Annotated in this window: 49 protein-coding genes and 1 pseudogene (1 of these 50 cut by a window edge); 29 read left to right on the top strand and 21 right to left on the bottom strand. The window is 71.4% G+C overall.

Features of this window, described 5'->3' with window-relative positions; translation table 11 throughout:
- Positions 1-203 carry the final stretch of a MarR family transcriptional regulator gene (locus ACIBCK_RS15310; protein WP_367043108.1) on the top strand. 235 nt of this gene lie to the left of the window's left edge, so 203 of the gene's 438 nt are visible here — the last part of the coding sequence; its start codon lies beyond the left edge, outside the window; it ends in the stop codon at positions 201-203.
- A gap of 84 nt (positions 204-287) precedes the next feature.
- Entirely contained in the window at positions 288-1625 is a 1338-nt protein-coding gene (locus ACIBCK_RS15305) for an MFS transporter (protein ID WP_399390338.1), read from the top strand.
- Positions 1626-1641: 16 nt separating this feature from the next.
- Here ACIBCK_RS15305 and ACIBCK_RS15300 read toward each other — a convergent pair whose 3' ends face one another.
- Positions 1642-2154: a GNAT family N-acetyltransferase gene (locus ACIBCK_RS15300; RefSeq protein WP_399390336.1), complete on the bottom strand. Its 513-nt coding sequence runs from the start codon at positions 2152-2154 to the stop codon at positions 1642-1644.
- Positions 2155-2316: 162 nt separating this feature from the next.
- Here ACIBCK_RS15300 and thpR point away from each other — a divergent pair, with 162 nt between their 5' ends.
- Positions 2317-2886, top strand: a complete 570-nt coding sequence (thpR, locus tag ACIBCK_RS15295; RefSeq protein WP_399390334.1) for an RNA 2',3'-cyclic phosphodiesterase — start codon at positions 2317-2319, stop codon at positions 2884-2886.
- Positions 2887-3023: 137 nt separating this feature from the next.
- Here thpR and ACIBCK_RS15290 read toward each other — a convergent pair whose 3' ends face one another.
- The 3 genes from ACIBCK_RS15290 to ACIBCK_RS15280 all read right to left on the bottom strand — a co-directional run bounded on the left by ACIBCK_RS15290 (position 3024) and on the right by ACIBCK_RS15280 (position 5290).
- Positions 3024-4016: an aldo/keto reductase gene (locus ACIBCK_RS15290; protein ID WP_399390333.1), complete on the bottom strand. Its 993-nt coding sequence runs from the start codon at positions 4014-4016 to the stop codon at positions 3024-3026.
- 58 nt (positions 4017-4074) lie between these two features.
- Positions 4075-4662 (bottom strand): Uma2 family endonuclease, encoded by a 588-nt coding sequence (locus ACIBCK_RS15285; protein WP_399390331.1) that lies wholly within the window; start codon positions 4660-4662, stop codon positions 4075-4077.
- An 82-nt stretch (positions 4663-4744) separates the two neighbouring features.
- Complete coding sequence (locus ACIBCK_RS15280) at positions 4745-5290, bottom strand: MarR family winged helix-turn-helix transcriptional regulator (protein WP_399390329.1); 546 nt, start codon at positions 5288-5290, stop codon at positions 4745-4747.
- 15 nt (positions 5291-5305) lie between these two features.
- Between ACIBCK_RS15280 and ACIBCK_RS15275 the strand changes: the two genes are divergently transcribed.
- Entirely contained in the window at positions 5306-5812 is a 507-nt protein-coding gene (locus ACIBCK_RS15275; protein ID WP_399390327.1) for a carboxymuconolactone decarboxylase family protein, read from the top strand.
- Between the two features lie 106 nt (positions 5813-5918).
- A complete protein-coding gene (locus tag ACIBCK_RS15270; RefSeq protein ID WP_399390325.1) occupies positions 5919-6704 on the top strand; it encodes a hypothetical protein in 786 nt (261 codons plus the stop codon).
- Here the strand turns inward: ACIBCK_RS15270 and ACIBCK_RS15265 are convergent.
- Entirely contained in the window at positions 6694-7419 is a 726-nt protein-coding gene (locus ACIBCK_RS15265; RefSeq protein WP_399390323.1) for a GDSL-type esterase/lipase family protein, read from the bottom strand. The genes ACIBCK_RS15270 and ACIBCK_RS15265 overlap by 11 nt on opposite strands.
- Positions 7420-7515: 96 nt before the next feature.
- Here ACIBCK_RS15265 and ACIBCK_RS15260 point away from each other — a divergent pair, with 96 nt between their 5' ends.
- On the top strand, positions 7516-8532 hold the full coding sequence (locus ACIBCK_RS15260; protein WP_399390321.1) for a WD40 repeat domain-containing protein: 1017 nt from the start codon (positions 7516-7518) through the stop codon (positions 8530-8532).
- A gap of 12 nt (positions 8533-8544) precedes the next feature.
- Here ACIBCK_RS15260 and ACIBCK_RS15255 read toward each other — a convergent pair whose 3' ends face one another.
- Positions 8545-9330, bottom strand: a complete 786-nt coding sequence (locus tag ACIBCK_RS15255) for a TetR/AcrR family transcriptional regulator (RefSeq protein WP_399390319.1) — start codon at positions 9328-9330, stop codon at positions 8545-8547.
- 133 nt (positions 9331-9463) lie between these two features.
- Here ACIBCK_RS15255 and ACIBCK_RS15250 point away from each other — a divergent pair, with 133 nt between their 5' ends.
- Positions 9464-10486 carry an ATP-binding cassette domain-containing protein gene (locus ACIBCK_RS15250; RefSeq protein WP_399390317.1) on the top strand — a complete coding sequence of 341 codons (1023 nt, stop codon included), beginning with the start codon at positions 9464-9466 and terminating at the stop codon, positions 10484-10486.
- Positions 10483-11328, top strand: a complete 846-nt coding sequence (locus ACIBCK_RS15245; RefSeq protein WP_399390315.1) for an ABC transporter permease — start codon at positions 10483-10485, stop codon at positions 11326-11328. Before ACIBCK_RS15250 ends, ACIBCK_RS15245 begins: the two co-directional genes overlap by 4 nt.
- 137 nt (positions 11329-11465) lie before the next feature.
- Here the strand turns inward: ACIBCK_RS15245 and serC are convergent, their stop codons facing one another.
- Positions 11466-12584 (bottom strand): phosphoserine transaminase, encoded by a 1119-nt coding sequence (gene serC / locus ACIBCK_RS15240; protein WP_367043084.1) that lies wholly within the window; start codon positions 12582-12584, stop codon positions 11466-11468.
- A gap of 9 nt (positions 12585-12593) precedes the next feature.
- Positions 12594-13901 carry a cytochrome P450 gene (locus tag ACIBCK_RS15235; RefSeq protein WP_399390312.1) on the bottom strand — a complete coding sequence of 436 codons (1308 nt, stop codon included), beginning with the start codon at positions 13899-13901 and terminating at the stop codon, positions 12594-12596.
- A 128-nt stretch (positions 13902-14029) separates the two neighbouring features.
- Here ACIBCK_RS15235 and ACIBCK_RS15230 point away from each other — a divergent pair, with 128 nt between their 5' ends.
- Entirely contained in the window at positions 14030-16861 is a 2832-nt protein-coding gene (locus ACIBCK_RS15230; RefSeq protein ID WP_399390310.1) for an FAD-binding and (Fe-S)-binding domain-containing protein, read from the top strand.
- A gap of 53 nt (positions 16862-16914) precedes the next feature.
- On the opposite strand, the gene ACIBCK_RS15225 is transcribed toward ACIBCK_RS15230, so the two are convergent.
- On the bottom strand, positions 16915-17868 hold the full coding sequence (locus ACIBCK_RS15225) for a hypothetical protein (protein WP_399390308.1): 954 nt from the start codon (positions 17866-17868) through the stop codon (positions 16915-16917).
- A gap of 148 nt (positions 17869-18016) precedes the next feature.
- Between ACIBCK_RS15225 and ACIBCK_RS15220 the strand changes: the two are divergent.
- From ACIBCK_RS15220 to ACIBCK_RS15180, 9 genes and pseudogenes are all read left to right on the top strand, one after another.
- Positions 18017-18151 (top strand): annotated as a pseudogene (locus ACIBCK_RS15220) (cupin domain-containing protein); the annotation flags it as partial.
- Between the two features lie 138 nt (positions 18152-18289).
- Positions 18290-19327: an EamA family transporter gene (locus ACIBCK_RS15215; RefSeq protein WP_399390700.1), complete on the top strand. Its 1038-nt coding sequence runs from the start codon at positions 18290-18292 to the stop codon at positions 19325-19327.
- Positions 19328-19403: 76 nt separating this feature from the next.
- Positions 19404-20198, top strand: coding sequence for a TIGR03084 family metal-binding protein (locus ACIBCK_RS15210; protein WP_399390306.1), 795 nt, complete (start codon positions 19404-19406; stop codon positions 20196-20198).
- A 68-nt stretch (positions 20199-20266) separates the two neighbouring features.
- Complete coding sequence (locus tag ACIBCK_RS15205) at positions 20267-21979, top strand: acyclic terpene utilization AtuA family protein (protein ID WP_399390698.1); 1713 nt, start codon at positions 20267-20269, stop codon at positions 21977-21979.
- Positions 21976-23583 (top strand): acyl-CoA carboxylase subunit beta, encoded by a 1608-nt coding sequence (locus ACIBCK_RS15200; protein ID WP_399390304.1) that lies wholly within the window; start codon positions 21976-21978, stop codon positions 23581-23583. Before ACIBCK_RS15205 ends, ACIBCK_RS15200 begins: the two co-directional genes overlap by 4 nt.
- Positions 23584-23591: 8 nt before the next feature.
- Positions 23592-25490 carry a biotin carboxylase N-terminal domain-containing protein gene (locus tag ACIBCK_RS15195; RefSeq protein WP_399390302.1) on the top strand — a complete coding sequence of 633 codons (1899 nt, stop codon included), beginning with the start codon at positions 23592-23594 and terminating at the stop codon, positions 25488-25490.
- Positions 25487-26653 carry an acyl-CoA dehydrogenase family protein gene (locus tag ACIBCK_RS15190; protein WP_399390300.1) on the top strand — a complete coding sequence of 389 codons (1167 nt, stop codon included), beginning with the start codon at positions 25487-25489 and terminating at the stop codon, positions 26651-26653. The genes ACIBCK_RS15195 and ACIBCK_RS15190 overlap by 4 nt, the downstream gene beginning before the upstream one ends.
- 38 nt (positions 26654-26691) lie before the next feature.
- Positions 26692-27426, top strand: coding sequence for an enoyl-CoA hydratase family protein (locus tag ACIBCK_RS15185; protein ID WP_399390298.1), 735 nt, complete (start codon positions 26692-26694; stop codon positions 27424-27426).
- The gene (locus ACIBCK_RS15180) at positions 27414-28022 is read left to right on the top strand and encodes a TetR/AcrR family transcriptional regulator (protein WP_399390296.1); all 609 of its coding nucleotides are present in this window, start codon (positions 27414-27416) and stop codon (positions 28020-28022) included. The genes ACIBCK_RS15185 and ACIBCK_RS15180 overlap by 13 nt, the downstream gene beginning before the upstream one ends.
- A 169-nt stretch (positions 28023-28191) precedes the next feature.
- On the opposite strand, the gene ACIBCK_RS15175 is transcribed toward ACIBCK_RS15180, so the two are convergent.
- Positions 28192-29292: a citrate synthase 2 gene (locus tag ACIBCK_RS15175; RefSeq protein ID WP_399390294.1), complete on the bottom strand. Its 1101-nt coding sequence runs from the start codon at positions 29290-29292 to the stop codon at positions 28192-28194.
- Between the two features lie 297 nt (positions 29293-29589).
- On the opposite strand from ACIBCK_RS15175, the gene pdxH reads away from it, so the two are divergent.
- Positions 29590-30351 (top strand): pyridoxamine 5'-phosphate oxidase, encoded by a 762-nt coding sequence (pdxH, locus tag ACIBCK_RS15170; protein ID WP_399390696.1) that lies wholly within the window; start codon positions 29590-29592, stop codon positions 30349-30351.
- A gap of 24 nt (positions 30352-30375) precedes the next feature.
- Here the strand turns inward: pdxH and ACIBCK_RS15165 are convergent, their stop codons facing one another.
- Both ACIBCK_RS15165 and ACIBCK_RS15160 read right to left on the bottom strand, forming a co-directional pair.
- Positions 30376-31239 carry an alpha/beta hydrolase gene (locus ACIBCK_RS15165; protein ID WP_367043062.1) on the bottom strand — a complete coding sequence of 288 codons (864 nt, stop codon included), beginning with the start codon at positions 31237-31239 and terminating at the stop codon, positions 30376-30378.
- 566 nt (positions 31240-31805) lie between these two features.
- The gene (locus ACIBCK_RS15160) at positions 31806-32498 is read right to left on the bottom strand and encodes a metal-dependent transcriptional regulator (RefSeq protein ID WP_399390291.1); all 693 of its coding nucleotides are present in this window, start codon (positions 32496-32498) and stop codon (positions 31806-31808) included.
- Positions 32499-32756: 258 nt separating this feature from the next.
- Here ACIBCK_RS15160 and ACIBCK_RS15155 point away from each other — a divergent pair, with 258 nt between their 5' ends.
- Positions 32757-33521, top strand: coding sequence for an SIS domain-containing protein (locus tag ACIBCK_RS15155; RefSeq protein ID WP_399390289.1), 765 nt, complete (start codon positions 32757-32759; stop codon positions 33519-33521).
- Between the two features lie 37 nt (positions 33522-33558).
- Here ACIBCK_RS15155 and ACIBCK_RS15150 read toward each other — a convergent pair whose 3' ends face one another.
- Positions 33559-34752 carry a sensor histidine kinase gene (locus ACIBCK_RS15150; RefSeq protein ID WP_399390694.1) on the bottom strand — a complete coding sequence of 398 codons (1194 nt, stop codon included), beginning with the start codon at positions 34750-34752 and terminating at the stop codon, positions 33559-33561.
- Positions 34753-34921: 169 nt separating this feature from the next.
- The gene (locus ACIBCK_RS15145) at positions 34922-35590 is read right to left on the bottom strand and encodes a response regulator transcription factor (protein WP_399390287.1); all 669 of its coding nucleotides are present in this window, start codon (positions 35588-35590) and stop codon (positions 34922-34924) included.
- A gap of 143 nt (positions 35591-35733) precedes the next feature.
- Here ACIBCK_RS15145 and ACIBCK_RS15140 point away from each other — a divergent pair, with 143 nt between their 5' ends.
- Genes ACIBCK_RS15140 through ACIBCK_RS15125 form a run of 4 tightly spaced genes read left to right on the top strand, consistent with a single transcriptional unit; the run spans position 35734 to position 39201 of the window.
- Entirely contained in the window at positions 35734-36222 is a 489-nt protein-coding gene (locus tag ACIBCK_RS15140; RefSeq protein ID WP_399390285.1) for a hypothetical protein, read from the top strand.
- Positions 36219-37286 (top strand): peptidoglycan-binding protein, encoded by a 1068-nt coding sequence (locus ACIBCK_RS15135; protein WP_399390283.1) that lies wholly within the window; start codon positions 36219-36221, stop codon positions 37284-37286. Before ACIBCK_RS15140 ends, ACIBCK_RS15135 begins: the two co-directional genes overlap by 4 nt.
- On the top strand, positions 37283-37987 hold the full coding sequence (locus ACIBCK_RS15130) for an ABC transporter ATP-binding protein (protein ID WP_399390281.1): 705 nt from the start codon (positions 37283-37285) through the stop codon (positions 37985-37987). The genes ACIBCK_RS15135 and ACIBCK_RS15130 overlap by 4 nt, the downstream gene beginning before the upstream one ends.
- Positions 37984-39201 (top strand): ABC transporter permease, encoded by a 1218-nt coding sequence (locus tag ACIBCK_RS15125; protein ID WP_399390279.1) that lies wholly within the window; start codon positions 37984-37986, stop codon positions 39199-39201. The genes ACIBCK_RS15130 and ACIBCK_RS15125 overlap by 4 nt, the downstream gene beginning before the upstream one ends.
- Positions 39202-39816: 615 nt before the next feature.
- Here ACIBCK_RS15125 and ACIBCK_RS15120 read toward each other — a convergent pair.
- Positions 39817-41190 (bottom strand): PAS domain-containing protein, encoded by a 1374-nt coding sequence (locus ACIBCK_RS15120; RefSeq protein WP_399390277.1) that lies wholly within the window; start codon positions 41188-41190, stop codon positions 39817-39819.
- Between the two features lie 668 nt (positions 41191-41858).
- On the opposite strand from ACIBCK_RS15120, the gene iscB reads away from it, so the two are divergent.
- The gene (gene iscB / locus ACIBCK_RS15115; protein WP_399390692.1) at positions 41859-43220 is read left to right on the top strand and encodes an RNA-guided endonuclease IscB; all 1362 of its coding nucleotides are present in this window, start codon (positions 41859-41861) and stop codon (positions 43218-43220) included.
- Between the two features lie 277 nt (positions 43221-43497).
- On the opposite strand, the gene ACIBCK_RS15110 is transcribed toward iscB, so the two are convergent.
- The 3 genes from ACIBCK_RS15110 to ACIBCK_RS15100 form a co-directional block, all read right to left on the bottom strand.
- On the bottom strand, positions 43498-45093 hold the full coding sequence (locus tag ACIBCK_RS15110) for a transporter (RefSeq protein ID WP_399390275.1): 1596 nt from the start codon (positions 45091-45093) through the stop codon (positions 43498-43500).
- Positions 45090-45872: an ABC transporter ATP-binding protein gene (locus tag ACIBCK_RS15105; RefSeq protein WP_399390273.1), complete on the bottom strand. Its 783-nt coding sequence runs from the start codon at positions 45870-45872 to the stop codon at positions 45090-45092. The genes ACIBCK_RS15110 and ACIBCK_RS15105 overlap by 4 nt, the downstream gene beginning before the upstream one ends.
- 106 nt (positions 45873-45978) lie before the next feature.
- Positions 45979-46626, bottom strand: coding sequence for a bifunctional DNA primase/polymerase (locus tag ACIBCK_RS15100; RefSeq protein ID WP_367043043.1), 648 nt, complete (start codon positions 46624-46626; stop codon positions 45979-45981).
- A 297-nt stretch (positions 46627-46923) separates the two neighbouring features.
- Here ACIBCK_RS15100 and ACIBCK_RS15095 point away from each other — a divergent pair, with 297 nt between their 5' ends.
- Together ACIBCK_RS15095 and ACIBCK_RS15090 are read left to right on the top strand one after the other, a co-directional pair.
- Positions 46924-48312, top strand: coding sequence for a transcriptional regulator (locus ACIBCK_RS15095; protein WP_399390271.1), 1389 nt, complete (start codon positions 46924-46926; stop codon positions 48310-48312).
- 295 nt (positions 48313-48607) lie between these two features.
- A complete protein-coding gene (locus tag ACIBCK_RS15090) occupies positions 48608-51052 on the top strand; it encodes a hypothetical protein (protein WP_399390269.1) in 2445 nt (814 codons plus the stop codon).
- A 28-nt stretch (positions 51053-51080) separates the two neighbouring features.
- Here ACIBCK_RS15090 and ACIBCK_RS15085 read toward each other — a convergent pair whose 3' ends face one another.
- Positions 51081-52358 carry an ABC transporter substrate-binding protein gene (locus ACIBCK_RS15085; protein ID WP_399390267.1) on the bottom strand — a complete coding sequence of 426 codons (1278 nt, stop codon included), beginning with the start codon at positions 52356-52358 and terminating at the stop codon, positions 51081-51083.
- 111 nt (positions 52359-52469) lie between these two features.
- Between ACIBCK_RS15085 and ACIBCK_RS15080 the strand changes: the two genes are divergently transcribed.
- Together ACIBCK_RS15080 and purU are read left to right on the top strand one after the other, a co-directional pair.
- Positions 52470-52973 carry a hypothetical protein gene (locus ACIBCK_RS15080; RefSeq protein WP_399390265.1) on the top strand — a complete coding sequence of 168 codons (504 nt, stop codon included), beginning with the start codon at positions 52470-52472 and terminating at the stop codon, positions 52971-52973.
- Between the two features lie 68 nt (positions 52974-53041).
- Positions 53042-53914, top strand: a complete 873-nt coding sequence (gene purU / locus ACIBCK_RS15075; RefSeq protein ID WP_399390263.1) for a formyltetrahydrofolate deformylase — start codon at positions 53042-53044, stop codon at positions 53912-53914.
- A gap of 26 nt (positions 53915-53940) precedes the next feature.
- Here purU and ACIBCK_RS15070 read toward each other — a convergent pair whose 3' ends face one another.
- Both ACIBCK_RS15070 and ACIBCK_RS15065 read right to left on the bottom strand, forming a co-directional pair.
- Positions 53941-55281: an MDMPI N domain containing protein gene (locus ACIBCK_RS15070; RefSeq protein WP_399390261.1), complete on the bottom strand. Its 1341-nt coding sequence runs from the start codon at positions 55279-55281 to the stop codon at positions 53941-53943.
- Positions 55278-55877, bottom strand: a complete 600-nt coding sequence (locus ACIBCK_RS15065; RefSeq protein ID WP_399390259.1) for a sigma-70 family RNA polymerase sigma factor — start codon at positions 55875-55877, stop codon at positions 55278-55280. The genes ACIBCK_RS15070 and ACIBCK_RS15065 overlap by 4 nt, the downstream gene beginning before the upstream one ends.
- Positions 55878-55900 lie beyond the last annotated feature (23 nt).

The raw sequence follows: 55900 nt of genomic DNA, 5'->3' as shown, positions 1-55900 counted from the left end.
AGGGGCTCGTCCGGCTCGAACCGCACCCCGAGGACCGCCGCCAGAAGGTGGTGACCCAGACGGAGACGGCCGAGGCCATGCTCGAGGAGAGCCGCCGCAAGCGGAACGCCTGGCTGGCCGGCCTGGCCGAGCACCTCGACGAGGACGAGTGGGAGCGACTGCGCGCCGCGGCGCCCGTCCTGGAGAAGCTCGCGCATCTGTAGACATCTGTAGACATCTGTAGACAACGCACGCGGGCGGCCCCCGCCCGCCGCGTGTCCGTACGACGCCAAGGAGGCGAACGCACTTTGAGTACGGGATCCGGAGCAGACTCCGCCCCCGCACCAACCACCCTCGACAAGACCCCCGCCAAGTCGTCGATGTTCAGCTCGCTGAAGATCCGCAACTACCGGCTCTTCGCCTCCGGCGCCGTTGTCTCCAACACCGGCACGTGGATGGCGCGCATCACCCAGGACTGGCTGGTCCTGAGCCTCACCGGCTCCTCGGCCGCGGTCGGCATCACCACCGCGATGCAGTTCCTGCCGATGCTTCTGTTCGGCCTGTACGGCGGCGTCATCGCCGACCGGTTCGCCAAGCGGAAGCTGCTCTTCTGCACCCAGGGCGCGATGAGCATCAGCGGCCTCTTCCTGGCGGCGCTCACCCTGAGCGGCCACGTCCAGGTCTGGCACGTGTACCTCGCGGCGTTCTTCACGGGTCTCGTCACGGTCGTCGACAACCCGACCCGGCAGTCCTTCGTGTCCGAGATGGTCGGCCCCGACCAGGTGCGCAACGCGGTCAGCCTGAACTCCGCCAACTTCCAGTCCGCACGCCTCATCGGCCCCGCCGTGGCCAGTGGCCTCACCGCCGCCGTCGGACCCGGCTGGGCGTTCCTCGCCAACGGCCTGTCCTTCCTCGCACCGCTCACCGGCCTGATGCTGATGCGCACCCGCGAGCTGCACCCCACCCCGCGCAAGCCGCGCGGCAAGGGACAGCTGAGGGAAGGCCTGAACTACGTCTCCAAGCATCCCGAGCTGATCTGGCCGATCGTCCTCGTCGGCTTCATCGGCACCTTCGGGTTCAACTTCCCGATCTGGCTGAGCGCCTTCGCGGACGACATCTTCCACGGTGGCGTGGGGATGTACGGGCTCTTCAACACCCTGATGGCGATCGGCTCGCTGGCCGGGGCGCTGCTCGCCGCGCGGCGGGGGACCTCACGCCTGCGGCTGCTCGCAGGGGCGGCGATCGCCTTCGGAGTGCTGCAGATCGTGGCGGCCTTCGCGCCTGACCTCTGGATGTTCGTCGCGCTGATCGTGCCGATCGGCATCCTCGGTCTGACGGTGAACGTCACCGCCAACTCCTCGGTCCAGATGGCCACCGACCCCGAGATGCGGGGCCGGGTGATGTCCCTCTTCATGATGGTCTTCACCGGCGGTACGCCGCTCGGCGGCCCCCTCTTCGGCTGGCTCGCCGACGCGTACGGGGTGCGCGTCAGCATGGCCGCCGGCGGCCTCATCTGCGCCGTGGCCGCGGTCGGCGTCGGCCTGATGCTGGCCCGCGCCGCGAACCTGCGGCTCAAGGTGGATCTGCGGCGCGGGCGGCAGCACGTGCAGTTCGTGCCGCGGGAACAGCTGGCTACGGCGGCGTAGGCCGTTTCCCGTGCGGCTACCGCACCCGCCGGGCCAGGATCTGGCCCGGCCAGGTGCCGTCCTGCTCGACGAAGGCGTCGGTCGGTGTGAAGCCGTTGCGCTCGTAGAACGCCACGAGCTTGCCGTCACCGCCCGCGTAACAGTCGACCCGGAGCAGGGAGACCCCCTGCTTCCGGGTCTCATCGGCCGCGTGCGCCAGGAGGGCGGCGCCCGCGCCCGTGCCGTGCCGGGAGGCCAGCAGGTGGATGTAGCGCTCCGGCTCGTCCACCGGCGGGATGTACGACCCCGGCCCGTCGGTGAGCGTGAGCGTGCCGACCGGCTGCCCGCCGATCTCCGCGATCCAGGCGGAGCCGGTGGTCAGATACTTCTCGACCAGAGCGATGGTCTTGGGGTTCGTCGACCAGGGTTTGTCGCCCCACTGCCCGGTGCGACCCTGCGACACGAGCCAGGCGACGGCTTCGTCGAAGAGGGCGAGCACGGTGGGGATGTCGTCGGGGCCTGCGGGGCGGATGGTTATGTGGCTGTCCATGCGGTCATCTTTTCCCCAGGCCGCTGGGTTTCAGCCCGTCCGGCGTTTGAGGACGAACTCGGCGGAGCCGGTGATTGCGGCACGCAAGGCCCCCGCGCCGGAGCGGGTTTTCGGGAAGGGGCGGGGTTGGGGAAAGACCCCGCCGGAGGCGAGACTCACCCCATGAGACTCTTCGCGGCGCTGCTGCCGCCCCCCGCAGCAGCGGACGAACTGGCCCCCGCAGTGGAGAAGTTGAAGACGCTGCCGGGCGCCGAAGCCCTCCGCTGGACGCGCCGCGAGAGCTGGCACTTCACGCTCGCCTTCATGTCCGAGGTCGAGGACGGCACCGTCCCGGAGCTGTCCGAGCGGCTGTCCCGGGTGGCGAAGCGCACGGCACCCTTCCCACTCTCCCTCCACGCCGGCGGCCACTTCGGCGACCGAGCCCTGTGGGCAGGGGCCCAGGGTGACGTGGAGACCCTCCGTCTCCTCGCCCAGCGGGCGGACGCCGCGGCCCGCAAGTCCGGCATCCCCATGGAGGAGCACCGCCACTACCGCCCCCACCTGACCCTGGCCCGCGGCCACGGAGAACCGTCCCTGCGCGCGTACGCCGACGCCCTCGCGGACTTCGACGGTACCGAGTGGACCGTGGCCGAGCTGACCCTCGTACGGAGCAATCTGCCCGTGAGCGGGGTGTCGGGGGAGCGGCCCCGTTACGAGGTGGTCGGTCGATGGCCACTGGGCGGAGCCGGTTAACCTCGACTACGTGGACCCGAAAACCAGGAACCGGATCATGGCCGGTGTGCTCGTGCTGATGTTCGTCGTCGTGGCAGTGGCGGCCGCGGTCGGCCAGTGAGACGGAGGCGATGACCGCGGCCGCACACCTCAGCTGATCACCAGGCGAAGGATTCCGGCGAAGGCCCCGGCCCCGGGAAGATCTCGTCCAGGGCGTCGAGCAGCTCGTCCGAGAGTTCGAGATCGACCGCGCGCAGTGCGCTGGTGAGCTGCTCGGGCGTACGTGGCCCGACGATCGGCCCGGTGATGCCGGGCCGGGTGAGCAGCCACGCCAGCGCCACCTCGCCCGGCGCGAGGCCGTGCTTGTCGAGCAGGTCCTCGTACGCCTGGACCCGCGCGCGCACCTCGGGCTTCGCGAGCTCCTGGGCGGCACGCCCACCCGCGCGCCGCTTGCCCTCGCCCTCCTTCTTCAGCACGCCGCCGAGCAGCCCGCTGTGCAGCGGCGACCACGGGATGACGCCGAGGCCGTAGTCCTGGGCGGCCGGGATGACCTCCATCTCGGCGCTGCGCTCGGCGAGGTTGTAGAGGCACTGCTCGCTGACGAGGCCGTAGCTGCCACGCCGCGAGGCGATCTCGTTGGCCTGGGCGATCTTGTATCCGGGGAAGTTCGATGAACCCGCGTAGAGGATCTTGCCCTGGGTGATGAGAGTGTCGATCGCCTGCCAGATCTCCTCGAAGGGAGTGCGGCGGTCGATGTGGTGGAACTGGTAGATGTCGATGTAGTCGGTCTGCAGCCGCTTGAGCGAAGCTTCCACGGAGCGGCGGATGTTGACCGCCGAGAGCAGGTCGTGGTTGGGCCACGCCGGCTTTCCGTCGAGGGCCATGTTCCCGTACATCTTGGTGGCGAGGACGGTCTTGTCGCGCCGCTCGCCGCCCTGCGTGAACCACGTGCCGAGGATCTCCTCGGTGCGGCCCTTGTTCTCGTCCCACCCGTAGACGTTGGCGGTGTCGAAGTAGTTGATGCCCGCGTCGAGCGCGGCGTCCATGATCGTGTGGCTGTCGGGCTCGTTCGTCAGTGGCCCGAAGTTCATGGTCCCGAGCACGAGTCGACTGACCTTGAGTCCTGTGCGTCCCAGCTGCGTGTACTCCATGGTCGCCCAGTCAATGTCTTGGAGTGGGCTCCAGGCAAGAGAGTGAGGACCGGGGAGGTCAGTCGCGGGGGAAGGCGTCGGTTTTTAGGGTGAGTTCGAGGAGGGTGTTGGTGAGGTCGATGTCCTCACCAAAGCCGTACTTCGACTCGGTTGTGTACTCGCCCTCCTTGGGGTCGGTGTGGACGTAGATCCTGCCCTGGTAAGGGTCGGCAATCAGATAGACAGGGACGTTGGCTGCGGCGTAGGCGGCCTTCTTCGGGCCGTAGTCGTTCGTCGCCGTGCTCTTGGAGATCACTTCGGCCACGAACTCGACGTCCTCATGACGCCATTGCCCCTTGTCATTCATGACGGCGTCTTCTGACACCAGTGTCACGTCGCTGGCGAAGCCGTTCAGGTGCCCCGGGTAATCGATGCGTACGTCGGACTTCTGGCGCTCAATCGAGAAGCGGGTGCTGAGCTGGGTCAGGATGCCGAAGGTGATGGCCCAGTGGGTGTTCCGCTGTGGCGACATGAAGATGTGCCCCCCGACGATCTCGGTCTTGATTCCCTCGGGGACGGGCATCCTCTCAAGCCACTCGAACATCATGTCCAAGGTGAGCTTGGCGCCGATCTCAGCCATCTCGATCCTGTCGTCTACGACGGTCATCGTGGCGCTCCTCCCCGGCTGCCGCTCGGTCGAGTGCAGCCGCGCAGTACAACGATACGCACGGAGCCGAGGTCACGTCCGGTCACGAGCCCCCGAGCCACCCCGCCGCGTCCAGGCGGAACGCGTCCGGTGGTACGACCGTGCGCAGGTCGTCCTCCATCGTGCGCAGGCGTCCCGCGCCGAGCTGACCGGCCCATTCCGCCCGCAGTTCGTCGAAGACCGCTGCCGAGCGGCGCAGGGCGTCGGTGCCGTGCGGGGTGAGGCGGACCAGCTTGCGGCGGGCGTCGGCGGGGTCGTCGGTGCGTTCCGCGTAGCCGAGGGCGATGAGGCGGTCGATGGTCTTGCCCGCGGCCTGCTTGGAGACGCCGAGCCGGCGGCCCACCTCGCTCGCGCTCGCGCCCCGCGCGCCGATCGCCTGCATCGCGAAGCCGTGGGCCGGGCGCAGGTCCGGGTGGCCCTGGCGGGCCAGCTCGGTGTGGAGCCGGTCGATCAGGGTGCGGAACCCGGCGAAGAGGAGGAGGGGCAGCTCGAAGCCGGGCCCGTCCTCGTCCGGAGCCTCGCGCTCCTCAGGGGCCTTGCGGGAATCGACAACCTGGTTTACCTTTTTATCGTCAACCACGTTGTCCATCGTAGGGGGTACTTCTTGTTCACCGAGCACACCGTGGAGAGCGCACCGGCAGCGTCCCGCGCCGCGATGGAGCGCACCGCTGCCGCCTTCGGGAAGACGCCGAGCGCGGTGGCCCTGCTCGCCGAGTCACCCGAACTGCTCAACGGATTCCTGGAGTTGAGCGCGTCCTTCGAGCGGTCGACGCTGGAGCCCGTGGCGCGGGAGGTCGTCATCATGACCGTCGCGGTACGCAACGACTGCCACATCTGCGTGAACATGCACACCGCCAAGCTGCGCAAGCTGGGCGCCGGCACGGAGCTGATCGCCGCCCTGCGGCAGGGCGAGGCGCTGAGTGACGAACGCCTTCAGGCAGTGCGGCAGTTCACGTTGGAGGTGCTCGCCACCGCGGGCGGCGTGGGGGACGAAGACCTGAAGGCGTTCCTCGCACACGGCTACACGGAACGCAACGCCCTCGAAGTCGTGATGGGGATCGGCACGTACACGATGTCGACCCTGGCCAACCGCCTGACGCGGGCCACGTGACGCACGGCTGGGTGACAGGCCCGCAAACAGCCGAGGGATACGGCTGCGGGTCCCGTCAGTCACCCCTGTTGGGGAGATGTTGGCGCCCTCCGTGATGATGCCGGTCATGACCAAGAAAAAGATCGTCCGTTCCCTCGGTGTGTTCGCCGCCGCCGCGGGTCTCGTGGCGTTGAGCAATCCGGCGTATGCCGCGGGGGATGTCTACAAGGGCACCGGCTGGCGGATCATCACCAGCCGCGGGATCCAGTCCCTCAGCCCCGATCCGTACGTGATCCGCGTCGTGAAGCTCAACGCGTCCGCCACCAAGCTGACCGCCACGCAGACGAAGAAGGCCGAGGCCGAGCTCCGGGCCCAGCTGAAGGACACCGCCGCGCAGTTGACCTCGCTCACCGGGACCAAGTTCACGCTGGCCAGTGGCTATCACCCCGAGCAGAAGGCGTGCTCGACGACCCCGCGCCACACCATCACGGTGGGGCTGAAGTACCGGCCGTTCACGCCGGGCAACAAGCCGGGCATGTCCCAGGCCTTCCCCTGCTCGGCGAGCGGCAACAAGAGCGCGTGGGGCGGGTGGATATGGGTCGACAGCGAGTACTGGAAGCCCGGGGACTACGCGATCGGCTCGACGCGCATCTCGAACCTGGTGAGCCACGAGGTCGGGCACGCGGTCGGACTCGACCACGCGAACGCCGACGGCTCGGACGCCGACCACACCGTCGATCCCTTCGAATGCGTCACCAACAGCTACAAGGACACCCCGGTCATGTGCTCCCCCAACGGGGGCCACGCGCGGGGCAAAGGCGGCAGCGACACCCGCGCCGTCAAGTACGCCGGCAAGTACACGAAGTGGGACATCGCCGGGCTCGAGGCCCTGAAGGCCAACTTCAGCCGGTAGCCGTCAGTTCGTTCACGGGGAGGGGCGGGCGCGCCGTCGCGTACAGCGCGCCGAGACCCCACGCCTGGTGCATCGCGTCCGCGAAAGCCGCCGCCAGTTTGTGCTCGCCGCTCGGGCCCGGGTGCGTGCCGTCGTACGTGTCGGTGTCGATGTCGTACGACGGCGGTGTCGAGGCCAGGAGCAGCGGGGACGTGCCCGTGTCGAGGTCCGCCACCGCCTTGGCGAGGAGCACGTTGAAGCGGGCCACCTCCGCCGCGAACGGGGCGTCCGTGCGGGCCCGGATGTTCGGTATCACGGGCAGCAGCACGAGGCGGATGTGCGGGTTCGCCGACCGGGCCTCCGCCATGAAACGGCGTACGTTGTCGGCTGTCTGGTCCGCGTTCGTGTAGAAGCCCAGGTCGATCAGGCCGAGCGAGATGAGCAGGACGTCGGGGCTGTCCCTCCGCACCGCGTCGGCGATCTGCGGCGCCATGTGCAGCCAGCCCTCGCCCCAGCCCGCGAAGTGGTGGCGCGGGAAGCCGGGGTCCGCGTCGGCGTAGGCGTACGAGACCGGTTCGCCGGACGCCTTGTCGTGCAGCGCCGTGCGCGGGCCCACCACGGCGAAGGCCGTGTCACCGAGCGTGGCCCGCAGGTGCTGCCACATGCGGTGGCGCCAGGTGTGTTCCCCCGCGCTGCCGATCGTCATCGAGTCGCCGACGAACATGAACCTGAGCATCCGCTCATCATCGCGGATCAACGCCCCGGCCTGCGATGTGAGGCTGAACACCCGGCGGGCGTCCGTCACTCCGCGCGGGGGTGGCAGGCTTGGCCCATGCGTTCACTGCGTTCTTCGATGGGTGCCCTGGGCGCCATGGGTGCCGTCGCCGCCGGGTGCCTGGTCCTGCTGAGTGTCCCCGGCCCAGCCGCCGCCGACGACGGCCACGACGGGTTCACCATCAAGGACCCCCGCATCATCGAGTCCAGCGGGCTGGCCGCCTCCCGCGCCCACCCGGGCATCTACTGGACGCACAACGACCAGGACAAGAACGGCGCTCTGCTCTACGCGGTGGACGGCCGGACGGGCAGGACCGTCGCCACCATCACCCTGACCGGTGTCGGCACGCCCCGTGACGTGGAGGCCGTCTCGGTCGGCGGCGACGGCAACATCTACGTCGGTGACATCGGTGACAACCTCGGCGGCACCTGGTCCCACGTGTGGATCTACAAGCTGCCCGAGCCGAAGAAGCTGACGGACCGGACGGTGCGCGCCACCCAGTACACGGTGACGTACGAGGACGGGGCGCGCGACGCCGAGGCGCTGATGGTGCACCCCAGGACCGGGCGGATCTACATCGCCGACAAGAAGGAGGAGGGCGGCGGCCTGTACGAGGGGCCCGAGCAGATGTCCGCCTCCGGTACCAACATCTTCAAGCGGCTCGGCGACACCGGGCTCTGGACCACGGACGGCGCCTTCTCGCCCGACGGCAAGCAGCTAGCACTGCGGGGCTACCTCGGCGGCGTCTCGTACACCTGGAAGGGCGAGGGCGAGAAGCCCGAGCGCGAGGGGCGGCTGAGCGTGCCGTTGCAGCGACAGGGCGAGTCCGTGACGTACACCCCCGACGGGACGACCCTCATGTACGGAACCGAGGGCGCACAGGGCGACGTCGAGCCCGTCGAGGTGGAGGGCGCGGGCGGCGGCCACAACTCCTCGTCCGGAGCGGGCAGTTCGGGTGAGGCGGGGGGAGAGGGGGGCTCCGGTGTCACCGGCGACCTCAAGGTGGGCGCGCTGACCCTAGCCGTCGTGCTCGCCGCCTTCTTCGGTCTCAAGCGGGTGTTCCGGCGCAGGTGACCGGCCGGGGGCTCAGGCCTCCCCGGCGGCGCCCGTCTCCGCGTCGCGCCGGGCCACCAGGACGTCGAGACCGTCGAGCAGGCGCTGCAGGCCGAACTCGAAATGGTCGAACTGCGAGCCGAACGCGTCGTCGGAGAGTTCCGCGAGGTGGGGGTAGCGGCCGCTGCTCATGATGCGGCCGAGGGTCGGGCCCTGCGCCTCCCAGAACGCCTCGTCCGTCAGGCCGCTCTTCTTCACCGCCTCGACCTCGTGCACCTGCGTGCGGGCGACCCCGGTGACGTACCCCTCGATCATGACGATCACGCCGATCAGTTCGGGGTCGCTCAGGCCCATCGACTTGATGCCGGCCAGGGTCAGCTCAAGGCCGCCGACCGAGCCGGGGCCGAGCACCGGGCGTGCCTGGTTCACCTGGAGCAGCCAGGGGTGTGCGCGGTAGAGGACGAGCGTCTCGCGGGCGTACGTCTCCGCGGCCTCGCGCCAGCCGCCGCTCGGGGGCCGGGCGTCGGCGGGCGGCATGTACACCCGGTCCAGCATCAGGTCGATCAGCTCGCCCTTGCCCGGCACATAGCGGTACAGGGACATCGTGCCGGTGCCGAGCTCCGTGGACAGGCGGCGCATCGAGACCGCCGAGAGCCCCTCGGCGTCCGCGAGGCGCACCGCCTCGGTGACGATCCGCTCCAGGGTGAGGCCGGGCTTGGGGCCGCGCGTGGGCCGTTCGCCCTCGCCCCAGAGCAGCTCCAGGCTGCGGGCGATGTCGCTGCCGGTGCGCTGGGTCTCACTGCCGTTCGTGCTCGTCATGACGGTCAGCCTAATCGCCTCACCAGAAATTGGGTACGGTGTACCCGCAAAACTGGGTACGGTGTACTCTCTATTGAGTACGGCGTACCCATTTGGGGTCCCGGCGACCGGGACGTGAAGGGCTGGAGGGGCAGTGGGCGAGACGGACGAATACGCGGTGCGGGCCGATGGGCTCGACAAGCGCTACGGCGAGAAGAAGGCTCTGGACGCGTTCGACCTGCACGTGGAGCGCGGCACGGTGCACGGACTGCTCGGCCCGAACGGCGCGGGCAAGACCACCGCCGTGCGCATCCTCGCGACGCTGGTGCGGCTCGACGGCGGACGCGCCGAGGTCGCGGGCGCGGACGTGATGCGCAGGCCGCACGTCGTGCGCAGCCGCATCGGCCTCACCGGCCAGTACGCGGCGGTCGACGGGGTCCTCACCGGCCGCCAGAACCTGGAGATGTTCGGCCGCCTCTTCCACCTCGGTGGCAAGCGGGCCGCGCGGCGCGCCCAGGAACTCCTGGAGCAGTTCGACCTGGTGGACGCGGCCGGCAAGGGAGCGGGCCAGTACAGCGGCGGCATGCGGCGCAGGCTGGACCTCGCCGCGTCGATGATCCTCGCGCCCGCCGTCCTCTTCCTGGACGAGCCGACCACCGGACTCGACCCGCGTGGCCGCCTCGAAGTCTGGGACTCCGTACGGAAGCTGGTCGAGGACGGCACGACCGTCCTGCTCACCACGCAGTATCTGGAGGAGGCCGACAAGCTGGCCTCCCGGATCACCGTCATCGACCAGGGCCGCGCGATCGCCGACGACACCCCGGACGGCCTGAAGAACACGGTGGGCGGCAGCTATCTGGAGGTCGTGGTGCGCGAGGCCGCCGACCTGCCGGCGGCCCTGAAGGCCGTCGCCCGGGTCGCGGAAGGCGTGCCCGAGGCCGTCGACCTGGAGCGGCGCGTCCAGGCGGCCGTGACCGACCGGGTCGCCGCCCTGACGGACGTGGCGCGGACCCTCCAGGACCAGGGAGTCGCGGTCGAGGACATCGGACTGCGCAGGCCGAGCCTCGACGACGTGTTCCTGCGGCTGACGGGACACCGCACGGAGGACGAGGAAGGGGCGACCGCTCCCGCGGAAGCCGCCGCCGGAATCAACGACAAGACGGGAGTCGCGGCATGAGCACCGTACTGACGGCTGAAGGCGCGGACGCGCCGCCCGTGCGAGGCCGCCTCCACTGGGCCCTGGCCGACACCTGGAACGTCACCCGCCGCTACCTCACCCAGTTCCAGCGCCAGCCCGTCAACATCGCCTGGCAACTCGGCTTCCCGATCATCTCCGTGCTCCTGTACGGATTCGTCTTCGGCGAGGCGATGAAGGTGCCCGGCGGGGGCGACGACGGCGACTACAAGCAGTTCCTGATGCCCGGCATGTTCGTGATGACCATGGCCTTCGGCTTCATGAACACCGCGATGGCGGTGGTCACGGACTCCACCAAGGGCGTCATCGACCGCTTCCGTTCGATGCCGATGGCACCTTCGGCGGTGGCGGCGGGGCGCGGCCTCGCCGACCTGATCGTGGCCTGCGCCGAGCTGACGATCCTCGCGCTCACCGCGCTGGCGATCGGCTGGCGGTCGAGTGCGGGACTGCCGGAGACCCTGGCCGCCTTCGGCCTGCTGCTGTTCCTGCGGTTCAGCCTGATCTGGGTGGGCGTGTTCCTGGGCCTGGTGGTGCCGACCCCGGAGGCGGCGGGCGGGCTCTACGCGGTCGCCTTCCCGCTCACCATGATCTCCAGCGTGTTCGTCGCGCCGTCCCTGATGCCGGACTGGCTGGCGCCGATCGCGTCCTGGAACCCGGTCTCCTCCACGGGCACGGCCGCGCGCGAGCTGTTCGGCAACCCCGGGGCGGGCGGGGCGAGTTGGGTCGAGCAGAACGCGGTCCTGATGGCCGTGGTCTGGCCGATCGCGATCTCACTCCTGTTCCTGCCGCTGGCGGTACGGAAGTTCAAGCAGCTGAGCAGGTAGCCCCGTAAGGGGCGCGGGGAACTGCGCGACCAGCCACGACGCACCCGCAGGTGTGGACTGAGCGTTGTCTACGCAGAGATGGGGGCGCTCGGCAGATGATCCTGCCGAGCGCCCCCATCCACGTAGAACTGCCGAAGCTAGAGCTTCTCGATGACGTAGTCGATGCACTTCGTCAGCGCCTCGACATCCGAAGGATCAATCGCCGGGAACATCGCCACGCGCAGCTGATTGCGGCCAAGCTTGCGGTACGGCTCGGTGTCAACGACCCCGTTGGCCCGCAGAGCCTTCGCCACCGCCGCGGCGTCGATCTCGTCCGCGAAGTCGATCGTGCCGATGACCTGCGAGCGCTTGGCGGGGTCCGTGACGAACGGCGTCGCGTACTTGGACTCCTCGGCCCACCCGTACAGGGTGCGCGAGGAGGCGGCCGTGCGGCCGGTGGTGAACTCCAGGCCGCCCTGGCCGTTCATCCACTCCAGCTGCTCGGCGAGCAGGAAGAGCGTGGCGAGCGCCGGGGTGTTGTACGTCTGGTTCTTACGGGAGTTGTCGATCGCCGTGGGAAGGCTGAAGAACTCCGGGACGTGCCGGCCGCTGGCGTGGATGCGCTCGGCGCGCTCGATCGCGGCCGGTGAGAACGCGGCGATCCACAGGCCGCCGTCGGAGGCGAAGGACTTCTGCGGGGCGAAGTAGTAGACGTCCGTCTCGGCGATGTCGACCGGCAGGCCGCCCGCGCCGGAGGTCGCGTCCACCAGGACGAGGGAACCCTCGTCCGCGCCCGCCACCCGCTTGATGGGGGCGGCGACGCCGGTCGAGGTCTCGTTGTGCGTGAACGCGTACACGTCCACGCCCGCCTCGGCCTGCGGCTCCGGGTGCGTGCCCGGCTCGCTCTTGATCACGGTCGGCTCGGCGAGCCACGGGGCGAGCTTGGCGGCCTTGGCGAACTTGGACGAGAACTCGCCGAAGGCGAGGTGCTGCGACTTGTTCTCGATGAGGCCGTGCGTCGCGACGTCCCAGAAGGCGGTGGAGCCGCCGTTGCCCAGGATCACCTCGTAACCCTCGGGGAGGGAGAAGAGGTCGCGCACACCGTCGCGCACCTTGCCGACCAGGTTCTTGACCGGGGCCTGGCGGTGGGAGGTGCCGAGCAGAGAGGTACCGGTGGCGGCGAGCGCGTCCAGCGCCTCCGTGCGCACCTTGGAGGGGCCCGCGCCGAAACGTCCGTCGGCGGGCTTGATGTCAGCGGGAATCTGGATCTCAGCCACGGGACGAGCCTAACGGCTTCCGGCGTCGTGGCCTTCGGGTGTCCGTCGGGTGAGACCGCCGGACGGAGCCAAGATCACCGGCAGCTCGTACAGGTCGTTCTGCGTCACCACCGGCTTGTTGCGGAGTGCGGAGGGGGCGACCGCCAGGGCCAGCCCGGGAAAGCGCTCGTAGAGGGCGGGGAGCGCCACCCCGGCCTCCAGGCGGGACAGCGCCGCACCGGGGCAGACGTGCGGTCCGTGGCCGAAGGAGATGTGGCGGTTCGCGGAGGTGCGCGTGATGTCGAAGGCGCCCGCCGTGGGGCCGTGCGCCCGCTCGTCGCGGCCGATCGCCGCGTACGACACGATCAGCGCGTCCCCCTCACGGATCACCTTGCCGCCGACGGGTACGTCCTTAGCCGCGAACCGGATCAGGGCGTGCGAGGTCGGCGTCGAGTACCGCAGGGTCTCCTCGACCACCGCGTCCCAGCTCGCCCCGCCGGAGCGGACCAGGGCCAGCTGCTCGGGGTGGGCCGCGAGGTTCACCACCGCGTTGACGATCAGCGAGATCGTCGTCTCGTGGCCCGCCGCGACCATCAGCTGGAGGGTGGAGACGATCTCCGCGTCGGTGAGGTGGTCGCCGCCCTCCGACGCGAGGATCAGGGCACTGGTCAGATCGTCGCCCGGCTCGGCGCGGCGCGCCGCCACGACCTTGCCCATCATCTCGGCGAGTCCGGTGAGGGTCGCCATGACCTCGGCGGGCGGCGTCTGCGTGGAGAAGAACTTGTCGAAGAGGATTTTCAGGCGGGGGTGGTCGGCGGGGTCGATGCCCATCAGGTCGCTGATGACGTACATGGGCAGCGGGTACGCGAACTCGGCCTTGAGGTCGACCACTTGGCCACCGTCGGACGGCAGCCGGTCCAGGAGCCCCTTCGTCAGCTCCGCGATGCGCTCCCGCATCCGCTCCACCCGCCGCGGCGTCAGCGCCTGTGCGACCAGGGCGCGCATCCGGCGGTGCTCCTCGCCGTCCACCGTCAGCATCGAGCGGCCGGGGTTGGCGAGGCCGATCAGCGGCCAGTCCGCGGGTATCTCGCCGCGCCGCCAGGCGCCCCACACCTCGATGTCCTTCACCAGGCGCTTGTCGGTGAGGAGTTGGCGCGCCTCGGCGTGGTGCGTGACCGCCCAGACCGGTACGCCGCCGGGCAGCTCCACCTCGGCGAGCGGGCCCGCGGACCGCAGCCTGGCGCTCTCGCCGTCCAGGTCGGTGACGAAGGGGTCGAGGACGATGCGGTCGAGGACGATGCGGTCGGGTGCGTCGTGGGCGGGGCAGCCGGTCGTCATCGGGGCTCTCCTCTGGGTCCGCACAGGGTTCTGATGATCAAGTCGCGGCAACTATAGGTGCGCGTCGGGCGTTTGACTGCGGTCGGTACGGGCCTTCGCGGATGCATATTGAGGGCATGGATATGGGCATGAGTGATCTCGGAGGCGTGGAAGAGCAACTGCGGGCAGTGGTGCGCGGGGAGGTGGACTTCTCCGTCACCGCGCGGGCCCTGAACACCATGGACGCGTCCAACTACCGTCGCGTGCCGCTCGGCGTCCTCGCCCCGCGCGACGCGGACGACGTGGCGGCGGCGCTCGCCGTGTGCCGGGAGCGCGGGGTCCCGGTCGTGGCGCGCGGCGCCGGTACGTCCATCGCCGGGCAGGCGACCGGCACCGGGCTCGTCCTCGACTTCACCCGCCACATGAACCGCATCGTCTCCCTGGACCCGGAGTCACGGACCGCGGTCGTCCAGCCCGGGGTGATCTGCGACGCCCTGCGGGGCGCCGCGGGGGAGCACGGCCTGACCTTCGGCCCCGACCCGTCCACGCACAACCGCTGCACGCTCGGCGGGATGATCGGCAACAACTCCTGCGGCTCCCACTCCGTCGCCTGGGGCACGACCGCCGACAACGTCGCCTCGCTGTCGGTCGTGAGCGGCGCGGGCGACCGGCTCGCCCTGGGGCAGGGCTGGTCGGGCGCGCCGACGGGCCTGCGAGCCCTGGTAGACGGGGAGTTGGAGCTCCTGCGCACCGGCTTCCCGGAGCTTCCGCGCCGCATCTCCGGCTACGCGCTCGACGCCATGCTCCCCGAGCGCGGCATCGATCTGGCCCGCGCCTTCTGCGGCTCCGAGGGGACGCTGGGCGTGGTGACGGAAGCGGTCGTACGCCTCGTCGACGCGCCACGCGCGCGTGCGCTCGCCGTCCTCGGATACGCCGACGAGAGCGCCGCAGCGGAGGCGGCTTCCGGGCTGCTTCCGCATGCCCCCCTGACCGTGGAGGGGATGGCGGCCGACCTCGTGCGAGGCTCCGAGGGGCTGCCCAAGGGAGGCGCCTGGCTGTTCGTGGAGACGGGCGGCGCGAACGAGAGTGAGGCACGCGCGCGTGCGGAGGCGATCGCGCGGGCGGTCCGCGGGGACACGGTGGACTCGGTGGTGGTGACGGACCCGGCGGGGCAGCGCGCCCTGTGGCGGGTCCGCGAGGACGCGAGCGGGACGGCGACGCGGATGCCGGACGGCAGCGAGGCGTGGCCGGGGTGGGAGGACTGCGCGGTGCCGCCCGCCCGGCTCGGCGCGTATCTGCGGGACTTCCGGGGGCTGCTCGCCGAGCACGGCCTGCGCGGCACTCCGTACGGGCACTTCGGGGACGGCTGCATTCACGTGCGCATCGACTTCGACCTGATGAGCGAGGTGGGGGTGCGGCGCTTCAGGCGCTTCTCGGAGGACCTGGCGGAGGTCGTCGTCGCGCACGGCGGTTCGCTGTCGGGCGAGCACGGGGACGGCCAGGCGCGGGCCGAGCTCCTGCCGAAGATGTACGGGGCTGACCTCGTCCGGCTGTTCGAGCGGGTGAAGGGGGTGTGGGACCCGGCGGACCTGCTGAACCCGGGGATGCTGGTGCGGCCCGCGCCGCTGGACGCGAACCTGCGTTTCGGCCCGCTGCCGCGGGGGCCGGTGGACGTGGCCTTCGGCTACCCGCATGACGGCGGTGACTTCTCGGCGGCGGTACGCAGGTGCGTGGGGGTCGCGAAGTGCCGTACGCAGTCGGCCGGTTCGGGCGGCGGGGTGATGTGCCCGTCCTTCCGGGCGACGGGCGAGGAGGAGCACTCCACGCGGGGCCGGGCGCGGATGCTGCACGAGATGCTGGCGGGGGACGTGGTCACGGACGGCTGGCGCTCGGAGGAGGTGCGGGACGCGCTCGACCTGTGCCTGTCCTGCAAGGGCTGCCGGTCGGACTGTCCCGTGGGCGTGGACATGGCCACGTACAAGGCGGAGTTCCTGCACCACCACTACGAGGGCCGCCGGCGTCCCGCGGCGCACTACGCGATGGGCTGGCTGCCGCTGTGGCTGCGGCTCGCGAGCCGGACGCGGACGGCGGGGGTGGCCAACGCGCTGGCGGGCGTCGGGGTGCTGGCATCGCTGGCGAAGCGGCTGGGCGGGATCGCACCGGAGCGGGAGATTCCGCGGCTGGCGGGGGAGACGTTCCGGAGGTGGTTCCGGGCCCGCGGGGCCTCGGAGCCGGCGGGCGGTGGCCCGGCGGTGGTGTTGTGGCCGGACACGTTCACGGACCACTTGTCACCGGGCGTGGGCCGGGCGGCGGTGCGGGTCCTGGAGGACGCGGGGCTGCGGGTCGTGGTGCCCCCGGGGGACGTGTGCTGCGGCCTGACGTACGTGTCCACGGGCCAGCTCGACCGGGCGCGGGCGGTGATGCGGCGCACTCTGGAGCGGATGGGGCCGCTGCTGGACTCGGGGGCGCTGCTCGTCGTCCTCGAACCGAGCTGCGCGGCGGCGCTGAAGACGGACCTGGTGGAGCTGCTGGGAGGAGGCGACGGGCGGGCGGAGTTCGGGCGGGCGAAGGAACTGGCCGCGCGTGTACGGACGTTCGCGCAGGCCCTGGAGGAACTGGCCCCGCAGTGGTCGCCGCCCCGGGTCGGGCGCCCCGTGGTGGGCCAGACGCACTGCCATCAGCACGCGGTGCTCGGGGACGGCGCCGAGCGCCGGCTGCGGGAGAAGGCGGGCCTGGAGGGCGAGTTGAGCGGCGGCTGCTGCGGCCTCGCGGGCAACTTCGGCTTCGAGGCGGGCCATTACGAGGTCTCGCGGGCGTGCGCGGAGGAGCAACTGCTGCCTTCGGTGAAGGCGGGGAGCGAACGCGGGGCGGTGATCCTGGCGGACGGCTTCTCCTGCCGGACCCAGCTGGAACAGCTGGGGGACGGGGCGCGGGGGCGGCACTTGGCGGAGGTTCTGGCGGAGGGGCTGGAGGAGACCTGAGGGGGCCTCGGGAGGGGAGGGGGCGCCCAGCCGCCCGCCCCCTCCACGCTCTCCTAGCCGGCCGGACGCCCGGCCCCCTCGCGTGCCCGCAGTTCTCCGCCCAGGCGGGCGAACGTCCCGCTCACCAGGGGCATGACCAGCGGAGGCAGCAGGAGCAGGGCCACGGCTGTGGGCAGGATCAGGACCAGTACGCCGGTGACCCACACGTTGTCGTCGCTGAGCCACAGCATGCCGAGTCCGGCGAAGTGGGCGAGAGGGGCGAGCGCGTACGCGGCCAGGAGGACGACGAGTGCCGCGCCCGCGGTGAGCAGCGTGCCGAGGCCGAGGGTGCGCGTACGCGCGCGGCGGGTCAGCACCCACGAGCGGTACAACGCCTTGAACGGCGAACGGCGTTCAAGGACCGTCTCGGCGGTGGCCAGCGACAGGCGGAAGTACATCAGCGGGCCCAGGCACATGACGGCGATCGGCAGCACCCACCCCACCAGCGTGTACAGCGGGGTCGCGGTCTCGCCGATGGGCGTGGGCCGGACTCCCGGCACCTCCTCGCGCTCGACGGTCATCCACAGCACGTATGCCGCCACCGCCATGGCACCCACGGGCAGTGCGCTCAGCGCGTTGACGGTGAGGGCGGCAGGCAAGCGCCCCCGGGTGCGGCGCCACAACTCGCGGACGGTGAGCGGCCCGCCGTCGCGCGTGGAATGGGACTCGGCGACGGCGTACGCGGCGTGCAGGACGGATAGGACCACGAGTGCCAGCACGAGCAGCAGCAGCGAGACCACGAGGCCGACCCGCACCAACGGAAACCAGCCGCCGTCGGCATAGGCGACGTAGGAGTCCTCGTTGGCGATGTTGCGGTCCGCGTAGTCCCTGACCCCCTCGAAGGTGTCCCACGCCGCCGCGAACCCCCCGGCCAGGATCGCGCAGCCGACGAGGGCCGTCAGGGCGGACACCCGCAGGGTGAAGCCGTACACCGCGCCGCGGTAGGGCCGGTTCCGCTCGCGTTCCATGACTGACCCGACCTCCGTGCGCTTGCCGTTCCGTGGTGACTGCACCCAAGACGCCGCGGGGGGCGGCCGGGGTTCCACGGCGAGATCGGGGGTTCACATTGAATGCCGATCCGGGCAGCGTGAGGGGGCCGTCGGAGCCCCCGAGCACCACACCCCGTACGCCTTCGCGGCGGCTCCGGGCCGCGAGGCGGATGTGCTGTTCCTCTCCACCCCGGGCATGGACCGCTTCGACAACCACTATGTCGACAGCCCGGTGGGGCGGGAGGCTCTCGTCCGCTCGTGAGGGGGCGGATGGGGGCGGTCCGCACCTCGGCATGTGGACGCCGTTTGCGTACAGCAGCGAAAGGGCTCCACAATCCTGACGTGGTCTACTACCTTGGACGGGGTAGTTCAGGTGAGTGGACTGGTAGACGTCGGAGAAGTGGAAGGGTCGGTTGTGGACGCGTCGAGGAGTGGTCAGGCGGTGCCCGCAGGGCGGTGGGGTGCCCTGGGGCCTGTCGGGCTGGTGCTCGCGGGCGGTATCTCCGTGCAGTTCGGCGGGGCCATCGCCGTGAGCGTGATGCCCAAGGCCGGAGCCCTCGGCATCGTGACCCTGAGGCTCGCCTTCGCCGCACTGGTGCTGATGATCGTCTGCCGGCCCAAGGTGCGGGGGTACTCGCGGGCCGACTGGGGCACCGTGGTCGCCTTCGGGGTGGCCATGGCCGGGATGAACGGGCTCTTCTACCAGTCCGTCGCCCGGATTCCGATGGGTCCCGCCGTGACGCTCGAGGTGCTCGGGCCGCTCGCCCTCTCCGTCTTCGCGTCGCGCCGAGCCGTGAACCTCGTCTGGGCCGGGCTCGCCCTGTGCGGCGTCTTTCTGCTGGGTGGCGGGGGCGGCTTCAGCGGGCTCGATCCGGTCGGCGTGGCGTACGCGCTCGGCGCCGGTGCCATGTGGGCCACGTACATCATGTTCAGCGCCCGTACGGGGCGTCGCTTCCCGCAGGCCGACGGGCTCGCCCTCGCGATGGTCGTCGCGGCCGTGCTCTTCCTGCCGCTCGGTCTCATCGAGTCCGGGGACAAGCTCGTGCGGCCCGAGGTGCTCGCCCTTGGCGCGGCCGTCGCCGTGATGTCCTCCGTGCTGCCCTACACGCTCGAACTGCTCGCCCTGCGCCGGCTTCCCGCCTCCACCTTCGCCATCATGATGAGCCTGGAACCGGCCATCGCGGCCGTCGCCGGGTTCCTCGTCCTGAACCAGGCTCTCTCCGTGAACGAGGCGCTGGCCATCTCGCTCGTCATCGCCGCCAGCATGGGCGCCGTGCGGACCCAGGTCGGACGCGGGAAGCCCCGCACTTCCGGGGACGTCGTGTCGGGGGCCACCCCCGAAGCCGTGGTCGCGGACGCGGCGGAACTGGACGCGGCGGAGTCGGACCCGGCGGAACTGGGCGCGGCGGAACCGGTCCCGGAGACGACCGGAAAGTAATGCAAGCACGCTTGCTTGTTTCTCCGGGCGCTGCCATGCTCCGGGGCACACCGTCGTGCCCCGAGGGGAGCGCTCCGTGTCCGAAGCTGTGCCCGTACTCGATGACCTGCGCCGTGAGAGCGAGGAACTCGACCAGCTCGTGGAGGGGTTGGGCGAGCGGTCCTGGTCGCTCGACACCCCTGCTGACGGCTGGACCGTCGCCCACCAGATCGCCCATCTCGCCTGGACCGACCGGGCCGCGCTGACCGCCGTCACCGACGGGGACGCCTTTGGCCGGCTCGTCGAGGAGGCCCTCGCGGCACCCGATTCCTTCGTCGACGACGGGGCCGAGGAAGGGGCCGCGCTGCCGCCCGGTGAGCTGCTCACGCGGTGGCGGGACGGGCGTGATGCCCTGCTCAAGGCGTTGACCGCCGCCCCGCGCGGCACCCGCTTCCCCTGGTACGGGCCGCCCATGTCGGCCACCTCCATGGCTACCGCACGGCTCATGGAGACCTGGGCCCACGGCCAGGACGTCGCCGACGCACTGGGCGTCGAGCGGGAGCCGACCGACCGGTTGCGGCACGTGGCTCATATCGGCGTCCGGGCCCGGGACTTCTCCTTCGGTGTACGGGGGTTGAGTGCGCCCGACAGTTCCTTCCGGGTCGAGCTGCGGCTGCCCTCGGGGGAGTTGTGGGTCAGTGGCCCCGACGATGCCGCTCAGCGTGTGACCGGGCCCGCGCTCGACTTCTGTCTTCTCGTCACGCAGCGCGCGCACCGGGACGATCTCGCCCTGCGTGCGGAAGGCGCCGACGCCGAGCGGTGGCTGGACATCGCGCAGGCCTTCGCGGGCCCGCCGGGACCGGGACGCCCGGCGAAGGGCGCCGACCAGTGACCGCCCCGGGTTCCGCCCCCGGCTCCGACCCTGCCTCCGCCCCCGACCCTGACTCACGCACCGCCCCGCTGTGGATCGGCAACGCGTCCGGGTTCTACGGCGACCGTTTCGACGCCATGCGCGACATGCTCACCGGCGGCCCGCTCGACGTCCTCACCGGCGACTATCTCGCCGAACTGACCATGCTGATCCTCGGGCGTGACCGGCTCAAGGACCCCGCGCGCGGCTATGCGAAGACCTTCCTGCGGCAGTTGGAGGAGTGTCTGGGCCTTGCCCAGGAGCGCGGGGTCAAGATCGTCACGAATGCCGGAGGGCTCAACCCCGGCGGACTTGCCGATGGCGTACGGGAGTTGGCCGAGCGCCTCGGGGTCCCCGTACGGGTCGCGCATGTGGAGGGCGATGATCTCGGGGGCCGCTTTCCGGACGCCCTGACCGCCCACGCCTACCTCGGCGGCGCCGGGATCGCCGCCTGTCTGCGCGCCGGTGCCGATGTCGTCGTCACCGGGCGCGTGACCGACGCCGCTCTCGTCAGCGGGCCCGCCGCCGCCCACTTCGGGTGGGATGACGGCGACCACGACCGGCTCGCGGGTGCGGTGGTCGCCGGGCACATCCTGGAGTGCGGGACGCAGGCCACCGGGGGCAACTACGCCTTCTTCGGGGAGCGTTCGCAGCGCGAGCTGCTCCGGCCAGGCTTTCCGGTCGCCGAGATCCATGAGGACGGGTCCAGCGTCATCACCAAGCAGGACGGCACGGGCGGCTTCGTCGACGTCGGCACGGTCACCGCGCAGCTGCTGTACGAGACCTCCGGCGCCCGGTACGCCGGGCCCGATGTCACCGCCCGGCTCGACACGGTCACCCTCACGCAGGAGGGACCCGACCGGGTGCGCGTCGAGGGGGTGCGCGGTGAAGCCCCGCCGCCGACCCTGAAGGTGGGGCTCAACCGGCTCGGCGGCTTCCGCAACGAAGTCGTCTTCGTCCTCACCGGACTCGACGTGGACGCCAAGGCGGGGCTTGTGCGGGCCCAGGTGGAGGACGCGCTCGCGCGGTCCAAGTCCCGCCCCCAGGAGGTGCGGTGGGAACTGGCCCGCACCGACCGCCCCGACGCCCCGAGCGAGGAGACCGCGTCCGCTCTGCTGCGGCTCGTCGTGCGCGACCCGCGACAGGACCCCGTCGGCCGCGCCTTGAGCGGCGCCGCGATCGAGCTGGCCCTCGGCAGCTACCCCGGATTCCATGTGACGGCGCCCCCGGGCAAGGGCGCGCCCTACGGAGTCTTCGAAGCCGCGTACGTCGAGCGCGGCGCCGTCGACCACGTGGCCGTCCTTCCCGGCGGTGAGCGGCATCCCGTCGCGGGCGCCGGCGACACCCTCGTACTCGAAGAGCTGGGCGAGCCGCCCCTGCCCACGCCTCTGCCGGACGGGCCTACCCGCCGCGCTCCCCTCGGCCTCGTCGCGGGGGCCCGCAGTGGTGACAAGGGCGGGGACGCGAACGTGGGGGTGTGGGCGCGCACGGATGACGCCTGGCGGTGGCTCGCGCATGAGCTGACCGTCGAGCGGTTCCGCGAACTCATCCCCGAGGCCGCCGGGTTGACCGTCGTCCGCCATGTCCTGCCGAACCTGCGGGCGCTGAACTTCGTCGTCGGAGGAATCCTCGGCGCGGGCGTCGCGTCCCAGGCCCGCTTCGACCCGCAGGCCAAGGGCCTGGGCGAGTGGCTGCGCGCCCGCCACGTCGACGTACCGGCCGAACTCGTAGAAGTGACCGAACCGACGGAGGTACTCCCGTGACCGTCCTCGCGTCCGCGCTCGACCCCGCGAGCGCCGAGTACGCCGAGCACCGCGAAGCCATGCTGGCCAAGCTCGCCGACCTCGACGCCGAGCAGGCCAAGGCTCTTGAGGGCGGCGGAGAAAAATACGTGGCCCGGCACCGGAAGCGCGGCAAGTTGCTGGCCCGGGAGCGGATCGAGCTGCTCCTGGACCCCGACACGCCGTTCCTCGAACTGTCGCCGCTCGCCGCCTGGGGGAGCGACTACCCCGTCGGTGCCTCGATGGTCACCGGCATCGGTGTCGTGGAGGGCGTGGAGTGTCTGATCACCGCCAACGACCCGACCGTGCGCGGCGGTGCGAGCAACCCCTGGACCCTGAAGAAGGCCTTCCGCGCCCATGAGATCGGGCACGCCAACCGGCTGCCGTCCATCCATCTCGTGGAGTCCGGGGGCGCCGACCTGCCGTCCCAGAAGGAGATCTTCATCCCGGGCGGTGCGCTCTTCAAGCACCTCACCCAATCGTCGGCCGCCGGTGTCCCGACGGTCGCCGTCGTCTTCGGCAACTCCACGGCGGGCGGCGCGTACGTCCCCGGCATGAGCGACCACGTGATCATGGTCAAGGAGCGCGCCAAGGTCTTCCTCGGCGGTCCGCCGCTGGTGAAGATGGCCACCGGCGAGGAGAGCGACGACGAGTCGCTCGGCGGCGCCGAGATGCACGCCCGCACCTCCGGCCTCGCGGACTATCTCGCCGAGGACGAGCGCGACGCGCTGCGGCAGGCGCGGCGGGTCGTGAAGCGGCTCAACTGGCGCAAGGCGTACGCCGATCCGGCCGCGAGCACCGTCGTCGAGCCGCCCAAGTACGACGAGGACGAGCTGCTCGGCATCGTGCCGGGCGACCTGAAGGTGCCCTTCGATCCGCGCGAGGTCATCGCCCGCATCGTCGACGCCTCCGACTTCGACGAGTTCAAGCCGCTCTACGGGACGAGCCTCACGACAGGGTGGGCCGCACTGCACGGCTATCCGATCGGGATTCTGGCCAACGCGCAGGGCGTGCTCTTCAGTGAGGAGTCCCAGAAGGCCGCGCAGTTCATCCAGTTGGCCAACCAGCGGGACATTCCGCTGCTCTTCCTGCACAACACCACCGGCTACATGGTCGGCAAGGAGTACGAGCAGGGCGGCATCATCAAACACGGCGCGATGATGATCAATGCCGTGTCGAACTCCAGGGTGCCGCACCTGAGCGTGCTGATGGGCGCCTCGTACGGAGCCGGGCACTACGGCATGTGCGGACGCGCCTACGACCCGCGCTTCCTCTTCGCCTGGCCAAGCTCCAAGTCGGCGGTCATGGGGCCGCAGCAGCTTGCCGGGGTCCTGTCGATCGTGGCCCGCGCCTCCGCCGCCGCGAAGGGGCAGCCCTACGACGACGACGCGGACGCGGGCCTGCGCGCCATGGTGGAGCAGCAGATCGAGTCGGAGTCGCTGCCGATGTTCCTTTCCGGGCGCCTGTACGACGACGGGGTCATCGATCCCCGCGACACCCGCACGGTCCTCGGCCTGTGTCTGTCCGCGATCCACACCGCCCCCTACGAGGGCGCGCGCGGTGGCTTCGGCGTCTTTCGGATGTGAGGACTCCCATGACGAACCCCACCACGATCAGCACCATCCTCGTCGCCAACCGCGGCGAGATCGCCTGCCGCGTCTTCCGCACCTGCCGCGACCTCGGGATCGCCACCGTGGCCGTGTACTCCGACGCCGACGCGGACGCCCTGCATGTCCGCGAGGCCGACTCCGCCGTACGGCTGCCGGGCGCGACGCCCGCGGACACGTATCTGCGCGGCGAACTCGTCGTCAAGGCCGCGCAGGCCGCGGGCGCCGACGCCGTCCACCCCGGCTACGGCTTCCTCTCCGAGAACGCGGACTTCGCGCGCGCGGTCCTCGACGCCGGGCTCGTGTGGATCGGGCCGCCGCCCGAAGCCATCGAATCCATGGCCTCCAAGACACGCGCCAAGGAGCTCATGGGCATCGCGCCGCTGGGCAAGGTCACCGAAGCCGAACTGCCGGTCCTGGTGAAGGCGGCGGCCGGTGGCGGCGGGCGCGGTATGCGCGTCGTACGGGAATTGGGCGATCTGGAAGCCGAGTTGGCTGCTGCCGGCGCCGAGGCGGCCAGTGCCTTCGGGGACGGCGAGGTCTTCGTCGAGCCCTATCTGGAGGGCGGCCGGCACGTCGAGGTGCAGATCATGGCCGACGCGTACGACACGATCTGGGCGCTCGGTACACGGGACTGCACGCTCCAGCGCAGGCACCAGAAGGTCATCGAGGAGTCACCGGCGCCAAGGCTGACCGACGAGCTCGTCCACGAGCTGCACGCGCAGGCCGTGCGGGCAGCGCGCGTGACCGGGTATCGCGGGGCGGGTACGGTGGAGTTCCTGGTCGCGGGCGACCGCGCACACTTCCTGGAGATGAACACCCGCCTCCAGGTCGAACACCCCGTCACCGAGGCCGTGTTCGGGATCGACCTCGTGGCGCTGCAGATCCAGGTCGCGGAGGGCGCACGGCTCGCGGACGAGCCGCCGCCCGCGCGCGGCCACGCGGTGGAGGCCCGCCTCTACGCCGAGGACCCGGCCGCCGGGTGGGCCCCGCAGACCGGAACCCTGCACCGGCTCTCCGTGCCGGGCGTGCGGCTCGACACCGGTTACGTGGACGGCGACACGATCAGCGTGCACTACGACCCGATGCTGGCCAAGGCCATCGCGTACGCCCCCACGCGGGCGGCGGCCCTGCGTGCCCTCGCGGGAGCGCTGGAGCGGGCGGTCGTCCACGGGCCGGTCACCAACAGGGAGTTGCTCGTACGGTCCTTGCGGCACCCGGAGTTCGTCGAGGCCCGCATGGACACGGGTTTCTACGACCGGCACCTCGCCGACCTCGCGGCCCCCGCCCCGGACCCGCACGCCCCGCTGGCCGCGGCGCTCGCCGACGCGCACGGGCGCTCCCGGTTCGGCGGCTGGCGCAACCTCGCGTCGCAGCCGCAGGTCAAGCTCTTCCGGAGCGAGCCGGACGGCGTCGAGCACGAGGTGCGCTACCGGCACACGCGGGAGGGGCTGAGCGCGGAAGGGGTGCGGGTGCTGGCCGTGTCCGGCGAGCTCGTCGTGCTCGAAGTCGCGGGCGTACGAAGGCAGTTCAGCGTCAGCTGTTACGGCGGTGATCGCGTGTACGTCGGCAACACCGCCCTCACCGCGCTGCCGCTGCTCCCCGAGCCCACCACCAGGCAGGCGCCAGGCTCCCTGCTCGCCCCGATGCCCGGCACGGTCGTGCGCCTGGCCGACGGGCTCACGGAAGGGGCGCGGGTCACCGCCGGGCAGCCCCTCATCTGGCTGGAGGCCATGAAGATGGAGCACCGTATCTCCTCTCCCGCCTCCGGCACGCTCACCGCCCTGCACGCCGCGCCCGGCCGCCAGGTCGAGGTCGGGGCGCTGCTCGCAGTCGTGGCCGTCGAAGACACCGCAGGCGTCGTACAGGAGGAGCAACCCGTATGAGCACCGTCCTCGAAACCGAAGAGCACCAGGCCCTGCGCGCGGCGGTCGCCGCCCTGGGCAAGCGTTACGGCCGCCCGTACATGACCCGGGTCGTGGCCGGCGAAGGCCACCCCGACGAACTCTGGGCCGACGCGGCCAAGCTCGGCTACCTGGGCGTGAACCTCCCCGAGGAGTACGGCGGCGGAGGCGGCGGTATCGCGGAACTATCCATAGTCCTGGAGGAGTTGGGCGCGGCGGGCTGTCCCCTCCTGATGATGATCGTCTCGCCTGCGATCTGCGGCACCGTCATCGCCCGCTTCGGCACCGAGGAGCAGAAGCGGACCTGGCTGCCCGGTCTCGCCGACGGCAGCCGCACCATGGCCTTCGGCATCACCGAACCCGACGCGGGCTCCAACTCGCACCGCATCACCACGACCGCCCGCAAGGACGAGGCGAGTGGCGACTGGCTCCTGACCGGCCGCAAGGTGTTCATCTCGGGTGTCGACATCGCCGACGCGACGCTGATCGTGGGCCGCACGGAAGACGCCCGCACGGGCAGCCTCAAGCCCTGCCTCTTCATCGTCCCGCGCGAGACGGAGGGCTTCGAGCGGCGGCAGATCGAGATGGAACTCCAGGCGCCGGAGAAGCAGTTCGAGCTGACCCTGGACGACGTACGTCTGCCTGCCGACGCCCTGGTGGGCGACGAGGACGCCGGGCTGCTCCAGCTGTTCGCCGGACTCAACCCCGAGCGGATCATGACGGCGGCGTTCTCGCTCGGCATGGCCCGTTTCGCCCTCGCCCGTGCGGTCGGCTACGCGAAGGAACGCAGCGTCTGGAAGAGCCCGATCGGCGCCCACCAGGCGATCGCGCACCCCCTCGCGCAGTCCCACATCGACATCGAACTGGCCCGCCTGATGATGCAGAAGGCCGCAAGGCTCTACGACGAGGGCGACGACATGGGCGCGGGCGAGGCCGCCAACATGGCCAAGCTCGCGGCTGCCGACGCGTGCGTGAAGGCCGTCGACCAGTCGGTGCACACGCTCGGCGGCAACGGCCTGACGAAGGAGTTCGGCCTCGCCTCGCTGATCGTGGCGTCACGAGTGGCGCGGATCGCGCCGGTGAGCCGGGAGATGATCCTCAACTACGTGTCGCACCAGACGCTCGGCCTGCCCAAGTCGTACTGAGTCACCGGTCTCGTAGGTCCCGATCAGAGGGAGTTCCCATGAGCCTTGTCTGCTCATCCCCGCAGCGCGGCATCGTCACCTTCACCCTGGACAACCCCGGCAACCGCAACGCGCTCTCGGCGGGGCTCCTGCACGGCTTCGCCGAGGCGCTCGACGACTGCGGCAAGGACCCCGACGTACGCGCGGTGGTCCTCACGCACACCGGTTCCACGTTCTGCTCGGGCGCCGACCTGCGGGAGCCGCCGGACCCGGCCGCTTTCGTGGGGCTGCTCCGGCAGATCCTGGAGCTGCCGAAGCCGGTGGTGGCCCGGGTGGACGGGCATGTGCGGGCGGGTGGGCTCGGACTGCTGGGCGTGTGCGACATGGCGGCCGCGGGGCCGGGGGCGTCGTTCGCGCTGACGGAGGTACGGATCGGGGTGGCGCCCGCGGTGATCTCCATGCCGCTGCTCGCCCGCCTCGACCCGGGCGCGGCGTCACGCTACTTCCTCACCGGGGAGCGCTTCGGCGGTGCGGAGGCGGCGCGGATCGGTCTGGTGACGGTGGCGGGGGACGACGTGGACGCGGAGCTGACGCCTCTCCTGGACGGGCTGCGGAAGGCGGCGCCGCAGGCCCTGGCCGAGACGAAGAAGCTGCTCACGGCTAGGGTGCTCGACGCATTCGACCACCACACGGACTCCCTCGTCGCTTTGTCCGCGCGGCTCTTCGCATCGGAGGAGGCGCGGGAGGGGATGGGGGCGTTCCTCGAACGACGGGAGTGCCCATGGGTGCTGTGACCGCGGCCGACCGTGCCGACCGAGCCGATCGCTCCCCCAAGCAGGACCGCAGCCGCGCGACGCGCCAACGGCTCCTGGAGGCCGCGGTGGCGTGCCTCGCCGAGAGCGGCTGGGCGGGGTCCACGGTGTCCGTCGTCGCCGAGCGGGCCGGGGTCTCGCGGGGCGCGGCCCAGCATCACTTCCCGACGCGGGAGGACCTCTTCACGGCGGCGGTGGAGTACGTGGCCGAGCAGCGGTCCACGGCCCTGAAGGAGCTCCCGGCCCAGGACCGTGCCTCGGTGGTGGCAGCCCTGGTCGACCTCTACACGGGCCCGCTGTTCCGGGCTGCGCTGCACCTGTGGGTAGCGGCGTCGAACGAGCCGCAGCTGGGCTCCCGGGTGACGGAGCTGGAGGCGCGGGTGGGCCGTGAGACGCACCGGATCGCGGTGGAGTTGCTGGGGGCGGACGAGTCGCGGCCGGGGGTGCGGGAAACCATCCAGGGCCTCCTGGACATGGCCCGAGGCCTCGGCCTCGCCAATCTCCTGACGGATGACGGGGCACGTCGGGAGCGGGTGGTGGCGCAGTGGACGGTGCTGGTGGAGGAGGCGCTGCGCTAGCCCTCCCCCACCCCGCCCCTTCCCGAAACCAAGGGGCTCCGCCCCCTGGACCCCCGACAAGATGTCCTCAAACGCCGGACGGGCTGGATTTCCAGCCCGTCCGGCGTTTGAGGACAAGGCCCCCGCGCCGAGCGGGTTTTCGGGAAGGGGCGGGGTGGGGGAGAATTCCCTACCTAGCGATATCCCCGTACCCCACAACCGCCCGCGGGTCCCGCGACCCAGGGCCGATGTACCGGGCCGAGGGGCGGACGAGCCGCCCCGTCCGCTTCTGTTCAAGAACGTGCGCCGACCACCCGGCAGTCCTCGCGCACGTGAACATCGACGTGAACATGTGCGCCGGCACCTCGGCGAAGTCGAGGACGATCGCGGCCCAGAACTCTACGTTCGTCGCGAGGACGCGGTCCGGGCGGCGGGCGTGCAGCTCGTCGAGCGCGGCCTTCTCCAGCGCCTCCGCCACCTCGTAGCGAGGAGCGCCCAGCTCGCGCGCCGTGCGGCGCAGGACCCGCGCGCGCGGGTCCTCGGCCCGGTACACCCGGTGACCGAAGCCCATCAGACGCTCGCCCTTGTCCAGGGCCTGCTTGACGTACGCGACCGCGTCGCCCGTCCGCTCGATCTCCTCGATCATGCCGAGGACCCGGGAGGGCGCGCCCCCGTGCAGGGGGCCGGACATCGCGCCCACGGCACCGCTCAGCGCCGCCGCCACATCCGCGCCCGTCGACGCGATGACGCGGGCGGTGAACGTGGAGGCGTTCATGCCGTGCTCGGCGGCCGACGTCCAGTACGCGTCGACGGCCTGGACGTGCTTGGGGTCGGGCTCGCCGCGCCAGCGCTTCATGAAGCGCTCCACGACCGTGTCGGCCTTGTCGATCTCCCGCTGCGGCACCATCGGCAGGCCCTGGCCGCGGGCGGACTGGGCGACGTACGAGAGCGCCATGACGGCGGCGCGCGCCAGGTCGTCGCGGGCCTCCTGCTCGCTGATGTCCAGGAGCGGCTTCAGGCCCCACACGGGGGCGAGCATCGCGAGCGCCGACTGGACGTCGACGCGGATGTCGCCGGAGTGCACCGGGATCGGGAACGGCTCGGCCGGCGGCAGACCAGGGTTGAAGGCACCGTCGACGAGCAGGCCCCACACGTTGCCGAAGGAGACGTGGCCGACCAGATCCTCGATGTCGACGCCGCGATAGCGAAGCGCGCCGCCTTCCTTGTCCGGTTCGGCGATCTCCGTCTCGAACGCGATGACTCCTTCAAGTCCGGGTACGAAGTCGGACATCAGGCGGCTCCTCGTGATGTGTACGACAGATGGTGGTGACAGACAGCTCGTGACCATGTGTCAGAAGTGGGCATTTCCGGTCCGGTTCCGCGGTCTTCCGGTGTGTTTTCGACTGCCGGCGTTCGACTCGCGGTCCGGATCGGTCATCCCGGTGATGCCCCGTGCGGCTGGTGGTCACCCAACCGATACGGCAGCGGAACGATATCCGTTGGTGCCACCCTTGGCGATGGTATGCGGCACTCAGTGCCACACGTCACCTCCCGGTGGCGCACGACACCCCGTCGGACAGCCCTTCGTATACGGCAAGATGACCGCGTGACCGATCGAGCCGCCGCTTCCGCATCAGCCTCCTCATCTGCCGCCGCCGCCCCTCCCGTGTCCGATCCCGCAGCCATACGTGCCCACTACGGCCTCGACGGACTCGTCGAGGGCGATGCGCCCGCCACGCCCGTCGAGCTGTTCGCGCGCTGGTTCTCGCAGGCGCTCGTCGCGGCGGACGAGGGCCGGCTGTACGAGCCGAACGCCATGGTCGTCTCGACGGCGGACGCCGCGGGCCGCCCCAGCTCACGCACGGTCCTGCTGAAGGCGTACGACGAGCGCGGCTTCGTCTTCTTCACCAACTACGAGTCCCGCAAGGCCCGGGAACTGGCCGCGAACCCGAACATCGCGCTGCTCTTCCCCTGGCACCCGATGGCACGCCAGGTCATCGTCACCGGCACGGCGGAGCGCGTCGCCCGCGAGGAGACGGTGGCGTACTTCCGCACCCGCCCGCACGGCTCCCAGCTCGGCGCCTGGGCCAGCGCCCAGTCATCGGTCATCGCCACGCGCGATGAACTGGACCGCGCGTACGCCGACTTGGAGGCGCGTTACCCGGAGGGCGAGCAGGTGCCCGCGCCCGCGCACTGGGGCGGCTTCCGTGTCGTACCGGAGGCCGTGGAATTCTGGCAGGGCAGGGCGAACCGCCTGCACGACCGCCTGCGCTACGTGCACTCGGAGCAGGAAGCGGGCGCGGGCGATGCGGGCGATGCGGGCTGGACGGTGGAGCGCCTCAGCCCCTGAACGCGGGCCCCCGGGCCCCCCGCCCTACCCCGTCAGGACTCCGTCCAGGAAGGGCTCGATCGCCTCGCGCCAGGCCTCGGGCTGGTCGTAGTGCACCAGGTGTCCGGCGTCGGCCACCTCCGCGTACGCCCCGCGGGGCAGCACACGGACCATTTCCTGGGACTCGGCGCGGCCGAGCTCGCCGTCCAGGCCGCGCACCACCAGGGCAGGGCACTGCACCTGGGCCAGATCCTCCCAGTGGGCGTCGTACACCCAGGTCTCGCGGGACTTCAGCATCTGGTCGCGGTCGAAGACGGGGCGCCAGCCGTCCGGGCCCTCGGTCATCACCTCGGCGAAGAACTCACCGCGCGACGGATTGGGCCGCTCGACCCAGGGATCGTCCTCGCCGAACCACTTGCGTACGTCGGCGAGCGTGGCGAAGGGCACCGGCCAGGCCTTGAACCAGTCCTCCCACTCGCGCTGCGACGCGGCACCGAGCGCGGAGGCCCGCATGTCGCAGATGATCAGCGCGCGGACGAGATCGGGGCGCTTCGCGGCGAGCTGCCAGGCGGTGAGCGCGCCCATGGAGTGGCCGACGAGGACGGCGGGGGCGAGGCCGAGCTGGACGAGCGCGGCCTCGGCGTCGTCCACGTAGGCGTCGCGGGTGAAGGGGCCCTCGGGGGGCTTCTCGCTCTGTCCGTGCGCGCGCTGGTCGAGTGCGACCGCGCGATGCCGCTCGGCGAGCCAGCGGGCGGTGCCCGCCCAGTGGGACGCCCGGCCCATCAGGCCGTGCAGTAACAGGACGCCGCCGGGCGGCCCTTCGGCCTCCCTGGACTTCGGAGGATCGGCGAACTCCCAGGCCGCGAGGTGTACGCCACCCGCGCCCGTCACGTCAATGCGCCGCACCATCGTTCCTGGCACCCCCCTTGAATCAGCTCGGGCTGAACGCCTGGTTCTGTCACGCACCCCCGCACGCTATCGAACTCTTTTTCGAAAGCGGCCGGATCGCCGGCAACACCCCTCGTTCGAGTGACCACGCTCAAGGATTGGCCGCCGCCGCCGAGGGGAGATCTTCAACGGGAGGCGGACCGCTCGGGGAAAACGGTCCGAGGGGGATGACCCTGGGAGCTCGGGGCTCCGGGTCAGAACAGGGGAGGACAGGCCCCGGCGCTCAAGGGCGCCGGGGCCCTCGCCTCGAACGCGTTCGCGCTCCCGCTCACCAGATGGGCACATTCTCCTGCCCCCTCCCACGGCCGTGGCGGCCAGACCCGGCGCCGACCCGGTCAAGAGCCCTCAGGTCATATGCCTCTCGCGACAGCCTCGCACGCAAAACGTCCGGGCGCTGCGATTCCGCACACTGAATCTTGGACGCCGTCCGGTCCCGGAGTCTTCACAACTGCCCAACCGTTACCGCTAGTTGACACGAACTCTCGGTAACAGGAGCTGGGCCGTGCCGAAGCCAGGACCGGCGGGCCTCAGCGCTTGGCGACGAAGACGTGCGACGCGACCTCCGAGTCCAGCTCGGCGGCCTCGCCACTGCTGCCCACGAGCACCCCGCCCGCGGACTCCGTCACGCTCACCACGGAGCCGGGCTGCACACCCGCGCGCCGCAGCGTGTACATCAGCTGGGCGTCCGTCTGGATCGGCTCGCCGATGCGGCGCACCACGACGGTCTTGCCCTCCGTGCCGGGGTCGAGATCGACCAGGGAGACCATGCCCTCGTCCAGGAACGGGTCGGCCCCGTCCTTCTCGCCCAGCTCCTCCAGGCCCGGGATCGGGTTGCCGTACGGAGACTCGGTGGGGTGGCGCAGGAGCTCCAGGACGCGGCGCTCCACCGCCTCGCTCATCACGTGCTCCCAGCGGCACGCCTCCGCGTGGACCTGCTCCCACTCCAGGCCGATCACGTCGACGAGCAGGCACTCCGCCAGGCGGTGCTTGCGCATCACGCGGGTGGCGAGCCTGCGGCCCTCCTCGGTCAGCTCCAGGTGGCGGTCGCTGGCGACGGCCACCAGGCCGTCGCGCTCCATGCGCGCGACCGTCTGGCTCACCGTCGGCCCGCTCTGGTCGAGACGCTCGGCGATCCGGGCGCGCATGGGGACCACACCTTCCTCCTCCAGCTCGAGGATGGTGCGCAAATACATCTCAGTGGTGTCAATAAGCCCCGACATGGGTGCCCCTCAGATCTCGCTCGTGCGGCCGGCCCTGCCCTCAAGTCTGACGCATACCGCTGACAACCGGGTCGCGCCAGGGGAAAACCCGGTCCTGGCGGGCCGAACGCCGTGCTCGGGCCGTATTGACAGGGCACTGGTCCAGACCGCAACGTGATCCGCGGCACACGGGAAGAGCGTGCAGGACATCCGTGCAGGACGTGCGTACGGACCACGTACAAACAGAACACATACGTACCCGGAAAGGTTCCTCGGCGCATGGGCTCGAAGAGCGAGAGCAAGCTGGCCGGTCAGTACATCGACGCCGCGATCGGGCTGCTCGGGCGGGTGCGCGACGAGGAGGGCGGGAACGTCGACGCGGCGGGCACGCTGCTCGCCGACGCCGTCGAGGCGGGCGGCAGGCTCTTCGCCTTCGGCGCCGGGCACTCCTCGCTGGCCGCCCAGGACGTCGTCTACCGCGCCGGCGGCCTCGCCCTGATGAACCTCCTCGCCGTCCCCGGGGTCGTCGGCATCGACGTCATGCCCGCCACGCTCGGCTCGGCCCTGGAGCGCGTGGACGGTCTCGCGGGCGCCGTCCTGGACTCCTCGCCGGCCCGCCCCGGCGACGTACTCGTGATCATCTCGCTCTCCGGGCGCAACTCGCTTCCCGTGGAGATGGCGATGAACGCCCGCGCGCTCGGCCTGAAGGTCATCGGGGTGACGTCGGTGGCGTACGCGACGCAGACGAAGTCGCGGCACGTGTCGGGGAGCTTCCTGAAGGACCACTGCGACGTCGTGATCGACTCGAAGATCGCGCTCGGCGACGCGGAGCTGAGCCTCGACACGGTTGGCGCTCCCTTCGGACCCGCCTCCAGCGTGGTCACCAACGCGATCATGCAGGCGATGATGGCGACCGCCGTCGAGGCGCTCGCCGAGCGGGGCCTCGAACCGCCGCTGCTCCGTTCCGGGAACGTGGACGGCGGCCACGAGTGGAACGGCAAGGTCTTCGAGGAGTACGGCGACCGGATCTTCTACCGCCGCTGAGGGCCGCTGAGGGCCGCCGAGGGGCGCCGAGGGGCGCTCAGCGGTCCGGTGGGAAGCGCACCCGGACGGTGAGCCCCCCGCCCTTCCCGTTCGCCTCCGCGGTCGCCAGTGCGCCGTGCGCGCGGGCGATCGCGGCGACGATGGACAGGCCGAGCCCGGCCCCCTCCCCGCGCGCGTGCGTACGTTCCTGAAGGCGCCGGAAGGGCTCGAAGAGGTGCGGGACGGTCTCCTGCGGGACGACGGGCCCGGTGTTGGTGACCTCGACGCCCTCGGGTCCCGTGCGCACCTCGACGCGGCCGCCCTTGACGTTGTAGTCCACGGCGTTGGCCACCAGGTTGTGCACGAGGCGGTCGAGCAGCACGCCGTCGCCGAGGACCGTCAGCGGCTCGGCGTCCACGGACACGGTCACGTCCCGCTCGGCCGCCCGGTCCGCGAGCCCTTCCGCCACCGCGTCGGCGATGACGTCCAGGGCGATGGGCTCACGCCGCTCAAGACCCCGCTCCGATGTGGCCAGGAGCAGCAGCCCTTCGATCAGATGCTCGCTGTCGTCGGCGACGGAGATGAGCTTCGTACGGATCCGGGCCACCTGCCGCGCGTCCGGCTCACCCGCGAGACCGATCTCGGCGGCGGCCCGCTGTACCGCGAGCGGGGTACGCAGCTCGTGCGCGGCGTTCGCGGCGAACCGCTGCTGCGCGCTGACCAGTTGCTCTATCCGTCCGAGCATCTCGTCGAAGGTGTCGGCCAGCTGCTTCAGCTCGCCGGGCGGGGCGTCGAGCGCGATCCGCTCGTGCAGGTTCTCACCGGACAGGCGCCGCGCGGTGCCGGTGATCACGGCCACCGGGTGCAGGACGCGGCCCGCCATCCACCAGGCGAGCAGGATGGAGAGCGCCGCGTACACGAACAGCACGATGACCGAGACGGTGAGCAGCCGGCTCAGGGCGGCCTGCTCGGCGACATCGCTGATCTTCGTCACGGCGAGGCCCTGCGTGATGTCGTTGTCCGTGACGCCGTCGGCGGGCATCCGCCTGGCGGGCGACGCCGAGGGGGCTGGAGTCGGCATCCGCCAGGGCGGGTTCAGCCTGCGGGCGGGCACGGCGGTGGTGACGGCGGTACTGATCGTCGAGTAGAGCCCCTGCCGCACCAGGAAGTAGACGAGCCCGGTGAGTAGCGCTCCCGCCAGGAGGAGCATGCCGCCGTACAGGGCGGTGAGGCGTGCGCGTTCGCTGCGCATGGCCGGCCGGCGCATCATCCGGACGCGGGACAGGGCGCCGGGGGCGGCGCTGGTGCGGGGCTTGTTCATGACTGCCTGCCGGTGGGAGACGCGGCTGCGCGAAGGCGACGCGGGTCGCGGCAGCTGTGCGGGCCCTCGCAGCGATACGTGCCGGCCCCGCCCATGCGCCTCACGCCGACCGTCCCGTGATCCGGTAGCCCGCGCCCGGGACCGTCTCCACCACCGGGGGGTCGCCCAGCTTGGTGCGGAGTTTGGAGAGGGTGACGCGGACCGCGTTCGTGCGGTAGCTGGTGTCCTCCTCCCAGACCTGTTCGATCAGGTCGTCGCCGCTGACCACCGCGCCCTCCGCCCGCAGCAGCGCCTCAAGCACCGCGAACTCCTTGCGGGAGAGCGCCAGATGGCGGCCGTCGCGGCTGGCCTGGCGCCGGGCCGTGTCCAGGACCAGGCCCGCCCGTTCGATCACGGGCGGGAGCGCGGGGCGGGTGCGGCGGCCGAGGGCCAGGACGCGGGCCAGGAGCTCGTCGTACGCGAAGGGCTTGGTCAGGTAGTCGTCGGCCCCGAGGCCCAGGCCCGCGACCCGGTCCCTGACCGTGGCCGAAGCCGTCAGCATCAGGACGCGGGTGAGCAGCCGCTGCGACACCACCCTGCGGCACACCTCGTCGCCGTGCAGGCCCGGCAGATCCCGGTCCAGGATGACGACGTCGTACTCGCCGAGCTGGAGCTTGCGCAGCGCCGTCAGGCCGTCGGCCGCGACGTCGACGGCGAGCGCGTCGCGGCGCAGCCCGTCGGCGATCATCTCGGCCAGGAATTCCTCGTCCTCCACCAGCAGTACGCGCATCGGCCCTGTGTACCTGAAGTGCACCTTTCGTCGGTGTAAGCGTCTCCGTTGAGAGAAACGAAACCTCCCTTCCCGTCAGCCTGAGCGCGTCGGCGCGCTGCCGCGCCGACGCGACCAGTGAAGGGGAAGCCATGAGGACCGCCATGAGGACTCGTACGCGTTCGACCGCCATCGCATCGGGGTTCGCCGCGCTCGCCCTGTTCGCCGGAGCCTGCTCGTCCGGCGACGGCGGCGACAGCAGCCAGGACAAGGCCGACGGCGGCAAGGGCAAGCAGGCCGACGCCGCCTTCAAGGAGCGCGAGTGCCTGCGCAAGCACGGCCTCAAGGTCCCCGAGCCCAAGGCGGGCGAGGACACCCGCGGCATCACCATCGGCGGCGACCTGAGCAAGGAGAAGATGGAGGCCGCCATGAAGGCCTGCATGGGCAAGGACGGCGGAATGTCGGGCGGCGGCCCCACGCAGGCCGACAAGGACAAGATGCTCAAGTACGCCCAGTGCATGCGCAAGAACGGCTTCAACATGCCCGACCCCAAGTTCGAGGGCGGCGCCATGGAAGCGCAGAAGGTCCCCAAGGGCGCCGAGGCGAAGAAGATGGAGAAGGCCGCCAAGGCGTGCAAGGACATCGTCGCGTGAGGCGCCGCACCGCCGTCGTAGCCACCGTCGTGGCCCTGCTCGCCATCACCGGCGGCGGCGTCGCCGTCACGGCCCTCGCCGACAACGGCAAGGACGAGTCCGTCAGCCAGGACGCCGGCCTGCCGCCGGCCACCGCCCCCGTGGAACGCGGCGACCTCAGCAGCGGCACCCAGACCGACGGCACCCTCGGCTACGCCAAGGAAAGCAAGGTCAACGCGGGCACCACCGGCACCCTCACCTGGTCCGCGGGCACCGGCTCGACGATCAAACGGGACGGGCGCCTGTACGAGGTCAACGGCGTCCCGGTGCGCCTCATGTACGGCACCGAGCCCATGTACCGCACGCTGAAGACGGGCGACGAGGGCAACGACGTACGGCAGCTCGAGGAGAACCTCCAAGCCCTCGGATACGGCGCCGGGCTCGCCGTCGACGACGAGTACACGGCGGGTACGGCGGACGCCGTCAAGCAGTGGCAGAAGGCGCACGAGCGCAAGCAGACGGGCCGCGTCGGACCCGACCAGATCGCCTTCTCGCCCGGCGGCGTCCGCGTGAAGTCCACCGAGTCGGCCGTCGGCGACCAGGTCGCACCGGGCAAGCCGGTGCTCAGCACGACCGGCTCCGAGCGGGTCGTACGTTTCCAGCTCGACGTCGCCGAGGGGAAGCTCGCCAAGGTGGGCACCAAGGTGACCGTGGACCTGCCGGACGGCTCGACCGCCAAGGGAAAGGTCGCCTCCGTCGGCAAGACCGCCAAGCCGGGCGACGACCCGGCCGACAAGACGCCCAAGATCCCGGTGACGGTCTCCTTCGACGACCCCGGCAAGGTCGACGGCTTCGACCAGTCCCCGGTCACGGTGAACCTCACCGGAGAGACCCGCGAGGACGTCCTGTCCGTCCCCGACAACGCCCTCCTCGCGCTGCCCGGCGGCGGCTACGGCGTCCAGGTCGTCGAGCACGGCCGCGCCCGCCAGGTGAAGGTCGAGCTCGGCATGTTCGGCCAGGGCCGCGTCGAGGTCACCGGAGGCGGTTTGAAGGACGGCATGAAGGTCGGGGTGCCCAAGATATGAGCGCCGTCGTGGAGTTGGGCGGGGTCACCAAGAAGTACCCGGGCGGAGTCGCCGCCCTGCGCGGGGTCGACCTGCGGGTCGAGGAGGGCGAACTCCTCGCCATCGTCGGCCCCTCCGGCTCCGGCAAGTCGACTCTCCTGCACATCATCGGCACCCTGGACCGCCCCTCGGAGGGCTCGGTGGCCATCGCGGGACACGATGTCGCGACGCTCGCCGACCGCAGCCTGTCCGCTTTGCGCGCACGGCACATCGGCTTCGTGTTCCAGGCGTTCCATCTGGTGCCGGGGATCAGCGCGCGCGACAACGTGGCCGAGGGGCTCCTGTACTCCGGCCTCTCGCGCGCGGAGCGCCGCGCGAGAGCCGCCGAGGCCCTCGACCGGGTGGGCCTCGCCGACCGCATGAAACACCGCCCGCACGAACTCTCCGGCGGCCAGAAGCAGCGCGTCGCCATCGCGCGCGCGGTGGTCGGGGCGCCGGACCTGCTCCTGGCCGACGAACCGACCGGGGCGCTGGACTCCGCGTCCGGCGAGGCGGTGATGGAGCTCCTGCACGACCTCAACGCGGAGGGCGCGACCATCGCCGTCATCACCCACGACACGGAGATCGCGGAGCGGCTGCCGCGGCAGGTGCGGATACGGGACGGGCAGGTGGTGGCGGACGTCCACTCCGCGACTGCTTCTTCGGGGGTGTTCGCCGGATGATCCGTACGAAGCGCGTCGGACACGTGCGCCTGAAGGCGGCACGGCTCGGTCCGCGGGACGTCCTGCACGTCGGCTCGGCGGGACTGCGCAGCCGTCCGGTACGGGTCGTGCTCTCCGCCCTGGGAATCGCCATCGGGATAGCGACGATGATCGCGGTGGTAGGCATCTCGTCCTCCAGCAAGGCCCAACTGATGGAGGAGCTGGACGAGTTGGGCACGAACATGCTGGTGGCGTCCCCGGGGGAGCCGATGTTCTCCGGGGAGAAGGTGGTGCTGCCGCGAGACGCGGCGGGCCGGGTCTCCCGCGTGGCGGGCGTACAGGACGTCGGCGCGACCGGCGACCTGGAGAACACCGTGCGGCGCAGCGAGAAGATCCCCGAGGACGAGACCGGCGGCCTCGCCGTCAGGGCGGCCACCGAGGGTCTGCTGAAGGTGCTGCGCGGCGAGATGGACAGCGGCACGTGGTTCAACGCGGCCAACAGCCGCTACCCCTCGATCGTCCTCGGCCACGTCGCGGCGCAGCGCCTCGGCATCACCGAGCCCGGCCAGCAGGTCTGGGTGGACGACCGGTACTTCACGGTCGTCGGCATCCTCGAACCGCTGCCGCTCTCACCCGACGTGGAGCGCTCGGCGCTCGTGGGCTGGGACGCGGCGAAGAGCGAGCTCGGCTTCGACGGCCGCCCGACGTCGGTGTACGAGCGCTCGACCGACGCCTCGGTGCACGAGGTCCGTGACCTGCTCGCCGCGTCGATCGACCCGGAGAACCCGCGCAACGTCCAGGTCACCGACCCGTCATCGGCGCTGCAGGCGAAGGCGGCGACGGAGGGCGCGTTCTCGACGCTGCTGCTCGGCCTGGGCGGGATCGCGCTGCTGGTGGGCGGGGTCGGCGTGGCCAACACCATGATCATCTCGGTCCTGGAGAGACGGTACGAGATCGGTCTGCGGCGCTCGATGGGCGCGACGAAGGGGCAGATCCGCATCCAGTTCGTGACGGAGTCCCTCCTCCTGTCGGGCCTCGGCGGCCTCGCCGGAATCGCCCTGGGCGCGGCGGCGACGGGCGTCTACGCGACGTCGGGCGGCCTCCCCTGGGTGGTCCCCCTCTGGGCGGTGAGCGGCGGCTTCGGAGCAACGCTGATCATCGGAACGGTGGCCGGCCTCTACCCCGCGGTACGGGCGGCCCGCCTCTCCCCAACCTTGGCGCTGCACGCGGCCTAGCCGGCCGGGGCGGCGGGGCGGGGCCTTGTCCCTGCACGCGGACTGCCGCCGGCCTGCGGTGGGGCGGGCCCTGCCCCTGCACTGCCGCACGGCGGTGCGGAACCGGCGGATCCGGGCCACAACTCCCCGCCGGTGCGGAACCGGCGGCTCCGGGCCGCGACCCCCCGCCGGTGCGGAACCGGCGGGGTTCAGGCTGCCCTTCAGCGGGTGCGGATTGCCTTCATGCCGCCGCTCCGCGGCGGATTCTCCCCGCCCACCCACCCGTTCACCCTGCGGTGCCTCGTGTCGGTAACGATCAGCTGCTGGGCAATCGGGTGGGTGGGCGGGAAAGATCCGCCGCGAAGCGGCGGCCTTGGACACCCGCCCACCCGGCAGGGAAACGCGGCGGCCTTGGACACCCGCCCACCCGGCAGGGGAACGCGGCGGCCTTGAACACCCGCCCACCCGGCAGGGGAACGCGGCGGCCTCGAACCCCCGCCCCCCCCGGCAGGGAAACGCGGCGGCCTCGAACCCCCGTCCCCCCGGCAGGGAGAAACACGGCGCCCTCGAAACAACCGCCCCCGGCAGGGAAGCAGCGGCCCGGAAAGCCCCGTACCCCCCGGCGGCAGCCGACCCTCAGCCGCCCCGCACCTGGGCCAGGTCAAGCGAGGCCGCAACCCTCGCCGAGACGCTCTCCGCATACGCCGCATCCGCCCGCTCGAACTGCGTACGGCTCGCCCCCCGGAGGAACGTCACCACCCCCAGCGTCCGCCCCCGACTGCGCAGAACCGTGCACAGGGCGTGGACCGAGTCCTCCGGCCACTGCCTGGCCGCCGCCCACTCCCGGGCACGCTCGGGCGGCGCGGTGCCGGCGCTCGCCCGTACGGAGCCCACCCGGTCCACGCACTGCGGAGCCGGGTGGCCGTCCAGATAGCGGACGGGCAGGCCCGCCTTGGCCACCGGCAGGCACGGACCAGGAGCCCCCGCGGGCGTGGCCGCGGCCCGCACGAGCCGCACCGGAGGACCCCCCTCACCCGCCACCAGATCGATCAACGCGTGATCGGCGAAGCCGGCCAGCGCGAAGTCCAGCTGAACCGTCGCCGCCTCCGTCGGGTCCTCGCACTCGCCCGCCGCCCGCGCCGCCCGATGCAACTGCTGCGAACGAAAACGCAGTTGCGCCGCCTCCTGCTCCGTCTGCTTGGCCTCCGTCACGTCCAGGAAGAGCCAGGCGACCCCCAGCGGCACCGGCTCCTCCGCCAGCGGCGACGCGAGCCGCAGGAAGCCGCTGCGCCAGCAACGCCGCTCAGGCTCACCGCTCTCCGTGGCCCGCACGGACACCCACATCTCGGCGGGCGCCGGCGGAGCCCCCTCGGCGAGCACATGACTCAGCGCGCTCTCCAGCTCCTCCACACCCTGCCCGAGCAACTCCCCGAGGGGCCGCCCCAGCAGAGCCGAACGCCCCATCCCCAGCGACCGCGCGGCATGCTCGTTCACCACGGCGGGACGCAGGTCGGCGTCGACGAGCACCACACCCCACGACGCGTTCTCGAACAGGGCCTCGCTCAGCGCGATGGAACGCTCCAGGTCGATCTGCGCATGGACCTCGCTGAACGCGCAGTACACCCCGGAGGGCTTACCGTCCCCGCCCCGCACGGCGGCCGACTGCGTCCGCACCAGCACGCGCCCGCCGTCCTTCGTCAGGAGCGCGAACTCGTGCACCTGCCGCCCGTGCGCCTCCATGGCCGACAGGAGCCGCGCCTCGACCTCCTCGGCATCGGCGGTCCGCACCGCCCACCCCGCGAACCCCTGCCGCCCGACGGCCTCCGCCGCCGACCACCCGAGAATCCGCTCGGCCTCACGATTCCAGTGCGTCACCACCCCATCGGCATCGAACGCACACAAGGCGGCGTCCATCCCGTCCAACAACGCCGCGAGCAACTCGGCCCCACCGGGCTCGGGTTCCTCCGGCCCCAGCTCGTCGGTGGTTCCGCTACGCCGGGAAGCACTCACCTGGCACCCCCTGCAGGCCGTGTCCTCATGAGCTGCATGTTCTGCGAGTTCCGCGTGTACCGCACGTCAGATCATTGAACTCGAACGTGACGCACCCCACAGGTACTTCCCAGAAGTCGGACGAAATCGTTGCCGGCGAAAGGTTGAGAGCGAGCGCGGTTGCCTGAAATCAGACGCCCGTTCAAAGGTTCGCACAATTGGTTGAGCTTGCGTGATCCAGCTCGCCAGGAGACGGGTGATCGCTAGCGTCGGCGGGACATACACACGAAGGGTCACTCGCTCCTCGGCCCACGGCCGAGCTTTCCGTCACACGGACAGGCAGAGTGACCAGCCCAAGTCATCAAGACCTCCAGGTCAAAGGAAGGCGTCCTTCGATGACTACGTTTCCCACAGGTGAGCAGACCCACCGGGCTGTGCTTCCTCAGCAGCCCGCACTGGAATCCGAGAGAGCAGACACCCTCCGGAGCAAGGACGAAACGGCTCACGGACTCCCCGCCACCGCGCGGGGCACCGGCGAGGAACATGGGCGAGGGGAGACCGGCGGGCAGCGCGCCAGACCCCGTCGGCGTCACGTCGAACTTGCCGCCCTGGCGGCGGAGGCGACAGAGAGCGGGAGCGGTGACGCTCCCAAGGACCGCACATACACCGGAGGCGTAGGCGCGAGCAGAGTGTTCGTCCTTGCCGCTGACAGAAGGCCGTTGATGCCGTGCCACCCCGCTCGCGCACGTGAACTGCTCACCAGGGGTCGAGCTGTCGTCCATCGGCGAGTTCCCTTCAGCATCCGGCTCAAGGACCGTATGCGCGCCGACTCGGAAGTCGATGGCGTGCAACTGCGCATCGATCCCGGATCCAAGACGACTGGCCTCGCGCTCACGGACGAGAAGACGGAAATCTGCGAACGCGGGGAGGCCGCCCTCGTACGCCGGGGCCTGATGACGGCCGAGATCCGGCACCGCGGAGCCCAGATCCAGCTCTGCATGAAGCGGCGCGCCGGGTACCGGAGCAGACGGAGGTCCGCGAATCTCCGCTACCGCGCACCGAGAAGCAACAAGCGTGGCCGCAAGGAGGGTTGGCTCGCCCCGTCGCTGCGGCACCGTATCGACACCACCCTGTCCCTCGCGAGTCGCTTCTGCCGGTATGCGCCGGTCACAGAGGTTCACGTGGAGAGCGTCGCTTTCGACTCCCGCTCCATGGGCGCGGGCAAGCAGGGCAGAGGTGCCGACCACAAGATCGGCGCACATGCCGGAACCGACACTCGCGCCTACCTGCTCTCCGTGTGGGGCCGATCCTGCGTCTATTGCGGAGCGACCGGCATTCCTCTGAACCTCGACCACGTCCACCCCAGCAGCCGCGGCGGCTCCAGCAGAACCTCCAACCTGGTGCCGGCATGCGTCCCCTGTAACCAGGCCAAGGGCAACGCACCCGTCGCGGCTTTCCTTGCCCACCGGCCGGAACGCCTCGCGGAGATCTTTGCTCGGACCCGGACCCCGCTGCGTGACACCGCGGTGATGAACTCGACCCGCCGACAGCTCATCGAGGGACTGAGCGCTCTCGGCCCACCGGTGCAAGCCTGGCCGGGCAGCCGTACTCAGCGAAACCGCACCGCGATGGGCCTCGAAAAGACCCACACCATCGACGCCCTCGCCGTTGGCGACCTGGATTGCGAGAACGGCGGCAGGATTGTCCGAGTGGCCGCGCGCGTCCTGGTCGTGAAGGCCACCGGACGTGGCTCCTACGCCCGTACCACCCCTGACCGCTACGGCTTCCCGCGGCTTCGCCGGGTCCGCATCAAGCAGCACTTCGGATACGTCACCGGGGATCTCGTACGCGCGACAGTGCCCGCCGGGAAGTGGGCGGGCACCTGGAATGGACGCATCACGGTACGAGCCAGGGGCCAGCACACCCTCACTTCGCCGACGGGTCGGTTCAACGTTTCGCACCGGAATCTGCAGCTGCTACAACGCGGCGACGGATACGCCTACGAGACCCGGCAGGAGCTCGTTCCGCCGTCGTCTCGAAAAACCGGTTGAGCCGGGCCGACCCGGTTCCTATGGTGTGAGTCATCACGGAGAGGAGGTGGTTCGGCAGATGTATGGAAACCGGACGCGTGAGGTGACTGCGGGCTAGTGGCCCGTCGTCGCAACTCGGTTTCGGCGCCGGACCAGCACGTGTGAGATGCGTGCAGCCGGCCCAATCCCAAGCAGTCACCCGACCCGCGAGCCGCCGGTACGTCCGGCCGGCTCCCCGCCGTTCCGTACGGCGGGGACCATGGCTCGCGGGTCGTCTGTGTTCCGGGCCAGCGCGAACTCAGCCCTTGCTGACCGCCGTCAGGATCTCCGGCAGCCTGCGCGCCACCCTCGGCGCCGCCATCCGCAGGCCGGCGTACGTGATCAACGCCCCGTACGCCCCGCCCAGCGGCAGCAGTACCCACGACCAGGAGCTCGCGCCCGAGACGTGCAGCCAGATCGTGAAGGCAAGCACCGGGGCGCAGAGCAGGGCCGCCGCGACCATGCCGCCGAAGATGGAGATCCAGGCCAGGCCCGCCTGCCCGGGGGCCACGTTCTTGTAGCCCTCCTGCGGGATCGAGTAGGGGAAGCGGGCCGATGACCAGGCGCCGGTGGCCAGCATCGCGCCGAGCAGGGCGAAGGAGAGGCCGAGGGCTTCCGCGAGGCCCGTCCAGTCGCCCAGTACGGCCGCCGTGATGACCGTCACCAGCGTCGCGTACGGGAGGGTGATCAGCAGGAGTGCCAGTGCGCGGGCGCGGAGTTCCACGTAGGCGTCGTACGTCGACGAGATCGTCATCGCGACCATCCAGAACGCCGATGTGTCCTGGCCGAACTGGTTGTACATCAGGACGCCGAGCATGCCGGCGGCGAAGCACGCGAAGTAGATGGAGCCGGTGCCCTGGAGGGCGTTGAAGAGCGGCACGATGAGGCCGATGGCCAGGGATGTCACCCAGGCCGCCTTCGTCTTCGGGTCGCGCCACACGTAACGCAGGCTGCGTTCCATGACCGTGCCGGTGCGTCCGCCGGGGAGCAGGCGTCCCAGGCCCCGTGCCGAGCGGGCCTTGGTGGGGCCCGACGCCGCGAGCGTCGATCCGTCGGGGGTCGTCATGAGGCGGGTCAGGCTGCGCTGCCAGAGGGCGAGGAGGGCTGCGAGGGCCGCCGCGCTCAGGGCGAGTTGGGCGATCCCGGTGGCGTACGCGCCCTTGCTCACCGAGTCGACGGCGCCGATCGCCGACGCGGGCGGAATCCAGCGCACGACGTCCGCCGCCGGGTTGAGCTGTGAGAGCCCGGACGAACCGAGGCGCTGCGCACCGAAGTTGACGACCTGTGCGCCGACCGCGATGACCAGGCCGCTGAGAACGGCCAGATCGCGCCCCTTGCGGCTGGTCAGCAGGCGGATGTTGGCGGCGGCGACGGTGCGCGCCAGGGCCACGCAGACGAGCAGGGTGAGGGCGATGGCGAGGACGCCGGTGACGGCCGCCGTCGCGCCGTGTGCGAGTGAGATGACCGAGCCGAGCGCCAGGCACAGGGTGAAGAGCGGGCCGATGCCGACCAGGGACGCGACGAGGAGCGCGCGCACCAGCGGGCGTGGGCGCAGCGGCAGCATCACCAGGCGGGTGGGGTCGAGGGTCTCGTCGCCGCTGGCGAAGAACAGCGGCATCACCGCCCAGCCGAGCGTGAGGACGCCGGTGAGCAGGACGGAGACGGTGGCGGCGTGTTCGTTGCCGCGCAGGGCGATCAGGCCGAGGAGCTGGAGCGCGGCGACGAGGAGCGCGGCGACGACCGACGCGATGTAGGCGGCGCGGCGTCCTGTCGACTGGTGCAGGCCGTTGCGCAGGAGCGAGAGCTTCAGCCGTACGAAGACGGGGGTGACCGAGGGGGAGGGCGCCGTGCTCATCGGGTGCCGCCGCCCAGCCAGTCGAGGTGCGAGCCGGTGTCGCGGCTGCTCGCGCCGACCAGTTCCAGGAACGCCCGCTGGAGCGAGGGGGCGTCGCCGCGGACCTCGGCGAGGGTGCCCTGGGCGCGGATGCGGCCCGCGGCCATCACGGCGACCCAGTCGCAGAGCGATTCGACGAGTTCCATGACGTGTGACGAGAAGACGACCGTCGCCCCGGACGCGGTGTAGCGCTCCAGTACGCCGCGGATGGTCTGTGCGGAGACGGGGTCGACGCCTTCGAAGGGCTCGTCGAGGAAGAGGACTTCGGGGTTGTGGAGCAGGGCGGCGGCGAGTCCGATCTTCTTCCGCATGCCCGTCGAGTAGTCGACGACCAGTTTGTGCTGGGCGCCCGCGAGGTCGAGTACGTCCAGGAGCTGGGTGGCTCTCTTGTCGACCTCGTCGCCGGGGAGTCCGCGCAGCCGCCCGGTGTAGGCGAGGAGTTCGCGCCCCGAGAGGCGCTCGAAGAGACGCAGCCCTTCGGGCAGGACGCCGATGCGGGCCTTGACCTGTACGGGGTCGGACCACACGTCGTGGCCGACGACTTCGACCGTGCCCCGGTCGGGGCGCAGGAGTCCGGTCACCATGGAGAGGGTGGTGGTCTTTCCGGCGCCGTTCGGGCCCACGAGGCCGATGAATTTGCCCGCGGGGAGCGTGAGGTCGATCCCGGCGACGGCGATCTGCTGGCCGAAGGCCTTCCAGAGCCCCTGCACCCGTACAGCCGCCGGTACTTCTGCGCTCACCGTGTCCGCCCTTCGTCGCCGGTTCCGCACGATACGTCGGTCGGCAGCCGGAACGCCGGACGGGCTGGACATCCAGCCCGTCCGGCGTCTGCGCCCCCTGTGCCGGCTACCGCCGCGCCTCGCGCCCGCACGCGTACGCCAGGGGGGAGATGATCTCCTCCGCGTCGGGGAGCCAGCGGTTCGCCGCGGTGGGGCGGCAGGCCCACTGCACGGCGCCCGACGCGCCGAAGCGGGTCGGGGGAGCGGCCACGTACGCCCCCTCGCCCAGTGACACGAGGTCGATGGCGGCGGGCGGCCAGCCCAGCTTGCGTACCAGGTCGGGCACCTTCGCGGTGGCGCCGGGAAGGACGAAGAACTGCATCCGGCGATCGGGTGTGCACGTCACGGGGCCGAGGGTCAGCTCCATCCGCTCCATGCGGGCGAGGGCGAGGAACCCGGCGGTCTCCGGCACGTCGATCGCGTCGAACGTACGGCCCGTCGGCAGCAGGATCGACGCCTTCGGCTGCTTCGACCACAGGCGCCGTGCGACGGTCGCGCTGCCCGTCGACTGCGTGGCCCAGTCCTCGCGCGCCGGGTGTGAACCGGGTGTCGTGCACGCGGTGTCACCGCACGAGCAGATCTCGGCCCCCTCGACGGACTCGAGCCACGTCCCGGGAAACACGTCCCAGTGGCGCTCTTCCGCGTATCGCACGGCCGTGTCCAGCAAGGATTCTCCGCGCTGCTTCGGGATGTGCGCGGCTGACGTGACTCCCATGGTCTCTTCCACGGACTTCTCAACTCCGCCCGACACCTACGGTTACGGCTCGCGCGTGCGCGGGGGCGGAGCATCGATCCTGCATGTGGGGCGCATGGGTGCACGGGCGGGGGCGCGCATGGGGAATGGGTTCCATGTGCGGGTAGCCAAGGCTGTGGCACTCCGAAGATGCCCAGTTACCGACTTATCGTCCGTTTGTGGTGCATCTTCCGTTTGTTCCAAGGGCATTGATCATCTGGGGTGGCCGATTCCGGCCCCTCCGTCAGATGAACCACGGTGCACATCAGGGGGTACGCCATGGCCGCAAGGCCGCTCGTCGCGCGGCAGCCCAACGAAAGGCTGCAGGCACTCATTCAGGAAGCGGGCTGCTCGAACGCGGGCCTGGCCCGCCGGGTCAACATGTGCGGCGCGGAGCACGGTCTCGATCTGCGCTACGACAAGACGTCGGTCGCCCGGTGGCTGCGCGGTCAGCAGCCGCGCGGCAGGGCGCCCGGCATCATCGCGGAGGCGCTCGGCCGCAAGCTGGGCCGGACCGTCACGATCGACGAGATCGGCATGGCGAACGGCAAGAACCTCGCCTCCGGTGTCGGCCTGCAGTTCTCGCCCACCGTGCTCGGCGCCATCGAGCAGGTCTGCGAGCTGTGGCGCAGTGACGTGGGGCGGCGGGACTTCCTGTCCGGCTCGTCCGTCGCCGCGTCCGCGCTCGTCGAGCCGAGCCGCGACTGGCTGATCTCGTCCCCGGACGCGCAGGTCGGCCGGATGGCAGGGCCGCGGGTCGGGCCGTCCGACGTGGCGGCGGTGCGGGCCATGACGCAGGCGCTGACGCAGCTGGACCACCAGTACGGCAGCGGGCATGTGCGGCCGGTCGTCGTGCACTACCTGAACAGCGTGGTCTCGGGGCTGCTCGCCGGCTCCTACCGCGAGGCGGTGGGTCGCGAACTGTTCTCCGCCGTCGCGCGGTTGACGGAACTCGCCGGGTACATGGCGGTGGACACGGGTCAGCCGGGCCTGGCCCAGCGGTACTACATCCAAGCGCTGCGCCTCGCACAGGCCGCGGGCGACCGCGGATACGGCGGCTACGTACTGGCCGCGTCCATGAGCCATCTCGCGGCCCAGCTCGGAAACCCGCGGGAGATCGCGCAGTTGGCGCGGGCGGCCCAGGAGGGGACGCGCGGGCGGGTCACCCCGCGCGCGGAGGCCATGTTCTACGCCGCCGAGGCCAGGGGGCACGCGCTGCTCGGGGACGGGCGCTCCACGCAGGTCGTCGCGGGCCGTGCGGTCGAGGCGATGGACCGGGCGGCCGGCGAGGGGGACTCGGGCGACGACCCGGTTTGGATCAAGCACTTCGACCATGCGTACCTCGCCGATGAACTGGCGCACTGCCACCGCGACTTGGGGCAGGCGGACGCGGCGGCGCGCAGTGCCGAGGAGTCCCTCGCGGGGCATCCGGAGACGCGGGCGCGGCGACGGGCGATCGGCCTCGTCCTCCTTGCCACGGCCCAGGTGCAGCGGCGGGAGGTCGAACAGGCCTGCCACACGGGCCTGAAGGCGGTCGAACTGCTCGGCACACTGCGGTCGAACCGCGGCGCCGAGTATCTGGAGGACTTCCAGCAGCGGCTCGATCCGTACCGGGAGGAGCCGGTGGTAAGGGAGTTCGGGGCGCGGATGGACGTCCAGGCGGCGTGAGGGAGTGGGGTCCGGGGCGGTATGGGGCTGGTGTGGTCTCCGCGGTGCGTGAAGGGTTTGTGATGTGTGTCGCGCTCCAGTGAACGTGGCCCGTCCCGGCCCTTTCCGCACCGTGAACGGCGAACTCCCGTTCGCGACCGATCCCTCCTGGTGACGTAACCAGCGTTTCGCGGAGAGCTTTTGTTACTTCCGCGATTGATGGGGCGCTGGAGGTTTGAGCTGCGTGGCAGAGGGCTGTGGCGACCCGGTAGCGTGAGCCGACGGTTCCGTAGGTCCCCCATTCGTAGGAGTCCCGGTGACGCAGCAGAGCGGGCAGGGCGCCGCTTCCTCCGATCCGCATCCCGCGGACCGGCACGCGCACGAAGGCATCGTGCTGCCTGCCGACGGAAGCGAGCCCTTGATGCCCGGCACCACCGGCGACCACGTGGCCCCCGCGGGCGGCAGCCCCTGGGGCCAGCCGTGGGGCCCGGCCCCCGCGGACCCGCCGCCCGGCTCGGGCCAGGCCTGGGACCCCGCATCGCCCCCGCAGCAGCCGTACGGAGCGGGCGCACCGCACCCCACCGAGGGCACACAGCACGGCGGCCACGGCCAGCAGCAGGGCTATACGCAGGGCGGCTCGTACGGGGGCCGGCCGATGGGCGGCGCCTACGGCCAGCCGGAGGGCGGCTCGTACGGCGGGCAGGCTCCGGGGGCCGCTTACGGGGGCCAGACTCCGGCCGCTTACGGGGCGCAGGGCACGGGCGGCTCGTACGGCGGCCAGCCGCAGGGCGGTCAGGCCCAGGGCGGTCAGGTTCAGGGCGGGCAGTACGCGGGGCACGCTCAGGGGGGCCAGCACGCGGGCCAGTCGCAGGGCGGCCAGCACGCGGGCCAGTCGCAGGGCGGGCAGCAGGCGGGCCAGTCGCAGGGCGGGCAGCTGGCGGGCCAGCAGCAGGGCGGGCAGTACGCGGGCCAGCAGCAGGGTCAGCCGCAGGGCGGGCAGCACGTGGGCCAGCAGCCGGGCCACTACGCGGGTCAGCCGCAGGGCCAGCATGCGGGTCAGCCGCAGGGTGGGCAGTACGCAGGGCCGCCGCAGGGCGGTCACTACGCCGGGCAGCCGCAAGGTGAGCAGTACTCGGGCCAACCCCAGGGCGACCAGTACACCGGCCAGCCCCAGGGTGACCAGTACTCGGGCCAGCCGCAGGGCGAGCAGTACGCCGGCCAGCCCCAGGGCGACCAGTACGCAGCGCACCCCCCGAACAGCCAGCACGCGAGCCACGCTCAAGGTGGTCGCCACGGGGGGCAGCCCCAGGGTGGTCAGCACGTAGGGCAGACCCCCGGCGGCCGGCACCAGGGCGCACCCGCCGGGCCGCACGCCGCCGCCGGGCCCTACGCAGGGCCTGGCGTGGGCGGGGCCCACGCGGGCCAGCCCGGAGCCACGTCGACCGGGGCCCACGCGGGGCAGCCCGGAGCCACGGCGACCGGAGCCCACGCGGGCCAGCCCGGAGCCACGGCGGCCGGAGCCCACGCGGGGCAGCCCGCGGACGCCTCGTACCCGGGGCAGACCGCACAGCCGCTTCCGCCCGCCGCGCAGGCCGGCCAGCTTCCTCCCGGGGGTTCCGGTGGCTCCGGGGGTGGCATGCCCCTGCCGCCCGTCGCGGGAGGGCTCGCCCCGCTGCCGCCCGCCGCCCCGGGTGACGCGGACGCGACGCAGTACATACCCGCGACGCCCGGCGCCGACGAAGGCGCCACGCAGTACATACCCCCCGTAGGCCCCGGCGCCCTGCCGCCCGAGGCGCCCGCGGCGGAGGCCACGCAGTTCCTGGGGCGCTCGCCGATGCCCCCGGCGGCCGGTTCCGACAGCGAGCCCACGCAGTTCATCGCCCCCGTGCCCGCGGAGCCCGGCAAGGCGCCCTTCGGGATTCGGCCCGGCACCCCGGGCGACCGGCAGCCCCCCGCCGAGTTCGACAGTCTCTTCCGTACCGAGCAGGCGGAGCCCGAAGGCCCCGCGTCGACCCAGCAGATGCCCCGCTTCGAGCCGCCGCAGTCCGCGGGCCACGGCCAGGGCGATGGCGGGGGCCGTGCCGCGCGCCGCGCCGCTCCCGCCCCGCACGGCGGCGGAGGCGGAGGCGGAGGCCGCACCGGATCGAAGGTGCCGCTCTTCGCGGCCGTCGGAGTCGTCATCGCGCTGGTGGGCGTCGGAGCGGGCGCCCTCCTCAGCGGCGGTGGCGGTGACGAGGAGAAGGACAGTCCCAAGACCGTCTCCGAGTCCGCGCCCGCCGACGAGAAACCCTCGCCCTCCGCCGACCCCGCCGAGGAGCAGGCCATCGCCCTGGACAAGCTCCTCGCCGACAGCAACAACAGCCGTGACTCGGTGATCGCCGCCGTACGCAACGTCGGGAAGTGCACCGACCTCGCCAAGTCGGCCACCGATCTGCGCAACGCGGCCAAGCAGCGCAACGGCCTGGTCACCCGCCTCGCGGGGCTCTCCGTGGACAAGCTCCCGGCCAACGCCCAGCTGACGGCCTCCCTCACCAAGGCCTGGAAGGCGTCAGCCGCGGCCGACAACCACTACGCCGCGTGGGCGGGCCAGGTCGCGGGCAAGAAGGGCTGCAAGAAGGGCCACGCCCGCACGACTCCGCAGGCGGTCGCCGCGAACAAGTCGAGCGGCGAGGCGACCACGGCCAAGCAGGAAGCGGCCGGGCTGTGGAACACCATCGCCAAGCAGTACGGGCTCACCACCCGCGACAAGTCGCAGCTCTAGGGCGCCGGGAAGGCCGGGAGCGGGCGGGTCACTTCACCTGCTCCAGGGTCTTCGAGACGTTCACGAACCCCTTGCGGGCCGGGACCAGACGGCCGTCGCGCACCATCTGGAAGGTGACGTCGGCGTTGACCAGGCGCGGGAAGTCGCTCGCCGCGAGCATGTCCTTGTAGCGCCAACTCAGGGTGGGCGTGAGCCCGCCGGTCTCCACCTTGAGCCCCTTGTCGAGGGCCCGCCGCAGCGTCCGTGACGAGACCTCGCCGCCGTCGAGCGACTCGACGGTCTGCTTCAGGACGGTGTAGGCGATCCACGTCGTCTGCACGCCCGCGTCCGTCGGATCGACCCGGTTGTCGCCGAACGCCTGCCGGCGGATGACCTCGCGCATGTCGTCCCAGCGGGGATCGCTGGCCGCGGGATACCAGCCGGTGAGGTAGGCGCCCTCGTACGGACCCTTGCCGCCGCCCGTGCGGTCGACGAGGGACTGGTCGACGCTGCCGAGCACGGAGGAGATCTTCGCGGTCGGGTACCCGTCCTCGGTGCGTCGGTAGGAGTCGTAGAACGTGTCCGTGCGCTCGCCGAGCGCCGCCGTCACACAGCCGCCGGTGCCCGCCCGCTCCAGCGCCTGCTCGGCCTGCGCGGTGTAGTCGGTGCCGTCCTCGGGCGCCCGTACGTCGGCGGAGGGCTTGCGATGGCCCTCGGCGAGGCCCGCGTCCAGGAGCCCCGGCAGATCGTCGCCGGCGATCGTGTCGGGGCGTACGAGGGAGACGCGCTCGCAGCGGGCGGCGAGCTGGCGGCCGTTGCCCGCCATGAGCGCCGGTTCCCCGCCGTTGACGGGGTACGACAGGGGGCTGCTGAACTCCTCGTCGGTGACGCCGTACCCGCCGATGTAGGGGATGCCCGCGACTTCGAGGGGGGAGAGGAAGGACCGGCCGTGCTGGCTGTAGGAGCCGACGACCGCCGCGACCTTCATGTCGACCGCCTTGCGGGCGCAGTCGGCGGCACCCACCGGGTCGTTGTGGTCGTTGCAGGTGATGACCTCGAGTTCGCGGCCGTCGATGCCGCCGTTCGCGTTGACCCAGCGTGCGTAGGCCTGCGCCATCGCGGGGACGCCGGGTTTGTTCGTCGCCTTGGTCTTCTCGGGGGCCCAGGTCATCACGGTCACGGAATCCTCCCCGGATTCCCCCGCGGAGCCGGGGATGACCCCGCACGCGGTGGTCAGGGACGCACACGCCGCCAGGGCGACCGCGGTGAGCGCTGTGGACTTGGAGGGGCGGGGGAGCAAGGTGCGTCGCGAGACGGGCATGGTCATGCACGATTCCGTCGCAGTGCCAACCATGGAGTGACGCGCTCTCAACGCATGGTGACAAGAAGGTGAATGACAGGGGCCGGTTCGGCCGCCCGGAGGGGGAACGTACGATCGATGACCGTGCAAGGTTCGGAGAACTCTTCCCGTCGTGGCCGTCGCTCAAGCACCATGGGCGGCATGCCAACGAACGACATGCCGTGGTGGCGCTGGCGCAGCAACGTGCGCTCGGCTCTTCACATGCTCTCCGACCCGGGGTTCCAGCGTGAGTGCTGGCTCGCCGGGCGCGAGGAGTACGGGGACGTGACCGACGCCGTGTACCGGCTGGTCGAGGACACGTGGCTCGACAACTGGTCCGCCGAGAAGTACGTGGGGACGATCTTCCGCGACGCGGAGGAGGCGGCCCTGGTCGACACGGCGGTGCTGCGGGTGCTGCGGATCATGCACGAGGTCGGGCCCGACGCGTTGGTCTCCGCCTATCTGGACCACCCGGGATGGCCGGAGGCGGTCCGTGCGGCGCGCGAGGCGCATGTGCGACTCTCCGTCAGTGACGGCGAGGAACCGGACGTACCGCCGCGGACGCTCGAGGTGCTGCGGATCATGACCCGGTCTGCGGGCTAGGAACTTTCCCGTCCGGTGGGAACGGCCGTGGTCCCGTGGGGCGCCCTGGTTGTGGGAACCTTGGGCGCATGAACGAGAAGGTCCCCGCCCCCGCTGAGCAGTACGTCCTCACCCTCTCCTGCCCGGACAAGCAGGGCATCGTGCACGCCGTGTCGAGTTATCTCTTCATGACCGGCTGCAACATCGAGGACAGTCAGCAGTTCGGCGACCACGACACCGGACTCTTCTTCATGCGCGTCCACTTCTCTGCGGAGCCGCCGGTGACGGTGGAGAAGCTGCGGGCGAGCTTCGCCGCGATCGGCGACTCCTTCCACATGGACTGGCAGCTGCATCGCGCCGACGACAAGATGCGTGTCGTCCTCCTCGTCTCGAAGTTCGGGCACTGCCTGAACGACCTGCTGTTCCGCTCGCGGATCGGCGCGCTGCCGGTCGAGATCGCCGCGGTCGTCTCCAACCACACGGACTTCGCCGAGCTCGTCGCCTCGTACGACATCCCCTTCCACCACATCCCGGTGACGAAGGACAACAAGGCGGAGGCCGAGGCGCAGTTCCTGGAGCTGGTGCGCGCGGAGAACGTGGAGCTCGTCGTCCTCGCCCGCTATATGCAGGTCCTCTCGGACGACCTCTGCAAGCAGCTCAGCGGCCGGATCATCAACATCCACCACTCCTTCCTGCCGAGCTTCAAGGGCGCGAAGCCCTACCACCAGGCGCATGCGCGCGGTGTGAAGCTGATCGGCGCCACCGCGCACTATGTGACGGCGGACCTCGACGAGGGCCCGATCATCGAGCAGGAGGTCGAGCGGGTCGGCCACGACGTCACGCCGAACCAGCTCGTCGCGATCGGCCGTGACGTGGAATGCCAGGCGCTCGCCCGAGCCGTGAAGTGGCACGCCGAGCGCAGGATCCTGCTGAACGGCCGCCGGACGGTCGTCTTCGCCTAGAGCCTGATCCGGCGGATCTCCGTCGGCTACATCCGGCTCAGTGACGCCGCCGCGAACAGCACGTCCCTGATCGCCTCGCGGTCCCCGACCTGCCCCGCCGCTGCCTCCTCCGGAGAGACGTGGCCCGCGGCAAGGCGGCAGAACTCGACGCCGTCCAGCGCCACATGGGCCACCTCACGGTCCGCCGACGCGTCGGCGCCGGGGGAGTCGAGGGGGATGAACCACTCGCCGCCGCCCATGCCCTCGACCTCCAGGCGCAGGCTGCGGCCCGGGGCGCCCGCCGCGACCAGGCCGTGCACCGGAGCGGCGAGCCCCGCGCGGCGGCGGTCGGCGAGCGTGCCGGGGAGCAGCCGGGCGGCGAGGTCGATCATGCGGTGCAGATGGCGCGGGGACGGCGGCTCGTAGGGATAGTCCACCGCCTCCGCGATGTCACCGGCGTGGATCCAGCACTCGAAGGCGCGGTCGAGCATCGAGTCCCGCAGCGGCAGTTCGACGCGGTTGCCCTGCTCGTCCGGAGGGCTGTACGGGACGGCGAGGCCGCCGGAGCCCGAGCTCGAGCCGTGCGTGCCGCCTCCCGTGAAGGACACCGTGCGGATCAGCTCGTGGGTCTGCTCGCGCCAGGGGCCGCGCACCGCGCGCGTGGGCGGGAAGTACGAGGCGCGCCAGTACGCCTCGGTGCGGTGGCCCGGACCGGACTGCGGTGGCGCCTCCCTGCCCAGGGGGTCGTCGAGGCCGAGGGCCAGCGCGACCAGGCCGTCGACGGCGAGGAGGTGGGCGATCACGCCGGCCACCGTCGTCTTGCGGCTGACCGGACTGTCCTCCTCGAACCACCGCAGACGCACCGGAGCGTGCCACTCCGAGTCGCCGATGTCCCGCAGGAGCGCGTCGAGCCGCGCGGTCTCGGCGTCGTACGGAACGGCCCACTCGGGCACCGGGATACGGGGCGGGCGCCGCCCGAGGCAGCTCTCGATGACGCGGTTGCGCAGGGCCGGGTCGAGGTCGAGGCTCTCCTCCTGGTGCAGCAGACCCACCGCGTCGCGCAGCCGCAGCGCCTCTTCCGCGCAGGGGCCGCAGTGGCCCAGGTGCTCCTCGACGGCCACGGCTTCCTCGACCGAGCAGGCGGCCAGCGCCCACGCCCCGAGCAGGGACTTCAGGACGCGGTGGTCGAGGGCGAGCGGAGGGTCGGGCAAGGGGTTGCCGGTGTCTTCTATGGAGGTGCGGGGCAGCGGTATACGAGGCGGGCGACGGGCGTCCCTGTGCTCACCGCCGCCGATTCCGCCGCCGATTCCGTTGCCGTTGCCGTTGCCGTCTCCGTTCTCGGGGCGGTCCGGCTCCTCGAACGGGTCCTGTCGGCCGGGCCCGTTCACAGCGCTCTCCCGTACCCGGGGCGGGCGCGCCGTGAGGGGTGGGGCTCCGCGGGGGCCGCCGCGTCGTTCGCGGTGGAGAGCAGTTGCAGGCCGAGGCGCAGACGGCGCCGCGCCTCGTCCTCCGTCACGCCGAGATCGGCCGCCGTCTGGCGGTAGTCACGCCGCTGGAAGTAGGCCAGCTCCAGGGCGGCGCGCAGCGGGGCGGGCATGGCCGTGACGATGTAGTCGGCGCGGGCGGCGGCCGACGCGCGGCGCACCTTGCGCTCCAGGTCCTCGGTGGTGCCCTCGCCGCCGCGGGCCAGGGCGGCGGACTCGGTCTGGCGAAGGCGCCGGACGGCCCGCTGGTGGGTGAGCGTGGCGACCCAGGAGCGCAGGGGGCCCTGCTTGGGGTCGTACGCGTCGGGGTTCTCCCAGACGTGGGCGAAGACCTCGCGGGTGATCCGGTCGGCGGCGTCCTCGTCGCCGAGCACCCGGTGGGCGAGGCCGTGCACGAGTGAGGCGAAGCGGTCGTACAGCTCGCCGAGGGCTGCCGCCTCCCCGTGCGCCAGTCGCTGCTGCATGCGGCGGTCCCAGCGGCGCGGCGCTTCCTTCGCCATGCGGCCCCCTCTGCGCGTGCCGT

The sequence above is a fragment of the Streptomyces sp. NPDC051218 genome, assembly GCF_044455475.1.
Taxonomy (GTDB): Bacteria; Actinomycetota; Actinomycetes; order Streptomycetales; family Streptomycetaceae; genus Streptomyces.
Note: the sequence above shows the minus strand (reverse complement) of the source record. Positions and strands in the feature narration are given on the sequence as shown.

What these genes read in the sequence shown, in the direction of transcription:
- ACIBCK_RS15300 (WP_399390336.1), bottom strand. Translation starts at nt 2,154, where the DNA reads ATGGACAGCCACATAACCATCCGCCCCGCAGGCCCCGACGACATCCCC.
- thpR (WP_399390334.1), top strand. Translation starts at nt 2,317, where the DNA reads ATGAGACTCTTCGCGGCGCTGCTGCCGCCCCCCGCAGCAGCGGACGAA.
- ACIBCK_RS15290 (WP_399390333.1), bottom strand. Translation starts at nt 4,016, where the DNA reads ATGGAGTACACGCAGCTGGGACGCACAGGACTCAAGGTCAGTCGACTC.
- ACIBCK_RS15285 (WP_399390331.1), bottom strand. Translation starts at nt 4,662, where the DNA reads ATGACCGTCGTAGACGACAGGATCGAGATGGCTGAGATCGGCGCCAAG.
- ACIBCK_RS15280 (WP_399390329.1), bottom strand. Translation starts at nt 5,290, where the DNA reads ATGGACAACGTGGTTGACGATAAAAAGGTAAACCAGGTTGTCGATTCC.
- ACIBCK_RS15270 (WP_399390325.1), top strand. Translation starts at nt 5,919, where the DNA reads ATGACCAAGAAAAAGATCGTCCGTTCCCTCGGTGTGTTCGCCGCCGCC.
- ACIBCK_RS15265 (WP_399390323.1), bottom strand. Translation starts at nt 7,419, where the DNA reads ATGCTCAGGTTCATGTTCGTCGGCGACTCGATGACGATCGGCAGCGCG.
- ACIBCK_RS15260 (WP_399390321.1), top strand. Translation starts at nt 7,516, where the DNA reads ATGCGTTCACTGCGTTCTTCGATGGGTGCCCTGGGCGCCATGGGTGCC.
- ACIBCK_RS15255 (WP_399390319.1), bottom strand. Translation starts at nt 9,330, where the DNA reads ATGACGAGCACGAACGGCAGTGAGACCCAGCGCACCGGCAGCGACATC.
- ACIBCK_RS15245 (WP_399390315.1), top strand. Translation starts at nt 10,483, where the DNA reads ATGAGCACCGTACTGACGGCTGAAGGCGCGGACGCGCCGCCCGTGCGA.
- ACIBCK_RS15235 (WP_399390312.1), bottom strand. Translation starts at nt 13,901, where the DNA reads ATGACGACCGGCTGCCCCGCCCACGACGCACCCGACCGCATCGTCCTC.
- ACIBCK_RS15230 (WP_399390310.1), top strand. Translation starts at nt 14,030, where the DNA reads ATGAGTGATCTCGGAGGCGTGGAAGAGCAACTGCGGGCAGTGGTGCGC.
- ACIBCK_RS15225 (WP_399390308.1), bottom strand. Translation starts at nt 17,868, where the DNA reads ATGGAACGCGAGCGGAACCGGCCCTACCGCGGCGCGGTGTACGGCTTC.
- ACIBCK_RS15195 (WP_399390302.1), top strand. Translation starts at nt 23,592, where the DNA reads ATGACGAACCCCACCACGATCAGCACCATCCTCGTCGCCAACCGCGGC.
- ACIBCK_RS15190 (WP_399390300.1), top strand. Translation starts at nt 25,487, where the DNA reads ATGAGCACCGTCCTCGAAACCGAAGAGCACCAGGCCCTGCGCGCGGCG.
- ACIBCK_RS15185 (WP_399390298.1), top strand. Translation starts at nt 26,692, where the DNA reads ATGAGCCTTGTCTGCTCATCCCCGCAGCGCGGCATCGTCACCTTCACC.
- ACIBCK_RS15180 (WP_399390296.1), top strand. Translation starts at nt 27,414, where the DNA reads ATGGGTGCTGTGACCGCGGCCGACCGTGCCGACCGAGCCGATCGCTCC.
- ACIBCK_RS15175 (WP_399390294.1), bottom strand. Translation starts at nt 29,292, where the DNA reads ATGTCCGACTTCGTACCCGGACTTGAAGGAGTCATCGCGTTCGAGACG.
- ACIBCK_RS15165 (WP_367043062.1), bottom strand. Translation starts at nt 31,239, where the DNA reads ATGGTGCGGCGCATTGACGTGACGGGCGCGGGTGGCGTACACCTCGCG.
- ACIBCK_RS15160 (WP_399390291.1), bottom strand. Translation starts at nt 32,498, where the DNA reads ATGTCGGGGCTTATTGACACCACTGAGATGTATTTGCGCACCATCCTC.
- ACIBCK_RS15155 (WP_399390289.1), top strand. Translation starts at nt 32,757, where the DNA reads ATGGGCTCGAAGAGCGAGAGCAAGCTGGCCGGTCAGTACATCGACGCC.
- ACIBCK_RS15150 (WP_399390694.1), bottom strand. Translation starts at nt 34,752, where the DNA reads ATGCGCAGCGAACGCGCACGCCTCACCGCCCTGTACGGCGGCATGCTC.
- ACIBCK_RS15145 (WP_399390287.1), bottom strand. Translation starts at nt 35,590, where the DNA reads ATGCGCGTACTGCTGGTGGAGGACGAGGAATTCCTGGCCGAGATGATC.
- ACIBCK_RS15140 (WP_399390285.1), top strand. Translation starts at nt 35,734, where the DNA reads ATGAGGACTCGTACGCGTTCGACCGCCATCGCATCGGGGTTCGCCGCG.
- ACIBCK_RS15130 (WP_399390281.1), top strand. Translation starts at nt 37,283, where the DNA reads ATGAGCGCCGTCGTGGAGTTGGGCGGGGTCACCAAGAAGTACCCGGGC.
- ACIBCK_RS15125 (WP_399390279.1), top strand. Translation starts at nt 37,984, where the DNA reads ATGATCCGTACGAAGCGCGTCGGACACGTGCGCCTGAAGGCGGCACGG.
- ACIBCK_RS15110 (WP_399390275.1), bottom strand. Translation starts at nt 45,093, where the DNA reads ATGAGCACGGCGCCCTCCCCCTCGGTCACCCCCGTCTTCGTACGGCTG.
- ACIBCK_RS15100 (WP_367043043.1), bottom strand. Translation starts at nt 46,626, where the DNA reads ATGGGAGTCACGTCAGCCGCGCACATCCCGAAGCAGCGCGGAGAATCC.
- ACIBCK_RS15095 (WP_399390271.1), top strand. Translation starts at nt 46,924, where the DNA reads ATGGCCGCAAGGCCGCTCGTCGCGCGGCAGCCCAACGAAAGGCTGCAG.
- ACIBCK_RS15085 (WP_399390267.1), bottom strand. Translation starts at nt 52,358, where the DNA reads ATGACCATGCCCGTCTCGCGACGCACCTTGCTCCCCCGCCCCTCCAAG.
- ACIBCK_RS15080 (WP_399390265.1), top strand. Translation starts at nt 52,470, where the DNA reads ATGACCGTGCAAGGTTCGGAGAACTCTTCCCGTCGTGGCCGTCGCTCA.
- purU (WP_399390263.1), top strand. Translation starts at nt 53,042, where the DNA reads ATGAACGAGAAGGTCCCCGCCCCCGCTGAGCAGTACGTCCTCACCCTC.
- ACIBCK_RS15065 (WP_399390259.1), bottom strand. Translation starts at nt 55,877, where the DNA reads ATGGCGAAGGAAGCGCCGCGCCGCTGGGACCGCCGCATGCAGCAGCGA.